The sequence below is a fragment of the Rheinheimera tilapiae genome, assembly GCF_042432165.1.
Taxonomy (GTDB): domain Bacteria; phylum Pseudomonadota; class Gammaproteobacteria; order Enterobacterales; family Alteromonadaceae; genus Pararheinheimera; species Pararheinheimera tilapiae.
Map to the genome: position 1 here is coordinate 172,822 of NZ_JBHLXP010000004.1, position 54,771 is coordinate 227,592.

The 54,771-nt window shown below is 53.1% G+C and carries 44 protein-coding genes; 25 read left to right on the top strand and 19 right to left on the bottom strand.

Features of this window, described 5'->3' with window-relative positions:
• Positions 1-961: FecR family protein (locus ACFFJP_RS15655; RefSeq protein ID WP_377246150.1), on the top strand; the 961-nt coding region annotated here is incomplete at its 5' end.
• A 100-nt stretch (positions 962-1,061) separates the two neighbouring features.
• A complete protein-coding gene (locus tag ACFFJP_RS15660) occupies positions 1,062-2,501 on the top strand; it encodes a sugar porter family MFS transporter (RefSeq protein WP_377246153.1) in 1,440 nt (479 codons plus the stop codon).
• Positions 2,502-2,530: 29 nt separating this feature from the next.
• Here the strand turns inward: ACFFJP_RS15660 and ACFFJP_RS15665 are convergent, their stop codons facing one another.
• The gene (locus ACFFJP_RS15665) at positions 2,531-3,676 is read right to left on the bottom strand and encodes an MbnH family di-heme enzyme (protein WP_377246156.1); all 1,146 of its coding nucleotides are present in this window, start codon (positions 3,674-3,676) and stop codon (positions 2,531-2,533) included.
• A gap of 14 nt (positions 3,677-3,690) precedes the next feature.
• Positions 3,691-4,440, bottom strand: a complete 750-nt coding sequence (locus tag ACFFJP_RS15670) for an MbnP family copper-binding protein (protein WP_377246159.1) — start codon at positions 4,438-4,440, stop codon at positions 3,691-3,693.
• A gap of 88 nt (positions 4,441-4,528) precedes the next feature.
• Between ACFFJP_RS15670 and ACFFJP_RS15675 the strand changes: the two genes are divergently transcribed.
• Both ACFFJP_RS15675 and ACFFJP_RS15680 read left to right on the top strand, forming a co-directional pair.
• A complete protein-coding gene (locus ACFFJP_RS15675) occupies positions 4,529-7,216 on the top strand; it encodes a choice-of-anchor B family protein (protein ID WP_377246162.1) in 2,688 nt (895 codons plus the stop codon).
• Between the two features lie 124 nt (positions 7,217-7,340).
• Positions 7,341-8,216, top strand: coding sequence for a DMT family transporter (locus ACFFJP_RS15680; RefSeq protein ID WP_377246165.1), 876 nt, complete (start codon positions 7,341-7,343; stop codon positions 8,214-8,216).
• A 59-nt stretch (positions 8,217-8,275) separates the two neighbouring features.
• Here the strand turns inward: ACFFJP_RS15680 and ACFFJP_RS15685 are convergent, their stop codons facing one another.
• The 5 genes from ACFFJP_RS15685 to ACFFJP_RS15705 form a co-directional block, all read right to left on the bottom strand.
• Positions 8,276-9,361, bottom strand: coding sequence for an acyltransferase family protein (locus ACFFJP_RS15685; protein ID WP_377246168.1), 1,086 nt, complete (start codon positions 9,359-9,361; stop codon positions 8,276-8,278).
• On the bottom strand, positions 9,358-10,038 hold the full coding sequence (locus ACFFJP_RS15690) for a glutathione S-transferase family protein (RefSeq protein WP_377246171.1): 681 nt from the start codon (positions 10,036-10,038) through the stop codon (positions 9,358-9,360). The genes ACFFJP_RS15685 and ACFFJP_RS15690 overlap by 4 nt, the downstream gene beginning before the upstream one ends.
• A gap of 70 nt (positions 10,039-10,108) precedes the next feature.
• On the bottom strand, positions 10,109-10,849 hold the full coding sequence (locus ACFFJP_RS15695; RefSeq protein WP_377246174.1) for a substrate-binding periplasmic protein: 741 nt from the start codon (positions 10,847-10,849) through the stop codon (positions 10,109-10,111).
• Positions 10,850-10,932: 83 nt separating this feature from the next.
• Positions 10,933-11,436, bottom strand: coding sequence for a DUF2059 domain-containing protein (locus ACFFJP_RS15700; protein ID WP_377246176.1), 504 nt, complete (start codon positions 11,434-11,436; stop codon positions 10,933-10,935).
• 69 nt (positions 11,437-11,505) lie between these two features.
• Positions 11,506-12,390 (bottom strand): LysR family transcriptional regulator, encoded by an 885-nt coding sequence (locus tag ACFFJP_RS15705; protein ID WP_377246179.1) that lies wholly within the window; start codon positions 12,388-12,390, stop codon positions 11,506-11,508.
• Between the two features lie 154 nt (positions 12,391-12,544).
• Between ACFFJP_RS15705 and ACFFJP_RS15710 the strand changes: the two genes are divergently transcribed.
• From ACFFJP_RS15710 to ACFFJP_RS15725, 4 genes are all read left to right on the top strand, one after another.
• Positions 12,545-13,198: an NAD(P)-dependent oxidoreductase gene (locus tag ACFFJP_RS15710; protein WP_377246182.1), complete on the top strand. Its 654-nt coding sequence runs from the start codon at positions 12,545-12,547 to the stop codon at positions 13,196-13,198.
• A gap of 125 nt (positions 13,199-13,323) precedes the next feature.
• Positions 13,324-14,814 carry a methyl-accepting chemotaxis protein gene (locus tag ACFFJP_RS15715; RefSeq protein WP_377246185.1) on the top strand — a complete coding sequence of 497 codons (1,491 nt, stop codon included), beginning with the start codon at positions 13,324-13,326 and terminating at the stop codon, positions 14,812-14,814.
• Positions 14,798-15,292 carry a DUF6436 domain-containing protein gene (locus tag ACFFJP_RS15720; RefSeq protein ID WP_377246188.1) on the top strand — a complete coding sequence of 165 codons (495 nt, stop codon included), beginning with the start codon at positions 14,798-14,800 and terminating at the stop codon, positions 15,290-15,292. Before ACFFJP_RS15715 ends, ACFFJP_RS15720 begins: the two co-directional genes overlap by 17 nt.
• A gap of 96 nt (positions 15,293-15,388) precedes the next feature.
• The gene (locus ACFFJP_RS15725; protein WP_377246191.1) at positions 15,389-16,009 is read left to right on the top strand and encodes a glutathione S-transferase family protein; all 621 of its coding nucleotides are present in this window, start codon (positions 15,389-15,391) and stop codon (positions 16,007-16,009) included.
• Positions 16,010-16,038: 29 nt separating this feature from the next.
• Here the strand turns inward: ACFFJP_RS15725 and ACFFJP_RS15730 are convergent, their stop codons facing one another.
• The gene (locus ACFFJP_RS15730; RefSeq protein ID WP_377246194.1) at positions 16,039-16,386 is read right to left on the bottom strand and encodes a putative quinol monooxygenase; all 348 of its coding nucleotides are present in this window, start codon (positions 16,384-16,386) and stop codon (positions 16,039-16,041) included.
• A gap of 90 nt (positions 16,387-16,476) precedes the next feature.
• Here ACFFJP_RS15730 and ACFFJP_RS15735 point away from each other — a divergent pair, with 90 nt between their 5' ends.
• The 4 genes from ACFFJP_RS15735 (at position 16,477) to sbcC (ending at position 22,875) form a co-directional block, all read left to right on the top strand.
• Positions 16,477-17,268, top strand: coding sequence for an acyl-CoA thioesterase (locus tag ACFFJP_RS15735; RefSeq protein WP_377246197.1), 792 nt, complete (start codon positions 16,477-16,479; stop codon positions 17,266-17,268).
• Between the two features lie 61 nt (positions 17,269-17,329).
• Complete coding sequence (locus ACFFJP_RS15740; protein ID WP_377246200.1) at positions 17,330-18,214, top strand: CPBP family intramembrane glutamic endopeptidase; 885 nt, start codon at positions 17,330-17,332, stop codon at positions 18,212-18,214.
• Positions 18,215-18,268: 54 nt separating this feature from the next.
• Positions 18,269-19,537, top strand: coding sequence for an exonuclease subunit SbcD (sbcD, locus tag ACFFJP_RS15745; protein WP_377246203.1), 1,269 nt, complete (start codon positions 18,269-18,271; stop codon positions 19,535-19,537).
• Complete coding sequence (gene sbcC, locus ACFFJP_RS15750) at positions 19,537-22,875, top strand: exonuclease subunit SbcC (protein ID WP_377246206.1); 3,339 nt, start codon at positions 19,537-19,539, stop codon at positions 22,873-22,875. The genes sbcD and sbcC overlap by 1 nt, the downstream gene beginning before the upstream one ends.
• Positions 22,876-22,893: 18 nt before the next feature.
• On the opposite strand, the gene ACFFJP_RS15755 is transcribed toward sbcC, so the two are convergent.
• Positions 22,894-23,253 (bottom strand): hypothetical protein, encoded by a 360-nt coding sequence (locus tag ACFFJP_RS15755; protein WP_377246209.1) that lies wholly within the window; start codon positions 23,251-23,253, stop codon positions 22,894-22,896.
• Between the two features lie 163 nt (positions 23,254-23,416).
• Here ACFFJP_RS15755 and ACFFJP_RS15760 point away from each other — a divergent pair, with 163 nt between their 5' ends.
• The 5 genes from ACFFJP_RS15760 to ACFFJP_RS15780 all read left to right on the top strand — a co-directional run bounded on the left by ACFFJP_RS15760 (position 23,417) and on the right by ACFFJP_RS15780 (position 27,483).
• Positions 23,417-24,151 carry a sporulation protein gene (locus ACFFJP_RS15760; protein WP_377246212.1) on the top strand — a complete coding sequence of 245 codons (735 nt, stop codon included), beginning with the start codon at positions 23,417-23,419 and terminating at the stop codon, positions 24,149-24,151.
• A 144-nt stretch (positions 24,152-24,295) separates the two neighbouring features.
• Positions 24,296-24,655, top strand: coding sequence for a DUF3019 domain-containing protein (locus ACFFJP_RS15765; RefSeq protein WP_377246215.1), 360 nt, complete (start codon positions 24,296-24,298; stop codon positions 24,653-24,655).
• Positions 24,652-25,353 carry a response regulator transcription factor gene (locus ACFFJP_RS15770; RefSeq protein WP_377246218.1) on the top strand — a complete coding sequence of 234 codons (702 nt, stop codon included), beginning with the start codon at positions 24,652-24,654 and terminating at the stop codon, positions 25,351-25,353. Before ACFFJP_RS15765 ends, ACFFJP_RS15770 begins: the two co-directional genes overlap by 4 nt.
• Positions 25,350-26,579, top strand: a complete 1,230-nt coding sequence (locus tag ACFFJP_RS15775; RefSeq protein ID WP_377246221.1) for a sensor histidine kinase — start codon at positions 25,350-25,352, stop codon at positions 26,577-26,579. Before ACFFJP_RS15770 ends, ACFFJP_RS15775 begins: the two co-directional genes overlap by 4 nt.
• 58 nt (positions 26,580-26,637) lie before the next feature.
• A complete protein-coding gene (locus ACFFJP_RS15780; protein WP_377246224.1) occupies positions 26,638-27,483 on the top strand; it encodes a substrate-binding periplasmic protein in 846 nt (281 codons plus the stop codon).
• Positions 27,484-27,519: 36 nt separating this feature from the next.
• On the opposite strand, the gene ACFFJP_RS15785 is transcribed toward ACFFJP_RS15780, so the two are convergent.
• Positions 27,520-28,608: a sugar-transfer associated ATP-grasp domain-containing protein gene (locus ACFFJP_RS15785; RefSeq protein ID WP_377246227.1), complete on the bottom strand. Its 1,089-nt coding sequence runs from the start codon at positions 28,606-28,608 to the stop codon at positions 27,520-27,522.
• A 245-nt stretch (positions 28,609-28,853) separates the two neighbouring features.
• Between ACFFJP_RS15785 and ACFFJP_RS15790 the strand changes: the two genes are divergently transcribed.
• Genes ACFFJP_RS15790 through ACFFJP_RS15800 form a run of 3 tightly spaced genes read left to right on the top strand, consistent with a single transcriptional unit; the run spans position 28,854 to position 32,850 of the window.
• Positions 28,854-29,936, top strand: coding sequence for a sensor histidine kinase (locus tag ACFFJP_RS15790; protein ID WP_377246230.1), 1,083 nt, complete (start codon positions 28,854-28,856; stop codon positions 29,934-29,936).
• Positions 29,917-30,513 (top strand): response regulator, encoded by a 597-nt coding sequence (locus ACFFJP_RS15795; protein WP_377246233.1) that lies wholly within the window; start codon positions 29,917-29,919, stop codon positions 30,511-30,513. The genes ACFFJP_RS15790 and ACFFJP_RS15795 overlap by 20 nt, the downstream gene beginning before the upstream one ends.
• A gap of 60 nt (positions 30,514-30,573) precedes the next feature.
• The gene (locus ACFFJP_RS15800; protein ID WP_377246236.1) at positions 30,574-32,850 is read left to right on the top strand and encodes a M14 family zinc carboxypeptidase; all 2,277 of its coding nucleotides are present in this window, start codon (positions 30,574-30,576) and stop codon (positions 32,848-32,850) included.
• Between the two features lie 29 nt (positions 32,851-32,879).
• Here the strand turns inward: ACFFJP_RS15800 and ACFFJP_RS15805 are convergent, their stop codons facing one another.
• The 3 genes from ACFFJP_RS15805 to ACFFJP_RS15815 all read right to left on the bottom strand — a co-directional run bounded on the left by ACFFJP_RS15805 (position 32,880) and on the right by ACFFJP_RS15815 (position 38,620).
• On the bottom strand, positions 32,880-36,839 hold the full coding sequence (locus ACFFJP_RS15805; RefSeq protein WP_377246239.1) for a PAS domain S-box protein: 3,960 nt from the start codon (positions 36,837-36,839) through the stop codon (positions 32,880-32,882).
• A 195-nt stretch (positions 36,840-37,034) separates the two neighbouring features.
• On the bottom strand, positions 37,035-37,775 hold the full coding sequence (locus ACFFJP_RS15810; protein ID WP_377246242.1) for a DUF481 domain-containing protein: 741 nt from the start codon (positions 37,773-37,775) through the stop codon (positions 37,035-37,037).
• Positions 37,772-38,620 carry a mechanosensitive ion channel domain-containing protein gene (locus ACFFJP_RS15815; RefSeq protein WP_377246245.1) on the bottom strand — a complete coding sequence of 283 codons (849 nt, stop codon included), beginning with the start codon at positions 38,618-38,620 and terminating at the stop codon, positions 37,772-37,774. Before ACFFJP_RS15815 ends, ACFFJP_RS15810 begins: the two co-directional genes overlap by 4 nt.
• Before the next feature lie 83 nt (positions 38,621-38,703).
• Between ACFFJP_RS15815 and ACFFJP_RS15820 the strand changes: the two genes are divergently transcribed.
• Positions 38,704-39,231, top strand: coding sequence for a DUF1285 domain-containing protein (locus tag ACFFJP_RS15820; RefSeq protein ID WP_377246248.1), 528 nt, complete (start codon positions 38,704-38,706; stop codon positions 39,229-39,231).
• A 21-nt stretch (positions 39,232-39,252) separates the two neighbouring features.
• On the opposite strand, the gene hemN is transcribed toward ACFFJP_RS15820, so the two are convergent.
• Positions 39,253-40,614, bottom strand: coding sequence for an oxygen-independent coproporphyrinogen III oxidase (gene hemN / locus ACFFJP_RS15825; protein ID WP_377246251.1), 1,362 nt, complete (start codon positions 40,612-40,614; stop codon positions 39,253-39,255).
• A 119-nt stretch (positions 40,615-40,733) separates the two neighbouring features.
• Between hemN and ACFFJP_RS15830 the strand changes: the two genes are divergently transcribed.
• Positions 40,734-42,014, top strand: coding sequence for a metal-dependent hydrolase family protein (locus ACFFJP_RS15830; protein WP_377246254.1), 1,281 nt, complete (start codon positions 40,734-40,736; stop codon positions 42,012-42,014).
• Between the two features lie 356 nt (positions 42,015-42,370).
• On the opposite strand, the gene ACFFJP_RS15835 is transcribed toward ACFFJP_RS15830, so the two are convergent.
• The 3 genes from ACFFJP_RS15835 to ACFFJP_RS15845 all read right to left on the bottom strand — a co-directional run bounded on the left by ACFFJP_RS15835 (position 42,371) and on the right by ACFFJP_RS15845 (position 44,740).
• Entirely contained in the window at positions 42,371-42,841 is a 471-nt protein-coding gene (locus ACFFJP_RS15835; protein WP_377246258.1) for a DUF2489 domain-containing protein, read from the bottom strand.
• Positions 42,842-42,847: 6 nt separating this feature from the next.
• Positions 42,848-43,417: a Der GTPase-activating protein YihI gene (gene yihI, locus ACFFJP_RS15840; RefSeq protein ID WP_377246261.1), complete on the bottom strand. Its 570-nt coding sequence runs from the start codon at positions 43,415-43,417 to the stop codon at positions 42,848-42,850.
• A gap of 696 nt (positions 43,418-44,113) precedes the next feature.
• Complete coding sequence (locus ACFFJP_RS15845; RefSeq protein ID WP_377246264.1) at positions 44,114-44,740, bottom strand: c-type cytochrome; 627 nt, start codon at positions 44,738-44,740, stop codon at positions 44,114-44,116.
• A gap of 171 nt (positions 44,741-44,911) precedes the next feature.
• Here ACFFJP_RS15845 and yihA point away from each other — a divergent pair, with 171 nt between their 5' ends.
• On the top strand, positions 44,912-45,541 hold the full coding sequence (gene yihA, locus ACFFJP_RS15850) for a ribosome biogenesis GTP-binding protein YihA/YsxC (RefSeq protein WP_377246267.1): 630 nt from the start codon (positions 44,912-44,914) through the stop codon (positions 45,539-45,541).
• Between the two features lie 753 nt (positions 45,542-46,294).
• Here the strand turns inward: yihA and polA are convergent.
• Positions 46,295-49,087, bottom strand: a complete 2,793-nt coding sequence (polA, locus tag ACFFJP_RS15855) for a DNA polymerase I (protein ID WP_377246271.1) — start codon at positions 49,085-49,087, stop codon at positions 46,295-46,297.
• 556 nt (positions 49,088-49,643) lie between these two features.
• Between polA and ACFFJP_RS15860 the strand changes: the two genes are divergently transcribed.
• Both ACFFJP_RS15860 and ACFFJP_RS15865 read left to right on the top strand, forming a co-directional pair.
• Positions 49,644-50,042, top strand: a complete 399-nt coding sequence (locus tag ACFFJP_RS15860) for a c-type cytochrome (RefSeq protein ID WP_377246274.1) — start codon at positions 49,644-49,646, stop codon at positions 50,040-50,042.
• A gap of 279 nt (positions 50,043-50,321) precedes the next feature.
• Complete coding sequence (locus ACFFJP_RS15865) at positions 50,322-52,919, top strand: sensor domain-containing phosphodiesterase (protein ID WP_377246276.1); 2,598 nt, start codon at positions 50,322-50,324, stop codon at positions 52,917-52,919.
• Here ACFFJP_RS15865 and rep read toward each other — a convergent pair.
• Positions 52,893-54,771, bottom strand: a 1,879-nt coding sequence (gene rep, locus ACFFJP_RS15870) for a DNA helicase Rep (protein WP_377246279.1), incomplete at its 5' end; no start/stop codon positions are given. The genes ACFFJP_RS15865 and rep overlap by 27 nt on opposite strands.

A 54,771-nucleotide genomic window follows, 5' to 3' on the forward strand; every position in this document is an offset into this window, starting at 1 on the left:
GGCGTTACAGCAATGGCTGGCCGCGTCTGCGTTGAACCAGCAAACGCTGTTTGAAGTCGCCAAGTTATGGGACAAGATGGATGCACTCAGCCGTTTATCTGACCTGTTTCCAGCGGTAGAACCGAAAATCAGCCAACAGTCGCGGCCACTGAGTGGTCTGGCGATGGCCGCCTCTGCGGCAGCGGTGCTGCTGCTTGGCGCGTTTTTCTATCGGGGTGATCTGAGTCAGTTGAATACAGACCCATCCTCCGCCGTGGTGGCGATGGAGGCGACTTATCAGACGCGCGTTGGCGAAAACAATACTATTGAATTACCCGACCACAGCAAGCTGGTGCTGAATACCAATAGTTTTGTCGTGGTGCGCTATAGCGCGGGCGCCCGGGTGATTGAACTGCAGCGCGGTGAAATCAATATCGACGTGGCGCATGATACATCACGGCCACTCAGTGTCATTGCCGGTGGCAAGATCATTCAGGCAGTCGGCACGGCGTTTAACGTTGATTTACGGCAGGACCATGTTGAACTGATTGTCACTGACGGCAAAGTATTGGTCGGCAGCAATGCCGGTGCCGATATGCCAACGCCACAGGCACTGGCAAAACGGTTGCCACAAACCGCTTTGGCCATTTCCAAAGGCGAGCGGGTTGATTTGGACCCTCGTGGTAAAGCGCGCGAACAGGTGCAAAAAATCGATGCGGTGGAACTGGCTGCCAGTTTGTCGTGGCGCTCCGGCAACCTGATTTTCCGCGGTGAAAATCTGCAGGACGCATTGGCCGAAATCAGCCGCTATACCGATATTCAGTTCGAGCTGGCTGATGATGCCAAGCTGAAAACCATCCATGTCGCCGGCATGTTTAAAACCGGTGATGTGAATGGCTTGCTGGAGATCTTCCGCAGTAATTTTAACATCAGCCATGAGCGGCTGAGTCGCGACAAAATTCTGCTGAAATACGCCGGCTAAACCGCAAACGTGAACAAACCCTGGTATCGGCCTGTCTGCGGGCGGTCCGATACCAGCCGCCACACTGCTGTCTTCAATCGCTTGATAAGGAACCTACCCGATGACGTTATCCGTCACTGGCGCGCCGTCGCGCCCGCATATTGTGAATTCTGCCAGCTCTGGCGGCACTCTGCTGTATATCACTTTTATCTCGGCAGTGGCCGCCATTGGCGGTTTCCTGTTTGGTTTTGACTCTGGCGTGATCAACGGCACTGTGACTGCGCTCAGCAAAGCCTTTCAGTCGGATTCTGTCGCCACCGGTTTTAATGTGGCGTCGGTGTTATTGGGCTGTGCGCTGGGTGCTTTATTGGCAGGGCCAGCCGCGGACCGATATGGGCGCAAACCGGTGATGCTGATCACAGCGCTGGTGTTTGCCATCAGCGCTTGGGGCTCAGGTGATGCCAACAGCGCCGCCGTATTTATCTGGTATCGGTTGTTAGGCGGACTGGCGATTGGCGCGGCATCGGTACTGGTCCCGGCCTATATTTCCGAAGTGGCACCACCGGCTTACCGTGGCCGGCTGGCGACTTTGCAGCAATTGGCGATAGTGCTCGGCTTGTTTGCCGCTTTTGTCAGTAATTACCTGATCGCTGCGAGCGCAGGCAGTGCCGAAGCGTTGTTCTGGCTCGGGTTACCGGCGTGGCGCTGGATGTTCTGGATGGAATTATTGCCGTCGTTGTTGTTTTTGCTTGGGGTGTTTTTTATTCCGGAATCGCCGCGTTATCTGGTGGCGCAAGGCCGGCTGGTGCAGGCGCAACAAGTATTCAGCCGGATTTGTCCGGGCAGCGAAGCCAACCAAATCGCTCTGGTGCAGCAGTCATTGGCTGGTGAAACCAAGCCGGGTCTGGCTGATTTTCTTGTAGCCGGTAGCCGCAAGGTTCATCCGGTCATTTGGGTTGGCATTGCTTTATCGGTGTTTCAGCAATTCGTCGGTATTAATGTGGTGTTTTATTACGGTGCAGAGCTGTGGCAGGCAGCGGGTTTTGATGAATCACAGTCACTGTTTATTAATATCGTGGCCGGTACCACCAATATCATTTCCACTTTTGTCGCCATTGCGCTGATTGATAAAGTCGGCCGCCGGCCTCTGCTGCTGGTAGGCAGTCTCGGCATGTTTATCAGTCTGGCGGTGCTGGCGATTATCTTTGGCACCGCCGGCCTCGATGCTGCCGGTAAGCTGCAACTGACCGACCAAACCGGGTTGCTGGCGCTCGTTACAGCGAATTTGTTTGTGGTGTTTTTTGGCATCAGCTGGGGGCCGGTGGTTTGGGTACTGCTCGGCGAAATGTTTAATAACCGCATTCGTGGTGCAGCGCTGGCCGTGGCGGCGAGTGCGCAGTGGTTGGCTAATTTTGCTATTACCATGACGTTCCCGATCTTATTGGGTTCAGTTGGCCTCGCCGGTGCTTATGGCTTTTATGCGCTGTCGGCGTTGATTAGTCTGTTTTTTGTCATGCGTTTTGTTCGCGAAACGCGTGGGAAACAGCTCGAAGAGATGTAACGGGTCGTGCTGGCAGGGTGAGGCAGGCTTCAGGGTTGGGATCTGGAGCCTGCCGCTGGTGATGCCGGCCAAGGGTCGGCATACGCCGGATTGGTGATAAAGTGCGGGTCGGTCAGGCTTTGTAAAAAGGCCAGTACTGCGGCGCGCTCTTCTGCTGTTAAATCAAAACCTTTAACAAAATTACTTTTGGCCGGGTGCAACCGACCATCGCCTGGCCATGCCCCCTCGCGGGTCTGACGCCCGCCTTGTTGATAGATATCCAGCACATCCTCCAGCGTCGCGACACTGCCGTCGTGCATATAAGGCGCGGTCAGCGCGATGTTACGCAGCGTCGGTGCCCGAAAGCGACCGTCATCATCGGGTTGCATCGTTAGTTCAGCTAAACCGCGATCTTTATCCGGATAACCCTGCCCTGCCACTTGCTGGCGGCCGGTGAAATATAAGCCGGTATTGTGAAAAGGCCGACGGTCCAGCGGCTGCTTTTCATGGCTGGTCGACTGGGTGAAATTAAAACCGCCATGACAATGATGACATTCCAACCGTTCCGAAAAAAACAGATTCATGCCGTCGATTTGCTGCGGCGTTAAGGCGCTGTCATCGCCCTGATAGGCATAGCGGTCAAACGGCGCCTGCAAGGACACCAGGCTGCGGACAAAACTGGCTAAGGCCTGAGTCACGCGCTGAAAATCTACTGCTTCATCACCAAAAGCGGCTTCGAACAAGGCCGGATAAGGCCCTCGCTTTAGTTGCTGCAGCACTTGCTGTTCATGGCCGCTGATGCCGAGTTCAACCGGCTGCTCGCCAAACATCGGGATCAGCAGCTGCTGCTCTATCTGCTGCAGGTCCGGATGCGCCCAGGTCAGCGTTTTGTTATAGGCCACATTGACCAATGCTAAGGCATTACGGCGGTGTTGCTCGCCGGTGCTGCCGGCGGAAACAGCCTGAGGTTCGGCAAAGGCAAAGGCCTGTTGATGGCAACTGGCACAGCTTTGCTGACCATTACCGGACAAGGCTTTGTCATAAAACAAATACCGGCCCAGTTCAGCTTTGGCGGCGGACATCGGATTGTCTGCCGGCACGGCGGGTTTGGGAAAGCCCTCAGGCAGTGGCCACTGATATGGCAGTGGCGCCGGCGTGCAGCTGCTAAGCAGCACCAGCAAAGCAGCGCTTTGCATCAACCTAAACAGTCTTAGCGTAATTGCCATAAGCCATCCACTGCAGTGGCGCCAATTCCGAGCCGCGGCAGTAACTGCTGACAACTGCGGGTTTGTGGATCAGACATACAGGAATTCTCCCCGTTTGCCCCAAAATCCTGCAGCAACGGCGCGAGGTCGAGGACCAGCTGTGGCTGGCCGCTATACTGCAAGCTGACTTGCAGCTGATTGGGCTGCTGGCAAGGCGTAGTTGGAGCGCGCATCACACTGGGACCACTGCAGCCGGTTGAGCCCAGATGCAGCGACCAGTTGGCGTGGCCGGTCAGGTCGAGCCGCAGGAATTTGTAGCCGTGTTGCCAGCTCCAGTGCATGTCGGTTTGTTGCAGTGGCGCTTTTGCCACGAGTGGATTTTGATGATTCAGGTCTAGCGGTACGCCAAGGCTGAAACTGAGCGGGCCCTTTGTTAATGCGCTGGCCAGCGGAATGTGCCATTGACCGGCATCGTTGCTTTGGCAGTCGATGCCAAGCAGCACCAGCCGGTCATTGCTGTAAGGCCCGGGCGTCAGCGCGATTGGTTTGGTCTGACTGAAATCGCTTAAAAACAGCTGTAACTGCGCCAGCTGAAACGTCTGATCGTTTAGCGTCAGATTGGAATCGCAGCGCAGCGGCTGACCTTGCCATTGCAGCTGTAATTGCAGGGGTATTGGGGTTTGCGGTTGGCAACCGGTAAGCGCGAACAGCAGAAAAATTGCGCAATAATTAATAATTTGTTTACTGTTTCGCATTTTCGTATTTATATATTGCAGTCAGATCCACCTTAACAAATAGCGGATAAAACGCAATGTTTTTACCTGCTTCGCCGGAGTGTCCAGCATGCAAAATCATCGCGCTATCAGCCAATTCGCCCTGTGCTTCAGTGCCTTGTTCAGCGCTGCCGTACTGAGCCATGCTGAACATGACCGCGCCCGTTTTGTATCGCCAACTGGCAAAGATGCCGGCCGTTGTGACAGTCCGGTACGCGCCTGTCAGACCATCAGCTATGCCGTGCAGCAAGCCAGCAAAGGCGACCGGGTGTTGGTGGCGGAAGGCCGGTATGCCATCCAGGATGCCGACGATTTATTTTATCTGAGCAGCAAGCTGGTGCCGGTGCTGGGCGGCTACAACAAGTTTGATCATTTCCTTGACCAGGCGCCCGGCATCAACCCGACCATTCTGACCGGCGTACCGGACGCTTATATCGGCCAGCTGCAGCTGCAAGGATTTGTCGTGGTCAACGACGGTTTCTCGCAGCGTTTTGCTGACAGTGCCGCGCTGGAACATACCCAGCAGCAACTGCAACAAAGCCAGGGGCCCACGCCTTGTGTTGACGGCAAAGCCGGTATTTATCCTTGTAAAAGCATTGATTTAGTCAGTCATGTTGCGCTGGCGGATATCAGTCTGAAACCGGGCGCGGCTAACGATATCTGGGGTCATACCGACCTGAATACCGGCACTGAATACGCCATTATCGGCCTTAATAACGGCACCGCCGTGTTTAGCCTCGCTGATCCGGCCGCACCCAAAGAGATTGGCGCTATTGCCGGCAGTCCCACGTCCTGGCGCGATATTAAAGTGTTGCAGTTTTACGACAACAGCCTGGCGCGCTGGCGGGCCTATGCTTATGTCAGCTCTGAAGGTTCGGACAATATTCAGATCCTGGATTTAAACCAGTTACCAGGCTCGGTACGGCTGATCGCGGCGGATAAAGCCGTCACGTCAGCGCATAACGTTTATATCAGCCATGTTGATTACACCACCAATACCGCGCTGGATGGTCTGGAACCGACACTACACATCGTTGGGCAAGAAGCTGTTGGTGGTGCTTTTACCACTTATGGCCTGAAAAACCCTGAAGCCTTAACCCCTTATTTCCTTAACGGCAGCAGCGTGCGCGCTGACTATACCCATGATGCCGCATCGATGGTGGTCGACGACAACCGCGCGCAGCAGGGTTGTCAGCGCAATAGCTGTACCGTGCTGATGGATTTTAATGAACAGTCGGTGCGGTTATGGGATATCACCACGCTGACTGGTGCCGGCGCACTGGCCGATTTAACTTACCCGAATGCGAGTTATGTCCACTCTGGCTGGTGGAGCGAAGATAAACGTTTTGTATTTATTCACGACGAGCTGGATGAGCGCAACCAGGGCCTGAATACCACAGTGCGGGTGATGAACGTCGACAATCTGAAACAGCCGGTCATCGTCAAAGAATGGACCGGGCCGACCCGCGCTATCGACCACAACGGCTATACCCGCGGCAATCGCTATTACATCTCGAATTATCAGCGTGGCACTACCATTCTGGATATCACCAATCCGGCCAATCCGGTGGAAGCAGGATTTTTTGACTCTTTCCCGTCCAGCGATAGCGCGGCTTTTAATGGTGTGTGGGGCACTTACCCGTACTTACCCTCCGGACTGGTGATTTCAGCGGATATCAACAGTGGTCTCTTTGTGCTGCGTGACCAGACTAAACAAAGCGCCGCCGGTCAGGTTAGTTTTGCTAGCGCAGCCAGCAGCCTGAAAGCCGGTGAAACGGCAGTACTCAAAGTGCGCCGGCCGGCCGGCAGCGGCGCTGTCAGTGTCGGCTGGGAGACGCTGAATGGTTTTGGCATCAGCCAAAGTAGCCAGCTGGGAAAAGGCCGGCTCAGTTGGGCTGCGGGTGACTTCGCCGACAAAGAGATCCGCATTGCCGGTAATACACAGTGGGCCAGCCATGCCAGCTTTTTTGTCCGTCTGTTTGACCCACAAAACGGTCTGACGTTGGGGGCGCCGTCTTATCATCAGGTGACTATTGGCAGTGCCGGCGCGCAACAAGGCGCGGCTGGGTTCCAGCAGACCAATATTTTGTTGGAAGAAAATGGTGGCCCGGTCAGCGTGAAAATTGGCCGCTTTGCCGGCAGCAGCGGTGCGCTGACCGTCAGCTACCAGCTCAAAGACGACAGCGCCAAAACCGGCACGGATATTCAGCAAAGCAGCGGCGAACTGAGCTGGGCCGATGGCGACACCGCAGATAAGTCGATCACGCTGACACCTATTGACGACAGCCTGCTGGAAAACGAAGAGCAGCTGACTTTGCAACTAAGCGGCACAGTCGTTACCGATCGCGCCAGCTTGCTGGTGAAAATTCGCGACAACGAACAAAACCGTAAGCCGGAAGTGAAAGTCGGCTTTCCTACTGAAGTGAATGCCGGTGCGCAGGTCACGTTAAAAGCAGAAGGGACAGATCCAGATGGTGATGCGTTGACCTACAGCTGGACTCAGGTCAGCGGCGACAGCGTGACCCTGAGCAATGCCACGACCGACAGTGCCAGCTTTATCGCACCCAACCGCGACGCCGATCTACAGTTCAGTGTCAGCGTGATGGATAGTCGTGGTTTGGGTACCTCGGTGACCTTCGCGATTAAAGTCAAAGGCACTGTCACCACGACACCGGTGAATAATGGCAGTTCTGGTGGCTCGGGCGGGGCTTTGGGTTTTGCCGTGTTGCTGCTGGCATTGTTCAGACGCCGCAGTTAACCCGCTTCGTTATTGCACCGGCCGCTCAGCTGCTTTTTCCGCGGACTGGGCGCGCCGGCCAATAGTGCTTAATGTCTGCAGCTAACCACTGTGATACGCTTGCGTTTTTTGCCGGAGTATCGCTTTGTCTCATTCTACGCAACCGCAGGACCATCCGGTTAAAGGCATTCTGGCGATGCTGCTCGCTGTGCTGATGTTTTCCGGCATGGACGCGGCGATGAAAACGCTGACTGAACACTACAGCGCCATGCAAATCACCTTTTTCCGCGCCGCCTGCGCCTGGCCTTTTATTGTGCTCTGGTTAGCCACCACAGGCCGGTTACAGCATTTGTTGCAGGCGCGTTGGTCGTTGCATTTACTGCGCGCCGTGCTGGGCATTGTGATGCTGGCGTCTTTTATTCATGCGGTGAGTTTGTTATCGCTGGCAGACACTTACAGTATTTTCTTTGCCGCACCGTTAATCATTACGTTGCTGTCGGTCTGGTGGTTAAAAGATCAGGTGAATAGCCGCCAGTGGGTAGCGATTGTGATTGGTCTGGCGGCGGTGATTTATATGCTCAAACCGTCCGGTGACGGGTTGCTGAGCCTCGGCGCGCTGATGGCGCTGCTGTCTGCGGTGTGTTACGCCATTTCGGCGATCACAGTGCGGGTACTGGCGAAATCGGATTATGCCGGCAATATGGTGTTCTGGTTAATGACGATGATTGGCATCGGCGCCGGCCTGCTGGCATTGCCAGACTGGCAACCGCTGCAGTGGTCGTTGTGGCCGTATTTTCTGGCGATTGGTATCACCGGCGCTATTGGTCAGGTGTTTATCACCGAAGCCTTTCGGCTGGCACCGCCGTCAGTCATTGCGCCATTTGAATACACCGCGCTGGTCTGGGGTTTAGGCTTTGATATTGTGTTGTGGCAAGTCTGGCCAACCGCCAGCATGATGCTGGGGGCGGCCGTGATTATGCTCAGCGGGCTTTATCTGATTTGGCAGCAACAGCGCAGTTAAGTCAGGCGGAACAAAGTCTTGCACCCCTTCGGAACTGCTTTCGTCGTGGGCTTTCGAACTTATGGTTGCCACACCCGCTTGAGCTGCACCCCCAGCCAATTGCGCTGCGTGCCTCTGGCCGATTCGATGTACCGGCTGATAAACCAGATCACCATGGGTACCAACAATACGGCCGCCACAATTGCAGCAGCCAGGTGCTCTTTCGCCGGAAAAACAGCCATCACCAGATATAACAACGGCATGTGCAACAGATACAGCGAAAAGGTATGGGCTGATATTTCCCTGATCCAGCGCTGAACCCTGGCTGATAAATTGAAGTCGACGGATTTGCAGATTTTGTTCACGCACAAAATGTGGATAACGATGCAAACCGTTAAAAAATAATCAGTGAAAAAATGTTGTGCTGTTTCCAGTATCAAACCTTGTTGCATCCATTGTGCAGCGATATTGGCCGTCAGGTTAAAGCTGTGCTCCCATGCATCGGTTGAGCCGACCCCGATGGCAATCACAGAAAAGCAAAACCCGATCACTGCAACAGGCAGTGAGATTTGCAACCGGTCTTTCATCCGGAAGCACCAGACGCCGGCCAGCCAGACTGGCAGATACAACAAGATACTGAATCCCATCAACAGCAGGATTGGCAGCAGATAAAACCAGCGACGCCAACCGGTGACGTAAAACATCACACCAAAGAATAGGTAATACAATACCTCGTATCCCATTGACCAATAAGGCATATCAATAAGAATTCTTGTTTCCGTCCAGCTTTGATTGGTAAATGTCAGGGCGCTGAAAAGAGTTTGCCCCATGCCGGAAAATGTCGGTTGGAGATCAGCGATACTTGCCGGGTTGTAGGCTTGAATAAAGGCATAGATCATAAAAGTCAGCAGAATAGCCGGCACGGCAACTGAATAAATCCGCACGGTTCTGTTGATGACATAATCAAATGCTGATTCTTGTTTATCCGTGCAGACAAAGGCAATGACAAACCCTGACAGGACAAAAAAGAACACCACAGCCTCATGGCCAAAACCGGCGAGTTGCCAGAAATAGCCATCAACAAAGTGTGGCAGATGCGACAAGAATACCAGTGCTGCTGCGATAAACCGAAATACGTCAAGATACAGCGATAACTGCCTGTTCATAATCGCAGGTCCGCCACCAATAGGCCATGCCGCAGTGGTTCAGCTTCGTGTGATGGTTCGCGGTAAGGGTCTGCTAATGCCGCTTGTTGCCAGGCCATCATGCCTGGTAACTGCAGCAACCGGTCAACATAAGCCTGGGCCGCGGCGGGTAATGGTAAGCCATAACTTTGCACCCGAAAGGCCACAGGCGCAAAAAACGCATCGACGGCGCTGAAGGCACTACCGGCCAGAAATGGGCCGCCAAATTGCTGTAAACCTTGTTGCCACAATTCGCTGATCCGGTCCAAATCGGCTTGTAATGCCGGGCTGATTTGATGCAATTTTATCCGGATGCCCACGCTCATTGGACAAGTACCGCGCAAGTTACTGAAGCCGGCGTGCATTTCACTGGCAACACAACGGGCAAAAGTGCGCGCTTTGCTGTCCGCCGGCCAGACGCCCGGATGCCGCTCGGCCAGATATTCGATAATCGCCAATGATTCCCAAATAACATCGCTGTCGTGATGCAGACACGGTACTTTGCCGTTCGGCGCAAAGTGACGGAACTTCGTGTGATTCACCGGCCCGTCAAAGCGACTTTGTTGTTCAGTAAATGGAATGCCGAGTTCAGTCAGCAGCAGCCAGGGCCGCAGGCTCCAGGATGAATAGTTTTTGTCGGCGATAAATAATTGATACATGGAGACTTCCTGCGTAGCTGATACAGCTGATTAACATACGCTGCGTGCATGACGGATTCAAGTCTGCCGCTCAGCGTGATTGCGGTGATGAGAGCGGTGGTTGTAACACCGGATAGCTCTGATAAAAGCGCTGCAATTCGCCGCTTTTTTCCAACCGCTCTATTCGCTGGTCCCAATACTGCTTTAACCTTCGGCCTTTATCGGTAGGACTGAAACCGGCATAGACCGGCACAGTCGCCAGCCATTGCTGCTGCAGACCAGATTTTTTCAATTGCTGCTGTAACTCAGGCGTAGCCAGATCGCCGCGTTCTGCCAGATAAACATCAATCCGGCCGGCCAATAACAACTGAATGGCGTGCGCCGGGTTGCTTACTTCATAACCCTGGTTACTAATTTGCAGCACCGCACCGTAATTGTATGATTTTTCCCAGCCCAAATGCAGAGACGACAGCCGGGGTTTGCTCAGATCGGTCAGCTGAAGGCGCGTGGGCTGAAATACTGCCAGCACAGTGTCAGCATCATAAGGCAGATTGGATGACTCCAGCGCAAAGGCCTGAATATCCGCCTGCGTCAGGCCAAAAGATAAATCAGCCTGACCACGTTGCACTGCAAGCCAGGCGCGCCCCAGATGATTGTGCCGGATCACCAGCGGATAGTCGGCGGCGGGTAATACCAATCGCGCCAGCGCAAAATAAGCGCCAGAGCCGTCGGCGTTGGTAAAACCCGGCCACAGACTGGTTTCAATAATCACAGGATGGGCAGACAACCAACTGCTCAGGCAGAGCAGTAGCACGCTGCAAATATGTTTCATGGCTGGCTCCGGCAGCGCACAGGGAGCAATGAAACAAGCCTAGTTCAGTGTGCCGTGAATGACCACGGCACACGCAGTGAATATTACTGATCCGTTTTTTGTTGTGCGGCTTTACGCGCAGCGGATTGTTTTTCAGTTAATGCTTTTATTTTCGGCATCAGACTTTGCATCTGCTGCTGCATCATCACCATAGTGCCCTGCATTAACTCCGGCTGGCGCTTCAGCATTTTCTGGCCGGCGGGTGACTGATAAAACTCAATAATGTCCTGCAGTTCCGCTTCGCTAAATACACTGCCATATAAGGCGATAAGCGGCTCTTCCATCTTGTCCCAAGACAACTCCGCACGTACCAAGGCATTCATTTCCTGCATATCCTGCTGGATTTGTGGATCTTTGCTGATATCAAGGCCACTACTGGCCAACATCTGTGCTGTCATCTGGTCCATGTTCTGATAGGCCTGATCCATCATGTTGGCGGCTTCGGTGACCTGCAGAAATTTCTCAATGGTGGTGCGGGTGGCAGGTTCAGCCTGTACCTGCAGACTGAATAACAGGACTGTGGCACAGCTGAATAATTTCATACGCATTCGACTTCTCCTTATCGGTTGGTTGACGTTGTTACTTTGCTGGAAAAATAACAAGTGTGCAACCAACTATTAGCGTTGAAGTCTCTGTTGTAACAGTTCGACAAAGCGCCGCACTTTCAATGGCCGGTGCAGGCCAGGCGGATAGACTGCATAGATACCGCCGACGGGTAAATGCCAGTCCGGCAGCACATGCACCAACTGCCCGGCTGCAATCAGTGGTCTTGCTGTGTAGTCGGTTAAAATACCCAAGCCAGCATGGTTTAATAACAGCGCCTGAATACTGGCGGTTGAACTGACAGCGAAGCGGCTGTGAAACTGCAACTCGGCCAGCTGGTCGGCCTGGCGCATGGACCAATGCAATGGGGTGCGTAACTGATTAAAGGCAATCAGTGAATGTGTGCTGAGATGTTCCGGTTGCATGATTGGCGGGTGCTGCGCCAGATATTGTGGCGTGGCCAACAGCCACTGGTTAAAGTCACTCAGTTTGTGTGCCTTTAAACTGGAATCGCGCAACCAGCCGCCGCGGATCGCCAGATCTATCCCTTCGCGCACTAAATCACGCACCTGATCGCTGCTGCGAAGTTCAATCTGTAGCGCCGGATGTTGCTGGCCGAATTCCAGTAGCACCGGTAACAAAATCTGGTTGGCATAATCTTCCGGCGCGGTCAGGACCAACTTGCCGCTTAATGCCGTGTCGGGGTGCTGCAGCTGTTGCAATTCAAGTTGCAGCTGATCAAATAGCGGCAGACATTGCGCCACCATCTGCTCGCCGGCCGCAGTCAGGCTCACTTGCCGCGTCGTGCGGCGAAATAAGGCAACACCTAGCTGTTGTTCCAGCGTTTTGATTTGCAAACTGATTTTGGTTTTGGTGCAGCCCAAGCGTTCGGCGGCCGCGGTAAAACTGCCACTTTGGGCCAGCGCCTGCACCAGTTGCAGGCTGTTCAAGTCCAGCATTTATGTTCCTGCGATGTGATTGTTTTGATAATCGTGACAGTGAATTGCAGATTGAGCTATTTTTCATCATTAATCAACCACCGATAATGGCACCCATACCGGTTAGCACCAGCGGGTGCCGGCCAAAATCAGTCGCAATTATCGGAGTGAAACTATGCAAATCGTCATTATCGGTGCCAGCGGATTTATCGGCAGTGCGTTAACTGCAGAGGCCTTACAGCGTGGTCATCAGGTTCGGGCTTTGGTACGTGATACCAGTAAACTGGCCGTGTTACAGCAACAATATCCACAGCAACTGCAAGTAGTCAGTGTTGACGTACTCGACAGTCGGGCGCTGCTGCCATGGTTGCAGCAGCAACCTTTAGTGATCAGTGCGTTCAGTGGTCATAGCGATGCAGACGTGTCCGGTTACTACCAGCGTGGTTTTGCCAGCATTCTGCAAGCCGTCAAACAAAGTGCGGTTGAGCGTTTTCTGTTGGTTGGTGGCGCGGCATCTTTGCAGTTACCGGATGGCAGCAAGTTGCTGGACAGCCCGAATTTCCCAGCGGCCTATCGCGGTACTGCTGAAGGCGCTTATGCCGCCTTACAACAATTACGCAGTGAAACCGGTTTGGCCTGGAGTTATTTGTCGCCAGCAGCAGAGATTTTCCCGGGCGCTGCCAGCGGTCAGTTCCGTCTGGGTGGCGATATGCTGCTGACCGATGCAGAAGGCCGCAGCCGGATTTCGACGGGGGATTATGCTGTGGCAATGCTCAATGAGGCTGAGCAGCCGGTGCATACAGGGCAGCGGTTTAGTATTGCGTACTAATCGCTGATCTGACCTCCCGACACCGGAAAACGCAGAATGGATCCAATCTGCTAGGATAAGAGTATTGTGTTCCCTTTATCCTCGTGTATCGCTTGCCAGCGGTCTCTGCGTTTTCCGGAGTTTTTATGCAATATAATTTTCGTACCGAAGCCTTTCAGATTGCTAATTATGTTAATGCCGGACTGTTGGTACTGAGTCTGGTCTTCAGTTTTATTTTTGGCAGCTGGTTGCCCACGTTGCTAATTGGCTTGCCCGCAGCCCTGATCCCCTGGTTTTTATTAAATTCGCTCGGTGATCAGCAGTTAACTCGGATCTCTTATGGCATCAGTTACATGCTGTTTGCCGCGCTGCAAATCCATTTATCGCAAGGCATGCTGGAAATGCACTTTGGCATTTTCGTATTGCTGGCCATTCTGATCGCATTTCGGGATTATCTGGTGGTGCTCAGCGCCGCCGGGTTTATTGCGGTCCATCATTTGTTATTTATGTGGCTGCAGGCGGGTGGCAGCGCGGTTTTTGTCTTGCCGCCGGCTGAACTGAGCCTGGAAATTGTCTTAATTCATGCCGCTTATGTGGTCGCGGAAAGTGTAGTGCTGGTGCTTATTTGCCGCAACAGTTTGAAAGAGGCGCAACAGGCTGAGTTTTTTCTGCAAACCACCGAGAAAATGGTCGATGCTAACGGTCGCATCTGGCTGCACAGCGGCAAACCTGAGATCGAAACCCGGCTGACCCGGAATTTCAGCAACGTGATGACTACTTTGCAGGATACGGTGAAAACCATTAATTCTGCTGTCAGTACCCTGACCAAAGAGACCGAAACTCTGGTCTACGAAGGCAGTACTTTATCTAATCGGATTAGCAATAAATTACAGGAAGTGGAGCGGATTGCGACTGCGACGGAACAAATGTCGATGTCGATCCAGGAACTGGGCGAATCTGCCCGCGAGGTATTAGTGCTGGCGCAGGATTCGTCAGTGGCATCCAACGACGGGAAAATCGTCGTGGATAAGACGATTAGCAATATCAACAACTTGTCTGGCACGCTGGAACAAACCAAGGTCAAAGTAAATGGCATGGCCAGCTCAACGTCGGAGATTAAAGGCGTGTTGGATGTGATCCAGTCCATCGCCGAACAAACCAATTTATTGGCGTTAAATGCCGCGATTGAAGCAGCGCGCGCCGGTGAGCAGGGCCGTGGTTTTGCTGTCGTCGCTGACGAAGTACGGAATCTGGCCTCGAAAACCCACAAGTCGACCGACGAAATCAAGCAAATGATTGCACGACTCGTGCAAAGTAGTAACGAATCAGTATCTGCAGTCGAACAATCGTTGCAACAACTGCAGGCTACGGTCAGCACGGCCAGTGAAAGTCATCAGGTGCTAAGTGGCATTCAGCAGCGGGTGGAACAGGTTGTTGGGTCGGCGGATCTGATGTCGCGCACTTTAGAGCAACAAGGTCTCGCCAGCGCCGAGATCGCCCGTTCGACCGCCGAACTGATTACGCTGGCCAGTGAACAGCAGGTGCAAGGCGCCAAAGTGACTGAAATTGCCCATCATGTTGAAGCCATTACCGGGCAATTAAGTCAGCGGGCTGAACGTTTTGTCCACACCAGCTAAGCAGGGACTGATCGCGCTGTTGTTGTTGGGCTGGGCTGTGGCTTCGCTTGGCATACTGGCCTGGTTTGAACAGCAACATTTCGGCGTGTTTGACCCGGCCGGACAGCTACAGCAGCTCGATGCTGGTCACCGCTTGCCCGCTGGCAATGTGTTAATCGCGGTGATTGATCCCGATTGTTATTGTGCCCGCGCCGCGCGGGCACATCTGCAGCAGCTAAAACGCCAGCAGCCATCATTGCAACTGCAGGAACTCACACCGGCGCAGTGGCGCGCGCAAGGCCCGGCACTGCCGGCAACACCGCTGGTGTTGTGGTATCAGCAACAACAACTGCGGTACGCCGGACCGTTAGCGCAAGGCCCGATCTGCAGCAGCGACAACGACTTATTGCTGCCGTTGATACAGGGGAGGCAGCGGTTGGCCGGTGTCTGGCTGAATTCAGAGACCGTCGCTTGTCGGTGTCCGTCACAAGCCGGGTGAAAATTGCCATCGGCTGGCCATCATCACTCTGTTTTTCGTCACGCGACTGCGGCATGCTGACGGTCCTAACCAGAGCGCTAGCCCAAGGAGTGACCGATGCAAAACCCACAACTGAAATTATTTCATAACCCGCAAAGCCGTTCGGCTGGCGTACGGATCCTGCTGGAAGAGCTGGGTTTAGCGGCAGAATTTGAACTGGTCGATTTTAAAGCGCCGGAAAAAAGCCCTGCTCTGCTGGCCGCCAATCCACTGGGTAAAGTACCAACACTGATCGCCGACGGGGTCGTCGTGACTGAACAAGTCGCGATTTACCAGTTTCTTGCAGAATTAAAGCCGGAGGCGGGTTTAAGTCCGGCGGTTGGTGAGCCACTGCGGGGGTCTTATCTGCGGGCGCTGGCATTTTATGGCAGCAGTTTTGAGCCGGCGATGATCGACAAAGCGCTGAAGCGCGATGCCGGTCAGCGTGGCATGAGTCCGTATGGCGATGTGGCCGCAGTGGAGCAGTGGCTGCGATCGCAGTTAAGTGTTGGCCCCTGGTTCCTCGGCGAGCGCTTTACTGCAGTGGATTGTCTGTGGGGCACTGCGCTGGGCTGGATGACGCAGTTTGGTCTGCTTGAAGCGACCGCGGAAATTAGCGCGTATCTGCAACGATTTGCCGCCCGGCCTGCCGTACAACGCGCCCGCGCTTTAGATCAGGCGCTGCTTGCTGGCCAATAACGCCGGTTAACCCGACCATGCGCCGGTTGTTACAGCGCCGGCGCGTCGTACTGTTCTGGTTCGTCGCTGTAGACACAAACGTTCCAGTCTGCAGCGAGACCATCTTCAGCCAGACAATAGGTCTGGAAAAACTGCTGGATCTCAGCGCGCTGACAATGTGCTTCAAACGCCGCCATGTCGGCCCAGATCTCGTTAAAGACGATGGGAAAACCGGTGCCGGGGGCAAAATCGGAGCTGATCTGCCGTGTCACACGATATTGCAGACAGCCATCTTCCCGCAGGGTGTTGGGTTCTAAACCCTGTAATACGCGGAATAACTCAGCTGCTTTGCCAGCCTTTGGCTGGAATTGGGCGAGACAATAAACTTTTTTTGACATGAAGGGTTCCTTATCGGGACTAATCAATGCAGGCTGGTGCCCGAAAATTTGGGATAGACCAGGGGTCTGGGAAAAGCGGGGGAATTTACCATGAAGTTTGCTGATGTGATGCAACAATTCGCCACTGTTGCGGCCGATGAACGGGTGATTGATGTGCCGGCCCATTGGGGTCAGGGCCGCGCCGTCTTTGGTGGTATGGCGGCTGCGCTTGGCATGGCGCATCTGCAAGGCGCCATCCCGGCAGATATTCCGCTGCGCTCCGTCTCGGTGTCTTTTGTCGCGCCGCTGAACAGTGGGGAAGCGACGGTGCGCCGGCAGATTTTACGGCAGGGCAAATCAGTGGTGCAGGCGCAGGTAGAGATCGTGCAACAAGGCCAGGTCGCATTGGTCGCACTGGCTAGCTTTGGCGCGCCACGTCAGTCGGCCCTACAGGTAGCGGCGCCGCGCGCGCCTGAGTGGCAAACGCCCGGGATCCGCTTGCCTGACAGCGACATGGCGCCGGAATTTACCCGGCATTTTGATTATCAGATCCAACAAGGCAATGCCCCGTTTAGTGGTGGCAAAAGCCGTACCCTCGGTGGCCAGATCCGCTTACGTGGTGAAGCTCAGTCGCAAGTTGGTGTGCCGGAACTGCTGGCGCTGGTCGACGCCTGGCCACCGGTAAGTCTTGGCTTGATGCAAGGACCAGCGCCGGCCAGTTCGCTGACCTGGACACTGGAATTATTGCCACAAACCCAAACATTTAGCGGCAGTGACTGGTGGAGCTATCTTGCCAATATCGAGCATGGCGCCGACGGTTATCACCATATCGAGGCCAAATGCTGGGCACCGGATGGCTCATTGATGGCGATCAGCCGGCAGACAGTGACGGTGTTCGCCTGAAAATCACGCCCTAAGTTGCTGAATTTGTTAAGCTGGGCAGCGTTTTTCATGGAGGAATATCATGACGCTGTTTGCATTTATCGCGCTGGCACTGGCGATGTTAACGCTCGGATCCAGAATCCGGCTTCCAGCCGGACTGCTGCCGCTTTGGTCTTTAGGGTTTGCCTTGCTGGCGTTAGGGCTGGCCTGGCAGGCCGGGCTGGTCTCACTCAGCGCCGCTGCTGTATTGTTGCTGCAAGCCGCGCTGGCGCTGTGGCTGATTCTTGGCAGCGCGCCGCGTTGGTTAAGTGGCGCCGGCTGGATGCTGCTGGTACTGCTTGCGCTGGCGATCGCATTGCACTGGTTGCCCGGCATTCAGAACCCATTATTAGTTGATGCGCAGCAACTCACGCCCGACGCCATTCCTTACACGCTTTACGCCAATTTTGACAAAGGCTGGGCCGGTTTTTGCCTGTTACTGGCTTTGTGGCCCAGCCAGCAACAAGGCGATTTGTGGCAGCGCTACCAGCGTGGTTTCTGGCCGGTATTGCCGCTGACGGTGATCGCGGCCTTGGGTCTGGCGCTGGGTTTTGGTCTGGTGCAGCCTGCGCCAAAGCTACCGGAATTTTGGCTCAGTTTTATCGCCTGTAACCTGCTGCTAACCTGCGTGGCCGAAGAAGCTTTGTTTCGCGGCCTGTTGCAACGGCCGCTGCGGGATGCTCTGAGCGGGCGAGGCGTTCGCGAAGGTGCTGCCGCCTGGCTGGCCATCGCCCTGATCAGCATATTGTTTGGTCTGGCCCATCTCGCGGGCGGCTGGGCTTATGCTTGTGTCGCGGCAGTCGCCAGTGTTGGTTACGGCTGGGCCTATCAGCGCAGTGGTCGGATTGAAGTGGCGGTACTGACCCATTTTGCCGTGAACTGGCTGCATTTTTCCCTGCTGACGTATCCGATGCTGCGCGAAGGCTAGAGCCTCAGGTATCATCGGACTTTTGCCGCGCTACTGACAGGGATCTTCCGGCTTATGCTTCGCATTCTGCACACCTCCGACTGGCATTTAGGCCAGTTTTTTATCGGTAAAAGCCGTGAAGCCGAGCATCGTGCTTTTTTTCGTTGGCTGTGTGACACCATAAAAACGCGGCAAATTGATGTGTTGCTGGTGGCCGGTGATATTTTTGATACCACCACTCCGCCCAGTTATGCCCGCGAGTTATACCACCAGCTGATCGTCGATCTGCAGCCGCTGGGTGTACAGCTGGTGGTGCTTGGCGGCAATCACGATTCGGTGGCTGTGCTGAAAGAAAGTGCGGAGCTGTTGCGTTGCCTCAATACCACTGTAGTACCAGGTTATGTCAGCGACCCGTCTCAGCATCTGCTGGTGCTGAAAAACCGTGAAGGTGCACCGGCGGCAGTGCTGGCGGCAGTGCCTTTTCTGCGGCCGCGGGATCTGTCGCAGCGCGATGATTTTCGTAGCAGCGCTGGTGTTGAAGCCGGTGAAAAACAGCTGCAATTACAACAACAAATCAGTGTGGTGTATCAGGAGCTGTATCAGGCGGCGCAAACACTTGCCACTGAGTTATCGCCCGACATGCCATTGCCGCTGCTCGCTACGGGTCATTTAACCACGGTCGGTGCCAGCAGCAGCGAGTCGGTGCGCGAGATTTATATCGGCACACTGGATGCCTTTGCTGCCAGCGGTTTTCCGCCTTTTGCCTATATTGCGCTGGGTCATATCCATCAGGCGCAAAAAGTCGGCGGGACCGAACATATCCGCTACAGCGGCTCGCCGCTGGCGCTCAGTTTTGACGAAGCGCGTCAGCAGAAATATTGCCTGGAAGTTACGCTGAATGTCGCAGATGTCACAGTCGAAGCGCTGCCGTTACCCTGTTTTCAGCCGCTGCTGTCGCTGAAATCGGATCTGGCCAGCCTGCCGGCTTTATTGGCGCCGGCCTTACAGAATTTATCCGATGGGCAGCGGCTGTGGCTGGAACTGGTGTTGACTGGCGACAGTGCTTTGTTATCCGATGTGCAAATCCAGCTGGAGCAGTTGCTGGCGGCGTTGCCGATCGACTTATTGCGCTTGCGCCGGCAGCGGCCGACCGATGTGGCCACTATCGCTGACAGTGGTCTGAGCCTGCAGGAACTGACGCCGGCCGATGTGTTTACCGCTCGTTTGGTGCAGGAAGATATCACGGCAGAGCTGCAGACGCGCCTGCAGCAGCTGCATCAGGAAGCGCTGGCACTGTTACAGCAAGCTGAACTGGCGGTAAGCACAACTGGAGAGTCGGTCTGATGCGCATCCTGTCAGTACGTTTACAAAATCTGAATTCGCTGCGTGGCGAGTGGCGCGTGGATTTTCGCGATCCGGCTTTTGCCCAAAGTAACCTGTTTGCCATCACCGGCCCGACCGGCGCCGGCAAAAGTACCCTGCTCGATGCCATTTGCCTGGCGCTGTATCATCAGACGCCACGCTTAAAAGTGTTGAGTCAGACCAGCAATGAGCTGATGAGCCGCCACACTGCTGAATGTATGGCCGAGGTGGAATTCTCCGTGCGCGATAAACAATACCGCGCCTTTTGGAGCCAGCGCCGGTCGCGCGGCGCTTTGGATGGCAACCTGCAGGCGGCAAAGGTCGAACTGGCGCGTGCCGACGGTGAGATCCTGACCGATAAATCCAATGAAAAACTCAAATTAACTGAACAGCTGACTGGCCTGGATTTTGCCCGGTTCACCCGCTCTATGTTGTTGTCGCAGGGCAATTTTGCTGCCTTTTTAAATGCCAGCGCCAATGAACGGGCTGAACTGTTAGAAGAGCTGACCGGCACTGAGATTTACGGCCAGTTATCGGTGCAGGTGTTTGAACAATGCCGCACGCTGAAACAGCAGCAGGAGATTTTACAGGCGCAGCTGCAAGGCATTGCGCTGTTATCTGCCGAACAGCTGGCGACGCTGGAAACCCAGCAACAACAGCTGCAGGCGGGCAGTCAGCAAAGTGCGCAGCGTCTCGAAACATTGCGGCAGGCGCAGCAGTGGCAACAGCAGCTGGCACAAAGCCAGGGACTGCAGCAAAGCGCTGCGGCACAGCTGGCCGCTGCAGATGCGCAAGCGGAAGCCGGCAAAGTAGGGCTGGCCAAGCTGGAGCTGCACCAACAGGTATTGCAGCTGCGGCCGGGTTATCAGCAGCTACTGCAACTGCGCGAGCAACGCACGCAGGCGGAACAGGAATTGGCTGGCAGCAACAGCGGGTTAGCGCAGCTGTACCCGTTATTCGCGGCCGGGCGGGCCTTGGGACTGGCCGATAGTGAGCAGCAATGCCAGATCCTGCAACAACAACTGCAGCATAGCGATACTGAGTTACAGCAACTGACATCACAGCTGAGCCAGCAACCGGATCCAACCGTGCTGGCGGCGCAGCTGGCGCAGCAACAGGCTGGATTCACCAGCTGGCAACAGCAGCAACAGCAACTGGACGCGCTGCGACAGCAGCAGCCTGCGCTGGAGCAGCAGCTTCAGGCTTGCATCATGCAGGCCGAGCAACACAAAACGACATTACCTGCCTTAGAGACGCAGCTGGCCAGCGCGCAGCAGCAGGCGCAGCAACTGGCCGCCGAGCTCGCGCTGCTGGCGCCTCAACAATTGCAGCAACAACTGAATCAGCTGCATCCGCAACTACAGCAGCTGCAAACTATCGCTCAGCAGGCCGCGCAGGGTTGGCAACTACAGCAGCAGCTGCATGCCTGCCAAACCGAACAAGCAGACTTACAGCAGCTTCGCAGCCAAAAACGTTTGCAGTACAAAGAGTTACAGGCCAGTCTCAGCGATAAAGAAACCATTCTGGCGCAGCAGCAACTGATTAAAGAACTCAGTGAATACCGGCAGGCGTTAAAAGCCGGTGAAGCCTGCCCGCTCTGTGGCAGCGCTGAACATCCGGCGGTCACGCATTATCAGCAGGTTGAGCCGTCCACGCAGCAGCAGCAAGTGCTTGCCCTGCGCCAGCAATTGGAACAACTGAGTAACGAAGGCGCAGCGCTGACGGCGCGGCTGGAGGCGTTGCAACACCAGCAGCAACAGGTGCAGCAACAGCTGAGCGAGCTGCAGGCCTGCCTGAGCGACGAGCAGCAACAATGGTTTGCCCAGGGGCAAAGTTCTGTGTTCGATGACGCGGTCGCGCAATTACGGCAACAGATCCAGGTGTTACAGCAACAGGCCAGCAGCGCACAACAGCTGCAGGCGCAGCAGCTCGTTAAGCAAACGGAAGTGCAACAGGCGCAGCAACAGCTGCAGCAGTTACAAGGCGCGCTGGAGTTACAACGCCAGCAGTACCGGACTCTGCAACAACAACAACAACAGCTGACGACGCAGGCCGAACAATTACAGAACAGTCAGCAAACGCTGTTACAGCAACTGGCCGGCGCACTGGGCTGTGCCGGCGAACAGGCCTTGCTGCAACAGGCGTTGCAACAAGGCGCCGCGCAACTGCAGTGGATCCGGCAGTTGCAACAGCAGCAGCAGCGGGCGCAACAGCAGCATCAGCAGATCCAGCAACAGCTGCAACAGGCGACGCAGCAGTGGACGGCCTGGCAACAACTCCAGGCCGTGATACTGCCAGAGCTGCCGTACAGCAGCGAACCACCGCAGCCACAAAGCCTGCAGTTATGTCAGCAACAGGCGCAGCAGATCGAGCGGTTGCAAACCAGCGCCGCCCTGCAACAACAGCAGCTCAGTAAATGGCAGCAACAAAGCGCCGTGTTACAGCAGGACTGGCTTGCACAGGCGCAACAGGCTGGTGTTGCCAGCGAAATGGCGTATCTGATGGCACAACTCAGCGACTCGCAAAAAGTCGAACTGGAAACGCAGCAACAGCAGATCCAGCAGGCGCGCACCGAGGCCAGCGCTTTATTACAACAAGCGCAACAGCAGGAACAACAGCTACGTGCTGCAGAGCCGGCAGATGCCGCGCACGCCGATCTGGCGACTGTGATCACCGCAGCCACCGAAGCGCAACAACAGCAGCTGCAGCAATTGGGCGAGCTGAATCAGCAACTGAAACAGCAACAGGAACTGGCGCAGCAACAGGCCGGCTTATATCAACAAATTCAGGCGCAGCAAGCGCTGTACCAGGACTGGCAACAGCTGAACAGCCTGATTGGTTCGGCTGACGGCGCTAAATACCGCCGGTTTGCCCAGGGCCTGACGCTGGCGCAGTTGGTGCAATTGGCGAACCGGCAGTTGCAACAACTACACAGCCGCTACCAGCTGGCGCGTAAAGCCGACAGCGAACTGGAGCTGCAAGTGCTGGATAGCTGGCAGGCCGATAGTGCACGCGACACTAAAACTTTGTCCGGTGGTGAGAGTTTTCTGGTCAGTCTGGCATTAGCGCTGGCTTTGTCGGAACTGGTAAGTCACAAAACCCGGCTGGAGTCGTTATTCCTCGATGAAGGCTTTGGCACTTTAGATCCGGATACGCTGGAAAGTGCGCTGGCGGCGCTCGATCAATTGCAATCCGGTGGCAAAATGATTGGCATCATCAGTCATGTCGAAGCGTTGAAAGAGCGCATTCCGGTGCAGATTAAAGTGCATAAACAAGCGGGGGCCGGCTGGAGTACGCTGGAATTGCCACAGGTCTGGTGATCGCCAGACCTGCCGGGATTATTCCTGAAAACGATTCTGGTATCGCAGCCGCCAGATCAGCAAACCACACAGACACAAGATAAAGGCGGACGGATACAAAAACTCATTGTCGAAACGGAAAAACAAGAAGGTCCCAGTGCCGAAATACAAAAAGGGCTGCAGTTCGTACAGCCAGAATGGCATGTGGAACAACCCATCCCCACCAGATTTGTGATTCAGCCGACGCCGTTCCGCCCGCATAATCCAAACTAAGGCGCCGGCATTGATCAACAACACGCCAGCCCAGGCGCCAATCGGGTGTGGTAACAAGGCAAAACAGGCGACACCGGACGCCAGATACAGGTAGGGCAAACTTTCATAAAGCTGTGACGGCAACATCTGAATACCTCAAGGACAGCGGGAAACTTCCTGTCTTGTACTGCAATTAGCCATAAAAGTAAAATCTATTAACAAATGAATCTTATTTGCAACTTGCAAAAGCACGACAGCGGCCATAAATAAGCGGTAGTGATGAATTCTTCAGACTACAAAGGATTATAAGATGTTGAAACAACTCCTTGCCTCTGCCGGTATCGGCGCGTGCAAAATTGATACGCAGCTGGCCAATAATCAGTGTGTACCGGGTGGCAGCCTCAGTGGTCAGATCCTGATCCAGGGCGGCGCGGTCGCGCAGCAAATCAATGGCTTTAGTCTGGCACTGATGACCCGCGTCAAAGTGAAAACCGACAACGGCGAGCATTATCAGAATTTTAGTCTGCAGCGTTTTCGCCTGAGTGAAGCGATGCTGGTCGAAGCCGGTGCCCGGCACCAGTTGCCGTTTGAGTTACGCCTGAGTGCCGAACTGCCGGTGACGCATCTGCCGAATCATACGGTCGGGAAAGTCTGGTTGTGTACCGAGGCCGATATTACGATGGCGCTGGACCCGTCGGACAACGATTTATTGCGCATCGACGCCTCGCCTTTAGTGCTCAATTGCATCAGTGCCATGCTGGAACTGGGTTATCAGCTGCAAAAAGTCGATGTGGAAAAAGGTTATTTGCAGGTCCCGGGCAAGCGCAGCCAGAGTGGCTGCTATCAGGAATTTGAATTTCGGCCACGGCAGTGGTTGTCTGGAATTAAAGAAGTCGAATTGTCTTTTATTCCGGATGGCGCCGACACCTTATTGCTGGTTGAAGTCGACCGCAGTTTCCGCGGCGACAGCTACCGTACGGTGCGGTTATCGCCACAAGCAACTAGCGCGCAGGTTCAGCAAGCGCTGCGCGGCATTCTCGGTTAAGGCAGTCAGCGGTTTTTTTGCGTTGCAGACGCCGCTCCGGCGGCGTTTGTTGATCCCAAGCCCGCAGTGTTCAACCCTTGCACAGCGCCGAATTCACCGGTACAACTAACAGCATGTTTTTAATCTGAGCCTGTGGGAAGACTGATGAGACTTGTGCTGCTGTTGCTTCTGCTGTCGCCAGCCCTCGGCAGTGCCAACGACTTTGTGCTGACGCCATTGATTTGCGTGCAGCAGAAATACCACAGTTGTGCGATCCAGCTGAAAGTACGCTGGCAACAGGCCGGGCCGGCCTGCTTGTATTTGCCACCACAGACCGAACCATTGTTATGCGGGCCCGCCGGAGTCCAGCAAGACCTGGCGCTGCAACTAACAAAAGACAGCCGTTTTGAGTTGCGTACGGCTGACAGCCAGCAAGTATTAGCCCAGCGCACGATTAAAGTGCTGACTATCGATTTTAATGCCGGCGATAAACTTCTCAAACGCAGCCGCTGGGGCACGCAATGAGCCGCCAACATATTTTGCTGGTCGAAGATGATCAGGAATTGGCGCGGCTGGTGATGGATTATCTGCACAGTGAAGACTACACAGTGGTTAGCTGCAGCAATACGCTCAAAGCGAAAAAGCTGTTAGCCACTCAGGGTTTTGACCTGATGATTTGCGACGTGATGTTACCGGGTAGCAGCGGGTTTGAGCTGGTACAGCAAATTCGCAGTCAGTTTAAAGGGCCGATTTTGTTTATGACGGCGCAAACGACAGTCACGGCACAATTGCATGGCCTTGAACTCGGCGCTCAGGACTATCTGCTAAAACCAATAGATCCCCGTTTATTACTGGCGAAGATCCGCGTTTTTCTGCCATTACCGCAGCAACAGCAGGTCGCTAACCCACTGCTGCAACAAGACAATCTGCGCATCGATAAATTGTCCGGCCATGTCAGCCTTGCCGGGCAACCGTTGAACCTGACCAATGCTGAACTGCAATTACTGATCACTTTGCTGGAACATTTTCCGCTGGCAGTGTGCCGCGAACGGCTGTTTCGCGAACAGCTGAACCGGGAATACGACGGCACCGATCGGACCATTGACGGCCGGGCTTCGCGCCTGCGCAAAAAACTACAGGCGGTCGACGCACGCTGGAATATCCGCAATGTCTGGGGCCAGGGTTATAGCATCAGTGTCAACGCCGAAGGAGACGCTGGATGAGCGCAACCTTATTGCGGTTTTACATCGGCGTGGTGCTGATGGTCTTACTGTTGTTTTTCAGCCTGAACCAGCTCTATAACTGGGTCTATCAGGGCGACGACATGACCGTCGCCGCGCGGACTATGCTGCATAACGTCTATCAGCACAGTCAGGCCGAACATCAACTGAATTGCCGCCTGAGTATCAACGATGATTGTGCCGGTAGCCTCTATGTTGTGATCCCAAAAGACCTGTGGCAACCACAGCCCGGCGTCAGTTATGGCATTGAAGTGCTGCGCGATGGCGACGGCAATGCCTCAATGTGCGCGGAAATGAGCAATGGCGATTTGATGTGTCTCAGCCAGCTGAATCTGCCGCAAGGTGCGGATTTCACCATTGATTTGGTTCACGTGTTTTTAGTGTTGCTGCTGTTGGCGTTGTTTTGGTTCAGTCGCAATGTGTTTAAGGATGTAGAAACCTTGCGGGTCAGCGCTTTACAGGAGATCAAACAGGGGCGCCTGCCTGACTTCCGCTTGAGTACCCATTCTTATCTGCAACCTTTGGCGCGCTCGTTAACGCGAATGAATCAGACCATTACGAACCTGAACCAGCTGCAGCGCGAAATGGCCGATACGGTTTGTCACGACATCAAAACGCCGTTGGCGCGGCTGCGTTTTATCATGTTGGGGCTGGAACGGCAGATGAACGACGGTCAGTACGCGCAGGTGCAACGCAATCTGCAGGAAATTGAAGACAATGTGTATGACTATCTGCGGCTGGCGCAACAGGATTTTCGTGCTGATCTGGAGCTGAGCCAGGTTCGGCTGAGCGCAGTGTTGCCGGAGTTATTGGAGAAATTCCGCGCCAATACCGAACACGAACTGACCCTGCACGGTGACAGCGATTTGACGATTCAGGCCGACGCCAAGCTATTGTGCCGGGCTCTGTCTAACCTGCTGAGTAATGCTCTGCGTCATTGTCAGCATCAGGTTCGGATCGATTTAAGCCTGGACGGTCAAGACTGTCGCATTGATATCAGTGACGATGGTGCCGGCTGGCATCGTGATGTACAGCGCGATGACCTGGTGCCGCATCATGGGATTGGTCTGGCGATAGTGCGCCGGGTCGCGCATCAGCATGGTGGTGAACTACTGCAATTAGAGCGGCCTGGTGGTGGCGCCATCGCCCGGCTGCAATTGCCGGTGGGGAATGCTGATACTGGTGCGGCGGCAGTGGCTACGCCATAATAGCGGGTTTTATAGTCCGTCTGGGGCGTATCACAGGATACCCCGGCAGGAGACAAAGTTGTTTAGGATCCCTCTGACTCAATTCGCCGCGGCTTGTCTGTGGTGCTGCCTGCTGCTGACACCGGTGGATGTAATGGCTGCGGCAAAACCGGCAGTGCAGACTGTGTATTACGGGGGTAATCAGCGTCAGGATTATTACGTTGAATTATTGCAACTGGCGTTGAGTTACCCGGGTAATCACGACTATCAGTTAAAAGCTTCAGGTCTGCATCTGCCAAAACAACGTGCCTTTGATCTGATGAATGCGCACGGTGGTATTGATGTACTGTTTGGTAGTGTGAGCCAAGAGCGCCTGCGGCAATACCGCGGCATTCCTTTCTCAATATTAAAAGGCTACAACGGTTGGCGGGTTGCACTGATCCACCGGCAAACGCCGGATATCTTGCGAGGGATCCACAGCAAGCAACACCTGAGCCGGCTCACGGCCGGTCAGTTTCTGACCTGGAGTGACACGCAGATCCTGCGTAGGAATGGCCTGAAAGTCGACACCAGCACCGATGGGAATGGTCTGTACGGCATGCTGGAGCGCGGCCGCATCGATTATTTTCCGCTGTCAGTGTTAGAGGTTGCCTATGAGCTCAGTATTCACCAGAACCCACAACTGATGATTGATCCGCACCTGCTGATTATCTATCCGTCGGCGACCTGGTTCTACGTCGCCAAAGATAACAAAGCACTGGCTGACGTGTTGCTGCAAGGCCTGCAACAAGCTGAACAGGATGGCAGTTTCGATAAGCTGTTCCAGCGCTATTTCGGCGACGCATTACAGCAATTGCAGCTGGAAAAACGTACCCGCATTATGCTGGAAAATCCGTTGCTACCAGCGCAAGTGAAGATTAAATAACCAGTAGCGGACCCCCACACCGGATAGTTGATAGTCTCAGGTTCTGATCGCATAAAAAGGTTTTATCGCTGCAGCAAAACCTTTGGTATGCGCAACCTGAAGCGCATCAATGTCATAACGCCAGTTGGCCTCAACGACCCAGACCATGTCTGCACTGACAGCAACATCCCAGCCAATAGTTTTCAGGAAAGGCATAGTTTTGTGAGCGGTAAAGACGGTCGCCAGCACTTCCTGCCAGCGCGGTAACATAAAGTTTTGCAAGGTGACACCGGTCCGCGGGTGCAGGCTGATTTCTGCCATCACAGGCCAGCCTTTGTTGCAGACACATTTCGTCGACAATAACCGTCCTTCCTGGACGTCCACAGCGGCAATCAGATTGCCGCTACTGCCGTGACAGAAGCTGTCTGTTTGATTGTTGCCGTTGATGATCCGGAAAAAAGAACCAATAGCGCGGATCTCCCCTTGCTCCATTGCTGTGACCACCCGGATGGTCGAGAGGTGGGGTGAACCTGTGAGTTGTCGGATACTGGGGTGATTGACCAGTTGTGGCTGCACAATCAGAGGAATACCGCTGCGGACCCGCTGAAATACCTGATGCGCAAAACTTTGTATTCTACTGCGCCCTTGCGCGGTGATTACTGCATCGCCGTGACGGACAAAGGCAAACGCATGCTGGCCATGGGAGCCACGTTGTGGCTTGACGAAGTACTGGCCATCCGGCAGAAACTGGCAAAGTTGGTCTGCAGAATGTAGCTGAGGTGTGCCTTGTTGCTGTTCGCTGTCCGGGGCGCACAGCAGACAAGTGAGCTGTGGAGTCGGCAACTGATGTTGCCAGCAATGCTGATAAAACGCGTGTTTGTCGTCGGCTAACTGGCGCCCGTACGCAGAAGCCTGACTGGCTAAAATGCGTTTAAAAGGTTCATTCTGTAAAAATTGTGACCACTCACGCAGAGCAACACGAGGCAATTGATAAATCGTAAAATCACGGGCGCCGAGCCCATATTTCAACCGGCAATAGACGGGGGCTACAATCAACCACAGCTCGCTGATACTGCGGATTTGGCTGCAGGCATAGCAGGTTGCCTGGATATAATCGCTTAACACACAGATCCATTTGTTGCTCATCAGACACTTCCTTGTTCTGGTTATTTATTGACCAAACCTCAGTGTAGCTAAAACAGAGAAATTGGCGAATATCGATGAGCCCCCGGACTTCTACCGGTTCAGGATGTTGCACGCAGGTTATTTGGTCACGCGTGCAGATGACAAATGTCACGCCTATCCGCTGACAAGCCGCATTGTTGCCAAGGTCGGTGCTGAGTTAAGCTGCAGTCCATGGTAAGACATAGCCGCAATCTCTGGAGGCAACAATGTCGGTGCAATTGGATGGCAAGTGGAGCTGGGTGTACCTGATAAACCTGGTGTTTTATCTGGTGCCGTTATTTTATCTGCCGCTGGCGCCCTGGCAGATTGCGGTGTCGGTGGCGGTGTTGCTGGTATTTGTCTGGTGTTATTTCTGGGCGTACCGGGTGCCGACCCGGCAGATGCATTGGCCGGTACTGGCGATGCTGACGTTGTCGGTCGGTGTGACGCCACTGAATCCCGGCAGTATTTCGTTATTTGCTTATATCGGTTTTTTCCTCGGTTTTGCCTGGCCGTTGCGTCAGGCAATTGCTGCGGTGACTGCGGTGCTGCTGATCATGGTGGCACTGAATAGTTGGCAGGGTTTTAAAGGACCATATTTCTTACTTTATGGCGGTTTGTTGCTGGTCGGGGTCGCCAGTTTTGGTTTACTGGAGCGGCAACGCCAAATTCGTTTACGCCAGCAGCAGCGTAGTCAGGAAGAGATCACGCAGCTGGCACAAATGGTTGAACGCGAGCGCATCGCCCGCGATTTACATGACATCATGGGCCACAGTTTGTCCAGTATTGTACTCAAAGCCGACCTGGCAAAGGCCTTGCTCAAAGCTGGTAAAGCTGAGGATGCGGCTTTGCACCTGACCGAACTGGCGCAAGTGGCGCGCGATTCTTTGTCACAGGTGCGCCAGACCGTTTCCGGTTATAAACATAAGGGATTGCTGGCTGAAGTCAGCAATCTGGCGCAGCGCCTGCGTGAGCATGGATTTGCTGTGACGCTGGACGGTGAAGTGCCAAAACTGGCGGCGCGGGAAGAGTCGGCGCTGATCCTGGTGCTGACCGAGCTGGTCACCAATATCCTGCGCCACAGTAAAGGCGATAGTTGCCGCATCAGTTTTCGCGAACAGGATGGCGGCTGGCTGATGGAAGTGGCCGACAACGGCGAAGTGAAAAGCTTTGGTTTTGGCAATGGCCTGACTGGCGTCACCGAGCGGCTGAACGCCTTGCAGGCAAAACTGGATTATCAACTGGATGCCGGCTGTAAGTTACAGATTTGGCTGCCAAAAGGAACTGAACATGCGAATTTTACTGGCTGAAGATCAGGCGATGGTGCGCGGTGCGCTGGCGTCGTTATTACGCTTGTCCAGCAGCCATGAGCTGGTGGAAGCCGCCGATGGCGACAGTGCGCTAAAGTTACTGAAAACGGAACATTTTGATGTGTTGCTGACCGACATCGAAATGCCGGGTCGCAGCGGGCTGGAACTGGCCGCCTGGTTGCAGCAACAACAAAGTAAAATCAAAGTGATAGTGATCACCACTTTTGGCCGCAGCGGCTATGTACGGCGCGCGCTGGATTGTGGTGTCAGTGGCTTTTTACTCAAAGACGCGCCGGTCGACGATTTACTGGCTGCCATCGATAAAGTACTGGCCGGCAAGCGGGTGATCGACAGCGAACTGGCACTGCTGGCGCTGGGGGAACAGGATCCGCTCAGCGACAAAGAGCGCCGCGCGCTGCGTCTGGCCGGCGAAGGCAAATCCACCGCCGAAATTGCCACGCTATTATTTATCGCCGAAGGCACGGTGCGTAATTATTTGTCCGAAGCAATGGCCAAACTGAACGCAGTAAACCGGGTCGAAGCGGCGCGGATTGCGCAGCAAAAAGGCTGGCTCTGAGATTTTCAAGCACCTGACAACGTGTTAACTTCAGGTTAAATTCACCGCGAGGGGCGCGTTATGTTGTTGTCACCGGTATCTGTTGTCGCCGCCAGTCTGTTCAGCGGACTGGCCGTCAGTCCGCATCAATCAGTCGCACAGCTGGCGCAATTCCAGCAGCTCAGCCATGACAACGCGATGCAGGTACGCTTTGCCAGCCCGGAGCAGGCACGGCTGGCCGCGATCAGCTTGCACGATGCGCTGCTGGCCGGTCGCTGGCAGGACAGCATGCTGATCCTGCAACTGGATGCGCAGGCACAAGCCCGGTTGGCACCGCATGCGGTATCGATCACGCCGGCATATGTCTGGCAGCAACAACAAAACGCCATCCAGCCGCAGGTCTTAGCAGACAGCGCCAATACAATCCCCGGTTATCCCTGTTATGCCACAGTCGAAGAAACCTACAACCAGGCTGCACAGCTGGTGCGGGATTATCCCGATTATGCCAGCTGGCAGAAGATCGGCAGCGGCTGGGCGCAAACGAAAACGGCCAACGGCTACGACCTGTATGTACTGAAGCTCAGCAACCGCAAAGCTGGTCCGGTTAACAAAGCCAAGTTGTTGGTCAACAGCGCCATTCATGCGCGCGAATATGCCACGGCGGCGCTGACAATGGCCTTTGCCAAAGACTTACTCAGCAAAGCTGGCAGCGATGCCGATGTGGACTGGATGCTGCAACAAAATGAAATCCATCTGGTGCTGCAGACCAACCCGGAAGGCCGCAAGATTGCCGAAACAGGTGTGTCCTGGCGCAAAAATATCAATAACACTTCTTGTAGCAGCACTTATGGTGTTGATCTGAACCGGAACTTCAGTTTTGGCTGGTTCAGTATTCCGAACGGCAGCAGCGCGAACAGTTGTGATTTGACCTATCGTAGCGCGAAAGCCGGGTCCGAGCCGGAAGTACAGGCGCTGGAGGCTTATGCCCGCAGTCTGTATCCGGATAAACGCGGGCCGGCGCGTACCGATGCAGCCCCAGCGGACACAGCCGGCATCCATCTCGATATCCATAGTTATAGTGAACTGGTGTTGTGGCCCTGGGGCGACACAGAAACACCTGCGCCCAACGGTACGGCGTTAAAGGCACTTGGTCACCGGCTGGCTTGGTTTAACGGTTACGTGCCGACCCAGTCGATTGGCCTGTACCCAACCGATGGCACCAGTGATGGCGTCAGTTACGGTGAACTGGGCGTGGCCGCGATCACTTTTGAGATTGGCACCGCGTTTTTTGAAAGCTGCGCTAACTACGAAGCAAACGTGCTGCCGGACAATCTGCGTGCCTTGTATTACGCGCTGCGGGTCAATACTGCGCCTTATTTGCTGCCGGCCGGCCCAGATCTGACGCAGCTGAGCCTGAATACCACGGCGGGCAAGATCCCGCGTAATCAGTTGCTGCAGCTCAAAGCGGTGGCCCGTGACAATCAGTCAAGCGGTTTGAGTGGCGGTGTGGCCAGTCAGCTGATCAGCCAGGTTGAAATGACGCTGGATCAATGGCCGGAAGTGGCCGGTGCGAATACTGTGTCGATTGATGCTGCCGACGGTAAGTACGACAGCGTCAGTGAAAGCATTAACCATTTGCTGGATCTGACCAACCTCAGTGAAGGCCGGCATACGCTGTACCTGCGCGCCAAAGACAGTGCCGGCAATGCCGGGCCTGTGTATGCGCAGTATTTTACTGTGACCGCGCCAGTGGAACTAGTATTGCCGGAGCCGGATTTCAGCGTCGAGTGCCAGTTCCTGCGTTGCCAGTTCCGCAACACGACGCTGCGCGATGCCGCAGTGCCGCTGCAGTTCAGCTGGCTGTTTAGTCCAACGGCCAGCAGCAACGACACCAATCCGGTGTTTACCTTTCCGGCGCCGGGCAGTTATACACCTGCATTGACAGTGCAAGCGGACATCCAACCTCCACCACCGGCAAAATCACGCAGTAAAACGCTGCAGGTTTATGCTGAACCTGTGATGGAACTGACCCACAGTTGTCAGGCACTGAGCTGTAGCCTGAATGCGGCTGCCAGCAGCGCCAACGGCGCGATCAGCAGTGTGCAATGGACAGTGAATAACCAGACGCTGAGCGGTAACAGTGTCAGCGTGACATTCAGTGCGGCCGGCACTTATCCGGTGGTGGCGCTGGCGACTGACAGTGCCGGGCAGAAAGTGCAGAAGACAATCAATATCAGTGTGACAGCCCCTGTGGTCGTCACACCGGCAGAACCGCAGGCCAGTCAGTCCTCCGGTGGAAGTCTTGGCCTGACTCTGCTGAGCTTATTGGCATGGTGCGGCTGGCAACGCCGGCGCTGAGCCGTTGGCGGATATCCATCTGATGTTGTTCAGGACACCAGATGGATATTTGTTTTGCTTTGTTGTTGTTCCAGTAAAGCCTGAAACTTATCGGCCGGGATCGGTGGGCTACAGAAATAGCCCTGATACTGATCACAACGTTGTTGTTTCAGAAATTCCAGTTGCTGCGCGGTTTCTACGCCTTCCGCCAGCACTTTAAAGCCCAGTGAATGGGCGATACCGATGATGGCCGTAGCGATCGCCATATCGTCTTTGCTGTGCGGAATATCGTCGATAAACTTTTTATCGATCTTTAATACGTCCAGCGGGAAGCGTTTTAGATAAGCCAGCGAGGAATAACCAGTGCCGAAGTCGTCGATCGCCAGCCGGATCCCGAGGCCGCGCAGCTCGTCCAGCACCTGCACCACCGTCTCCTGATTTTCCATCAACGCGCTTTCGGTCAGTTCCAGCTCCAGACAACGCGGTGGGAAGCCGGTGTCATTCAGCACCTGCGTGACTTGTTTACGCATATCAAAACGTTTGAATTGGGCGGGCGACACGTTGACGGCCAATGTCAATTTCGGCAGACCGGCTTCCAGCCATTGTTGACCTTGCCGGCAGGTCTCAGTCAGCACAAACTCACCAATCTCATTGATCAGCCCACAGGCTTCGGCGATTGGAATAAAACGCATCGGCGAAATCATACCTTGTTCCGGGTCAAACCAGCGCACCAGCGCTTCAGCACCCATGATCCGGCCGCTGAGAATATCCACTTGTGGCTGATAAAATACGCGTAAATGACCGGCCTTGATCGCCTTACGCAGTTGCGCTTCTACAGTTAGCCGATCGCGCGCCGCCAGTGTGTAAGCATCTGAATAGAAAGTAAAAGTGTTGCGACCTGCCGCTTTGGCTTTATACAGCGCTGCATCAGCGCCCTGGAGCAATACCGTGGTGTTATCGCCATGGTCCGGGAATACCGCGATGCCAATGCTGGCACCGAGTGTGATCTCCACCTCGTCGCTGAGGTTCCATGGCGCGCCCATATGCTGGATCAGTTTATTGGCAACTACTGCCGCGTCTTCGGCCTGTAGTAATGAGGTCAGTAAAATGGCAAATTCGTCGCCACCCAGCCGGGCCACTACATCGATATCCCGTACTTTCTGTTTCAATCGGCTGGCCACTTGCAACAGCAATTCGTCACCATAACGATGACCGTACGAATCGTTGACGTCTTTAAAGTGGTCCAGATCCAGCACTAACACCGCACAAAACAGCTGATCCCGCCGTGCCGTTTTCAGTGCCTGCTCGACCAGCTGCAGGAACAGCTGCCGGTTGGGTAAATGCGTCAGTTCATCATGTTCGCTGAGGAACATCATTTCCGCTTCAGTGGCGCGGATCTCAGATAAGTCGGTGAAAACGGCGGCGTAATGGCTGATTTGCTGGGTTTCATTAAACACTGCACTGATGCTGAGCTGTACCGGCAATACGCTACCGTCTTTGTGTTTATTAAAAACTTCGCCTTGCCAATAGTTTTGCTCGCGCAGTTGTTGCCACATTTGCTGATAAAATTCGTCGCTGTGTTGTCCTGAACGCAAAATGGCTGGTTTTTGGCCTACCAGTTCAGTATCGCTGTAGCCAAATAACCGGACCAGAGCCGGGTTCACTGAGATAATCACTTCATCAATGTCGGTGATTAGAATGCCTTCACGGCTGCTGTTAAATACAGCATCAGCCAGGCGCAAATTGGCTTCCTGTTGTTTTCGTACCGATAAGTCGATATCCATACAGAAGATTTGCGACGGCCTGCCCGGCAGCTGCACCACGGCATGGCCAGAGAATACCTGCACCGGTTCGCCGCCTTTGCGTTGCAACATCAGCTCACCAGCAGGTAATGGCACACCGGATTCAGCCATTGCTCTGACCGCCGCGCTGACATCCTGCCGCATTGGTGTGGGAATAATCAGATCAAGCAAACTTTTACCCAGCGCTTCTTCTTTGCTGTAGCCGTATAACACTTCACTGGCTTTGTTCCAGTAAAAGGTGGTGCCATCGGCCTCATACCCCTGAACTGAAATCTCCGGCGTATTATCCAGCAGCGTGCGAAAGCGTAATTCGCTTTCAATCCAGTGTTGCTCCGCCTGCTTTTGCATCGTGATATCTTCGAGCTCCAACAAGACATGGGTGACCTGATCTTTGCGGTCGACGATGGCATATAACGAACTTTCCAGCCAAAGTGCAGTATTGTCCGCTAACAGGCGTTGATCTTGTCGGCTGACTTTCTGATGGCCAGCTTTTAACTGTGGTAAGACGCTGTCTAGCCATTCTTGCTGGTCGTCAGGCAGAATGTCTTTGAGTGGCGGCAACTCATCCAATAACGCGGCCGGGATACAGCTAAGTTTGATAAAGCGTTGATTAAAATATTGGATTTCACCATTTATCCCGCAGATCACAACGCCAACCGGGCTTTGCTCAATCGCTTTGGAAAACAGTTCAAGCCGGGCTTTGGCGTCACTGCGTTCCACCAGAAACGCTGCCAGACTGGCGGTAAACTGGATTAAATCGCGCTCTTCCGGGGTTGGGTCACGTTTTTCTGCCAGATAAATGCCAAAAGTCCCCAGCAACTGACGTTGTGTATCAAAGAATGGCGTGGACCAGCACGCCTGTAACCAGTCATAAGGCGCGATCAGATCCTGAAAATTCAGCCATAACATATCGTTATGTACGTCGGCTACATACACAGGCTGGCCAGTGGCAGCTGCAGTGCCACAGGAACCGTTGCCATAGCGGATCGGTAGTCCATCTACTTTGTTATTGTATTCCGCCGGCAGGCTGGGGCCAGCGGCTACCCGCATCACTTGGTTGGGTAAATCGGCCAATAAAATCGAGCCGCGCAAATGCGGCAGTTGTTGTTCGATAAATTTCACCAGTTCAGTCAGGAGATCTGGCAGTGCCGCATCGTCCAGCAAACGGTGCAGCAAATAACTCTGCGCCTGTTGTTTCATTTGCTGTTGTTTGCGCTCGCGGATGTTCTGCCAGCAAATGACCAGCACAGTGCCGTCCTGTGAACGTGGTACCGGGATCGCCCGATATGCTGTCGGTAGGGTGTCCCCCTGCAGATTGATAAACAAATCGGCTTCGCCGCTGATTTGTTGGGGTTGTTCCAGCGCTTTATAGATCTCGCGCCACAGCGCCAGCGCAGCTTTTTGCTTGCTGACCAGTGTTTGCAGCGGCAAGCCAATCAGTTGGCTGATATTGGCGTAACCGAGCTGCTGCTGAGCCGCCTGATTCACAAAGGTGATTTCAGCATTGCGATTGACGCCGATAATCGCATCACCTGTAGCATCCAGTAGCAACTGCACTTGCGCCATACTGGCCTGCAGTGCCATCAGTGCCTGTTTTCGTGCATTAATATCTTCGACCACTGAGACGAAATAACACTGTTGTGGATCCGGGCTGCGATGAAAGGATACCGATAAATGAGCCCAGATAAACAAACCATCACGCCGCCGATAGCGCTTTTCCATCTCAAAGCTTTCACGTTCACCCCGAACCAGCGCATCACATAGCTGTAAATCGTCAGCCAGATCGTCGGGATGGGTCAGATCTTGAAAAGTACTGCCAGCCAGATCGGCCGGTTCGTATTGCAGCATTTGAGCAAAACGTTGATTAACTTGAATAAAATGGCCAGAAACGGCCACATGCGCCAGACCTACCGCGGCTTCGTCGAAGGTACTGGCCAGTTTTTGCTGCACCTGCTTGGCGAATAGGGCTTTTGCACGGACTTGCCAGAACAAGACCAGTGGCAGCAGGATAGCGAATAGTGGTAACAACCATCCCAGCGTTTGGTGCAGTGCTGCGGCCTGTGCGGCCGATAGATAGCCGGCGCTGAAAGCAGGATCCTGGCTGAACCACCACAGGCCTGCCACAGCCAGATAAATAATTAACATCAGTAAAAGCGCTGACTCAAAACGGCGGTTTGCACGATCGGCTTGTGTTGCTGAATATGCCATCAGTGGTCTTCCCTGTCATTGCTACCCACACAGCATCCGGATGGGGCTGTGCCAATACATTGTTCCGGCACCGAATGCTGGATCTGGCTGGAAAGGTCTATTGATGAAGCATAGCCGAAGCACGTCTTTCGGCAAATCAGGGACGGCAAGACGCCAATAGCCGGCGTCTTGCCTTGATAAAAAGCGAACAGATGTTTAGAAGGAATATACCAGCGTCAACGAAGTCTGCGTGTCGGTATTCTTTTTACCGACCGGGACTTCGGAGTCATGCATCACGGTAAACGCCGCTTTCATTTGCATGCTGCCGTTGATCCGGGCACTGACTGAAGTTTCTGACTGGGTTCTTTTGTTATCAGAACCGGCTTCAAGGCTCAGTAATTGGCGGAATGTAGCACTGTCAGAGATCACCCAGTCCAGACTGCCGGCAGTACGCACCAGTGCACCTTTTTCTGTGATATCACCGCTGGTTTTACCGGTGTAATAACCAGGACCGATCTCGGCATCAATACTGATGCCATCGCCTTGGTATAAACGGTCGCCATAACCGGCCGAGATCAGGCTGTACTTGGTGTAAGCGCCAAAGTCATCTTCAGTATGTGAGCCGAAAATAAACAGCTTGGCGTGGTCAGTATCGAGTTTGTAACCGGCTTTGCCCGACGCAAAATAACGTTCGGCTGATTTTTCACTGAAGCGGTTGCCGTTCACATCAGTTTTTTCATCTTCTTTAAAAAAGGCGCTGAGCACATATTCATTGCTCCATTGCACCATTTCTTGTTTGGCGTCGATTTTACCGGTCACCGAGGTGCCCTTGGTATTGCCGGACGTGGTGATCGCACCTAATTCAGCCGAAGTATTCCAGCCCAGTTTGGTGTCATCAGCCGCCTGAACGGACAGAGAGGTTGCTGCCAGCGCAGCCAGCATTAGCGGATATTTCATGCTTCATCCTTATGAGGTTTCATATGCAAAGACATTTGTGGAAAAGGAATTTCGATACCGGCGGCATCGAACTGTAATTTGATTTTTTCGAGCGAATCCCAGTACACCGCCCAATAGTCGGTGGCTTCGACCCAGGGCCGGACGATCAACTGGACCGAAGAGTCTGCCAACGCACCCACGGCAATCACAGCTGCCGGATCTTTGAGCACGCGGCTGTCGGCTTGCAGGATGTCATGCAGGATTTGTTTGGCAACCCGCAGATCTGAGTCGTAGCTGATGCTGATGGTCAGGTCGATCCGGCGGCGTTTTTCGGCGGAATAATTGATGATAGCCCCACCGGTAATTTGCGAATTTGGCACGATGATTTTTTTATTGTCACCGGTTTTAAAAATGGTCTGGAAAATATCAATGCGCTCTACTACGCCGCTGATGCCCGCTACTTCGACCAAATCACCGGATTTAAATGGCCGGAACACAATGATCAACACGCCAGAAGCAAAATTAGACAGCGACCCTTGCAGGGCCAGTGCCACTGCCAAACCGGCGGCACCGAGAATAGCGAGGAACGACGCAGTCTGAATGCCTAATTGCGACAAGGCCATCAGCGTAACTGCGATCAACCCCGCCGCGTAAACAATACTGGATAAAAACGATACGACAGCACGGTCGACATGGCGGAGCAGCAACGCTTTGCCGACCAGGCGCGATACACCAAGCGCCACCCAGCGACCAATATAAAAGATGACAATGGCGACCAGCAGTTTCAGACAGAAACCGATGATCAAATCCTGATTCTTCTGCAGAAAAGTTAAACTCTGCGTAATTACCTGCACTTCTTGTTGCATAACTGCATCCTCATGAGGGTCTGTCACGGCGGGGGCGTACAATATGCTAACATCATTGACCTGGTTTGGCAGACGCATTTTTTATGGACTTATTTGCATTACAACAGCAGCTTGGTGCTCTGACGGACTACCCGCTAGAGCAGTGGCAACCCGCTTTTTGCGGGCCTGTGCCGATCCGCATTGATCGCGATGGCAGCTGGTATTTCCATGGCAGCCCGATCCAGCGACCAGAACTGGTGCGGTTATTTGCGGCGGTATTGAGTTGTGTCGACGGGCGATATCTGCTGACGACGCCGGCGGAGCAAGTGCAGATCGAAGTCGACGATGCGCCATTTTTATTGGTCGACGCGGTATGGCTGGACGATGGCCGGCTGCAACTGACTACCAATCTGCAGCAGAGTTTTATCGCCGGGCCGGACTTTCCGGTGCTGTTGCAACCAGAAGCCGGCAACGGCCAGTTGCTGCCTTATCTGCAATTAAAACGCGGCTTGCGCGCCAAATTCAGCCGGACTTTGTATTACCGGCTGGCGGAGCAGGCGCAAGAACAAACCGTTGATGGCCAGTGTCAGTACTGGCTGCATAGTGGCACTTACCCGTTTCGGTTGGGCTGAAACCGTTGTATTCAAGCGCGTTTAAATAACCTTGGAATAACTGTGCTGCTGCGCCAGCAAATAAGCATCAAAAGCCGCAGCGATGATCCGCACCCAGGGCCGGCCACGCTCTGTCACTTCCAGCAAATCGCCTTGCCAACGCACCAAGCCATCGTCAAGACAAGGTGCCAGCTGGGCCAGTGACCCGGCGAAATAATCCTGAAAATTTATCTGCCATTGCTGCGCCAGAGCTTGAGTATCCAACACAAAATTACACATGATGCGGGCTATTAAATCTGCCCGGATTTGGTCATCCCGGCTTAAAGTCAGGCCTTTATCAATGGCGAGTACTTGCTGTTGTTCCAGCGCCTGATAATAACCTTTCAGCTCTTTTTGTTGTTGCCAGATCACATTGCCGACCTGACTAATCGCCGATACACCAAGGCCAAGCAAGGCATCGCAGGCATCTACGCTGTAACCCTGGAAATTACGGGTCAACTGATGCGCCTGTTGTGCTTGGGTCAGTGGGTCTGTTGTTTTGGCAAAATGGTCCATACCGATGGCGACAAAACCGGCTTGTTGCAGATGGTCCATCGCCAGCGCCAGTAACCCGAGTTTTTCGGTGGCGCCGGGCAAAGCGGCATCGGGGATTTTGCGCTGTGCGGCGAATCGTTCCGGCAAATGCGCGTAGCTGAATAACGAGATGCGGTCCGGATCTAAAGTGACTACTTGTGCCAGCGTTTGGCTGAAAGTCTCAGCTGCCTGATGTGGCAACCCGTAAACAAGATCCAGATTCACTGAGCAGAATTGCAGCTCACGGGCCGCATTAACCAGCGTTTCAACCATGCTGTAGGGCTGAATACGGTTAATTGTCTGTTGCACTTGCAGATCAAAATCCTGCACGCCAAAACTGACGCGGCTAAAGCCCAGTTCCCGTAACAATCTGAGCTTGTCGACATCACAACTGCGTGGATCAATTTCGATGCTAAGCTCAGCCTCTGGCAGGAACTGGAAATGCTGACGCAGCAACTGCATCAGCCGGCGCAGTTGCGCTTCATCCAGATAAGTTGGGGTACCGCCGCCGAAATGCAGCTGGTGCACTTGTTTTGCCGCACAGGCCGGTTGATACAAGGCCATCTCGGTGGCGAGAGCATCGAGGTAGCGGTCGGCTTTGCTTTGATCGCGACTGATCACTTTGTTACAACCGCAGTAATAACAAAGCTCCCGACAAAATGGCACGTGCAGATAGAGGCTCAGCGCCGGACCGGTGTCTGCCAGCGCCTGTAACGCACGCTCCGGCGCAAAGCCGCTACGCAGCAACAAGGCCGTGGGGTAAGAGGTGTAACGGGGGCCTTTGACGTTGTACTTTTTGATCAGGGCTTCGTCCCGGAATGTCGTCATCATATCGCATCTGCCACAGGGGAAATGGCGTCAGTATAAAGACTGTGTTGAAGTGCATATTGATCCAACACAACAGATTGGACTTTCAATAAGAGGCGTCGCCTCATAACCCGGGAACAACAATGAACAAAATAACCACTGCAATGCTGCTGGCCGGACTGTTACCGCTGGCGGGCCAGGCGGCAACTTTGATCCACGCCGGCACTGTGATCACAGCGGAAGGCGACCAAATTCTGCAAAAACAAACGCTGGTCATCGAAAACGACCAGATCAAAGCCATCGAAGCCGGTTTTCGCCAACCTGCAGCCACAGACACCCTGATTGATTTGTCCAAACAAACCGTACTGCCGGGCCTGATGGATATGCATACGCATTTTTCCTACCAAAGTAGCCCGGGTGCCTATAGCGAAGGCTTCACGATGAATGAAGCGGACGTAGCGTTACGCGGCGCGACTTATGCCGAAAAAACACTGCTGGCCGGTTTTACCACAGTGCGGGAATTAGGCGACAGCCACCTGATCAGCACTGCATTGCGTAAAGCCATCAATGCTGGTTATGCCAAAGGTCCACGTATATTCACTGCAGGCAAATCTATTGCCACGACTGGTGGACATGCCGATCCGACCAATGGCGTGGCTTACTTGCGGATGGGCGACCCTGGTCCGGACGATGGTGTGATCAATGGTCCGGATGATGCGCGCAAAGCCGTCCGGCAACGCTATAAAGAAGGCGCCGACCTGATTAAAATCACCGCGACTGGTGGCGTGCTCAGCGTGGCGAAAAGCGGTATGAACGCACAGTTCAGCGACGAAGAGCTGGCGGCTATTGTCAGCACCGCGAAAGATTATGGTTTCACGGTAGCGGTGCACGCGCACGGTAAAGAGGGCATGGAGCGGGCGATAAAAGCAGGTGTCAGTTCTATTGAGCATGGCACTTTTATGGATGACAACACCATCAAGCTGATGAAACAGCACGGGACCTATTTTGTGCCGACGATCAGCGCCGGTAAGTTTGTCGCCGAAAAAGCCAAAGAGCCGGGTTATTTCCCGGAAATGGTGCGGTTAAAAGCGGCGACTATCGGGCCTTTGATCCAGGCGACTTTCACCAAAGCGCAGAAGGCCGGTGTCAAAATCGCCTTTGGTACTGATGCCGGTGTTGGCATGCACGGTGATAACTGGCGCGAATTTGTTTATATGACCGAAGGCGGCATGTCCGCGCATCAGGCGATTCTGAGTGCGACCATCGAAGGCGCGCGCTTGCTACAAATGGAACAAAGTCTCGGTAGTCTGAAAGCCGGTAAAATGGCAGATATCATCGCCGTGCCTGGCAATCCGCTGCAGGACATCAGTGTGATGGGCAAAGTCAGTTTTGTGATGAAAGCCGGTAAAGTCTATAAACATTAACAAGTGGTAAAAAGTAATAAAGCCGCAGTATTGCGGCTTTTTTTATATCCAGCATCAGCGACTACCGTTGAAGCAAACGACAGGCAGAGCACCGCGGCAAGCCATGGAGATTTCATCGTAGTTCCTTTTCGACGGTGAGAGACAGGTGTCGGCTGCTGCTCTTTAGCCTGGTGCTGCAGCAGTAGTCATACCAGGCGCTGTGTGGAAAATAAACAATTAATCCAGTGGGGCTACAGATAGCAGATCGGTGAGCTGTGGGCTTTGTGTTCAATGCGTTGCGTGCGGACGACTTTCAGTTTTTCAGGCATCAGTTAGAACATCAGGCAACAAAAAGCCGCAGAATTGCGGCTGATGTCTTAGTGCACTGGCTTTAGTATTTCCAGTAGCTGGCGGATATCCTGTTTGATCGAATCAGCCAGTTGGATCTCCGTTTGCTGGCGGAGATGATCAAGATGGCGCAGTTCCTTTTTGTCGAGTTCCTTGCGGGCTTCGTGCGTTGGCATCGCCTTGACGCAGTCATACATCGCAAATAATCCGGGGTAACGGCAGGCTTGGGCCAGCTCAGGCTGCAGATTCTCCAGCAACACCCAGATTCGCAAACCGGCTTCAGACAGTTCGCATTGATCTTCCAGCGTGGCCTGGCCAATCAATACAATACTGTCGAGCAGATACTGCTGATGTTCCGCTTGTTTGCGTTGCTGCTCTGCCTTGGCTTGCTGCTGCTGCAATTTTTGTTTTTGCAGTTGCGACAATAAACGTCCGAGATAAAACGCCAGTGCGCTGACAATCAGCACACCGAGGCCCAGCAAACCCCACCAGATAGTCATTTTATGTTACTCGCCCAGTAAATCTTTACGCCAATCAGTACGCTCAAACTCTGCCAGTGGATCCGCATCTTCTTCAGCAGTATCAGTCTCGTCGGATTCTTCGTCTTCATCCAGACCCAGCAACGTCAGTAATTCGGCATGACGAGCGGTTTTGGCATTGAAGTATTTGGCATCTTTCCCAGTCAGAATTTCGCCATTTTCGACGCGTTCCACCAGGTCCAGCAGTTTTTCATCCTGCTCCAGTGCCGCGAGTTCCTGTTCCGGTGGCAACGCAATGACTTTGACTTTAGCCAGTTGGGCTTTGGGTTTGAAATCTGGCGTTTGTTGTAGCAGTTTTTGTTCGGCTTCATTCACATGCAGCTCGATAGGCTTTTTGCTGCCATGGCGCGGATCTTTATTTGCCGGACCGCTTTGTTGTGATTTCTCCGGCTGCGGGGCATTGCGGCTACCGGATTTTAAACCAGCACCTTTTTTCTTGGTCTCGACCGGACGCTCGCGCGTTTGCCGTGCTTCGGCTGCGGGTTTGTGGCGATTGCCAATCTGACCGCTGGTGCGGGACTTTTTGATGCGTGTCATGGTGTGTACCTGTAGAAAAGGGCGCGTATTTTAACCAGTTTTTGTCACAAAGCCTATGGCTTTATCGGTGATCTCGGCGGGAACATTGCAAATCAGACCGTAAAAAAACAAAACGGCGATAACTTAAAGCCATCGCCGTCTGAAAAGTTGTGCAAGCAGCACTGAATTTTGTTATGTCGTCCTAACCGTTGCAGACACCCTGTCTGGTCAGTTTCCGTATATTGTTGCGTCGCTTCCGTGCAAAAATTGTTATTCGCGATCGTCCTAATACTTTTTTCGTCTTCCGTGGGGCTCGCGTTAAAAACGCCGACATCAGTGATGATGCCATTTAAAATGTACTAAAGCACAGCTGCTTTCCATGCAAAACTTCCGTTTTGTCTAACTGTTACCAAAAGTAACGGGGTTTAATTTACTCCGATTGGGCAGAATGGCAAGACTGTGTTTAAAAAAAAAACAGAAAAAAACTGAACCAATAATTAATGTCAAATAAATTCAGATGTTTGACACAGATTTTGCGACGACGCCTCCATTTTTTCTGCAAAGTTTATGGCGTATATCTTACGCCTCCTGTGAGACATATCTCACAGGCCGACTCTGGAATGTACCTCAGGCACTAAGACAACACGTGGTTTCGACTGTCTGAATACAAAAAAACCGGAGCATGCTCCGGTTTTTTTTGTAGCAGAACATCTGGAATTAATGCAGACCGCCGAGATATTTTGACAACACTTCAATGTCTTTGTCAGTCAACTTGTGTGCAGTGTCGCGCATCATGCCATTGAGATCATTTGCGCGCGTGCCGGCACGGAAACTCTCAAGCTGTGTTTTGATGTATGCGGCGTGCTGGAAGGAGATTTTCGGGAATCCCGCCAGACTGTGACCAACGCCCCGCGGACCATGGCAGGCGATACAGGCTGGAATACCGCGCTGCATGTCACCGGCGCGGAACAATTTCTGTCCGGCTTCTACCACGTCTTCTGGCGTTGTGCCGGATTTCATCGTTTGTGATGCAAAATAGGCTGACAGATCTTTCATATCTTGATCAGACAATGCTGCGACCATGCCGGCCATTACTGCATTGCTACGGCCTTCTTTGCCACCCGTCGCGGCGCCCTGTTTAAAATCTTTCAATTGTTTATAAATATAACCGGCATGTTGCCCGGCAATTTTCGGATACATATCGGTTGGGCTGTTACCATCTGGTCCATGACAAGCAGCACAGGTAGCAGATTTTGCTTTACCTGCTTCAACGTTGCCTTCAACCGCAGCAGCCTGGCCGGCCAACCCTAATAAAAGCATGACTGGAATTGCAATTTTTCTCATGTTTAATTGTCTCTGTTCTGCGTGACCCTGCCCAACTGCAGCAGGCTTAGAAGATAATAACCCTATTTTTTATGCCTATTTTACACGAAACCCGCAGTTAGAAAATCCCAATACTTATGCAGATTATTGATTTCCGCTAAACTATAGCCAAATTTAAGTCCGGAGTATGAAGTGTACAAAGCAATTTTTAACTACCAGCAAACACGATTTCTGACCAGTGCCCCCGATATTCGGGCCTTGCCGGACGATTCTGGCATTGAGGTGGCGTTCGCAGGACGATCAAATGCAGGGAAGTCCAGTGCACTGAATACGCTGACCCGGCAAAATAGTTTAGCCAGGACCAGTAAAACACCAGGCCGGACCCAGCTGATCAACACTTTTCATTTGGCCGACAACAAACGGTTAATCGATTTGCCTGGGTATGGATTTGCCAAAGTCCCACTGGAAGTCAAAGAAAAATGGCAGAAGTCGCTGAGTGAGTATCTGATCAAGCGGAAAAGTCTGAAAGGCATTGTGGTGCTGATGGATATTCGTCACCCGCTGAAAGATTTGGACCAACAGCTGGTACATTGGGCAGTGCAATCCGGTTTGTCAGTCTTGATCCTGTTAACGAAGGCCGACAAATTAAGCCCAGGTCCACGGAAAAAGACGTTATTAGAAGTGCGGGACGCCTCAATGGCGTTCATGGGCGATGTGACGGTGGAAGCGTTCAGTTCGTTAAATAAATTTGGTTTAACAGAGCTGGAGCAAGTGCTGGATCGTTGGTTCAGTGATGAGCCGGTGGAAAGCACTGAACCGTAACCCGCTGATTATTTCTGTATATAGCATCAACCGGCGTTAGGTTGATGCTTCTGCTTTAAATGCCTGTCTAAATTGCTGTCGTCAGATCGATTCGGTACTGACGGCCTTTTCGTGTGCCCAAAAAGAAAAAACCGGCTGTTCAGAGAACAGCCGGCATAGCAAACGGGGAGAAGCTATTTAATAAATTTCAAATCAACAGGGTGTCTTACGAAGAAGACATAGCCATTATACAGCAAATTTTTATTGTTTGAAGTATTTGCTCTAAAATATCTAATAAATTTTCAGAAAAAGACAAAAAAAAACGCCCCACTGCAAGCAGTGGGGCGGCTAAATAAGCCTACTTTCTATGTAGAATCAATCACTAATGCTCGAAACTACCGAAAGATAGAACATCTTACCTCTGTACCCTACGCCTTTGATTCTACCCATGGCGGTTTAAAAAGCAAGCGTATTTCGTAATAAAATTACAATTATTGCTCTTTTTTTCGTCTTTTTCTGAATTTACGTAATAAAACAACCTTTTAGCTGTTGTCAGACAATGTGGCGGCAGATAACCAGCGTCAGGCTGCGTTTTCATTGGTTTTGTTTGACACTTTTCGTTGGCGGTTGGCGGTTCAGCGACTTCAGTTAAAAAAAAGCCCCAGCAATCGCTAGGGCTAAATGGGTGTCGTACCAGGAACGGGACATGTTCACCGTTAATCAGAGTGGCGTCTTACAGGAAAGTTCAGCAAAGTACTGAAATTTTCCAAGTTTTTAATGCGCCTGATCCCAGTTATCGCCATTGCCGGCTTCAGCCAGCAATGGCACGTCCAGTTGAACAGCGTCTTGCATCAATTGTACAAGTCGGCGCTGGTGATCGGCGAGCGTCGCCGCACTGACTTCAAACACCAGTTCATCGTGCACTTGCATGATCATCATGATCTCTGCCGGATCCTGCTGTTGCAGATAGGCGTCCACACTGAGCATGGCGCGTTTGATAATATCAGCGGCAGTGCCTTGCATCGGAGCGTTGATCGCTGCCCGTTCTGCACCTTTACGCCGGCCCATATTTTTACTTTGGATCTCCGGCAGATATAAACGCCGGCCAAACAAGGTTTCGACATAACCCAGTGCATGCGCCTGCTCGCGGGTGCGTTCCATATAATCCAGTACGCCGGGGAAACGAGCAAAATAGGTATCAACATAATGCTGCGCTTCGCCGCGGCTGATATCGAGTTGCTGGGCCAGGCCGAACGCGGACATACCGTAAATCAGACCGAAGTTCACCGCTTTGGCGCGACGACGTTGCTCAGTCGTTACCTCATCCAGACCCACACCAAATACTTCCGCTGCGGTTGCGCGGTGGATATCGCGGCCCTGCGCAAAAGCATCCAGCAGTGCTTTGTCCTGTGACAGGTGTGCCATGATGCGCAGTTCAATTTGTGAATAGTCGATTGCCAGAATTTTCTTGCCAGCCGGGGCGATAAAGGCCTGACGTATACGGCGGCCTTCTTCGGTACGGATTGGAATATTCTGCAGATTCGGCTCGGTTGAGCTCAAACGACCAGTTGCCGCGACCGCTTGATGATATGACGTGTGTACCCGTCCAGTCTGCGGATTAATACTTTGCGGCAATTTATCGGTATAGGTAGATTTCAATTTGATAAGACTGCGGTGCTGAATAATAACCCGAGGTAATTCATATTGTTGTGCCAGTTCGACCAACACATCTTCGGCAGTCGACGGTACGCCGCCTGGCGTTTTTTTCAGTACCGGAAGTTTTTGTTCTTCAAACAAAATTTCCTGCAATTGTTTTGGCGATGACAAGTTAAAGACTTTACCGGCGGCCTGATGCGCCTGGACCTCCAGTTCACTGATCCGCCCGGCCAGAAATTCACTTTGTTTACCTAGTAAAGCGGCGTCAATCAGTACGCCGTTGCGTTCCATGCGCGATAAGACGCTGAGCAGGGGCATCTCAATGTCGCGGAATACTTTCGCCGGGCCTTCAGCCTGCTGCAATAACGGCCACATGGCTAAATGCAGCTGCAAAGTGACGTCCGCATCTTCGGCGGCATATTCAGCAGCTTTTTCCAGTTCAATCTGATTAAAAGTCAGCTGCTTACTGCCTTTACCGGCAATGTCTTCAAAGGATATTGGCTGATGCTGCAAGTGACGCTCGGATAGACTATCCATGTCATGGCGGCCGGCGACACTGTTCAGCGTATAGGATTCGAGCATGGTATCGAACAAAATACCATGTAACTCAATGTCATAGCGGGCAAGTACGCTTTTATCATATTTCAGATTCTGGCCCACCTTGGCTGCCTGCGGATCTTCCAGCCAGGTTTTCAGCGTGGCCAGTACCGCATCGCGCGACAACTGCTCCGGAGCGCCGAGATAATCATGTCCGACTGGTAAATACCAGGCCTGGCCCGGCGCGATGGCAAATGACATCCCGACTAGTTCGGCTTGCATGTAATCGAGACTGGTGGTTTCAGTATCGAAGGCAACTAAAGCCGCATTTTTCAGTGTGGACAGCAATTGATGGAAATCGCTATCGGTCAGGATGGTCTGGTACTGACTGCGATCTATTGCAGAGATAGGGGCTGCTGTTGTTTCAACTACCGCGCTGTCGCTGCTTGCTTCTGCAGCGACAGCCGGAGCATCGGCTCCAGCATGTTTTTGCTGGGTCAGAATTTCGCTGTGCCAACGCTTAAATTCACAGGTGGCAAACAGCTCGGCCAGTAGTGCCAGATTGGCAGGCTGCACATGCAGTTCGTGGAACGCCTGCGGCAAATCGACGTCGATTTTGATCGTTGCGAGCTGATAAGACAGTTCAAGTTGCGCCTGATGTTCACGCATTTTTTCGGCGATAGTTTTACTGCCGCGAAAACCAAGTGCGGCAATGTCATCCAGCCGGCGGTAGAGTTCGGCAATGCAGCCAATGCCTTGCAACATTGCTTGTGCTGTTTTTTCACCGACACCAGGCAGGCCCGGAATATTGTCAGCTTTGTCGCCCATCAATGCGAGAAAATCGATGATGAGCTCCGGTCCGACGCCAAACTTTTCTTTAACGCCATCCGGATCCAAAATTGTATCGGTCATGGTATTAATCAGCGTGACATGGGCGTTGACCAGCTGCGCCATATCTTTGTCGCCGGTAGAGATCAACACGTGCCGGCCCTGCGCGCTGGCCGTCGCAGCGAGCGTGCCTATCACGTCATCGGCTTCCACGCCGGAAATACATAATAATGGCAAACCCATAGCCTGGATGATTTGGTGCAGCGGTTCTATCTGGTTGCGCAGGTCATCCGGCATTGGTGGCCGGTGTGCCTTGTAATCTGCATACATCTCATTGCGAAAGGTTGGGCCTTTGGCGTCAAACACCACCACCATTTGCGTCGGGTTGTACTGGCGCAGCAAACTTTTCAACATGTTGACGACACCATAAATGGCGCCGGTGGCCTCGCCGCGCGAATTAGTCAGATGTGGTGGCGAATGGTATGCACGAAATAGGTAAGAAGAACCATCGACCAGGATCAGGGGATCAACAGGGATCTGCGGCATAGCAGGGACTCCGGGAAAATTTTGCCAAGAATGCCATAAGCGCTGTCAGACAACCAGTCAAAACACCAATAGGCTCTTGTGGATATCTTGTGAGTAAGTCTGTGAAAAATATTTTTTACAAGCGAATGTGCACCGACGATAAAAATCGACAGCGTTAAGATAAAGTGATGTTTTTTAAGAAAAAACTAAGGGGGAGACAACCGGACCCTTGTTATTATTCTTTACTTCCTGATTGTGGAAAACAGATTTTTCCACCTCGCTGACTGGGTACGTATTAGTGTCAAAATTCGAGACACAAAGCAGGCAACGGGAAAACAGACTACCACAACCAGAGCGAATGCAAAGCAGAAAAATCAAAAATAATTTGCTTGATTTGCTAGTCGGTTTTCGATGTGTTCGATTAAGGATCCGCAAAGATCCGTCCCTTGATCCGGTTTTTTGTTATAGATCACACTGATGCGACAGATGTTCGGTCGCAGGGCTTTCACAATCTGTCAGCGCAACGCTATAATGCCCTGAAATTTGTAAGGCATTTAATCCCCGGGGACCCCGATCAATGAAAAAAATCACTGTTGCTGTGGCCATGCTGAGTTTTGCCGTATTGGCGCAAACACCAGCGGAAGACAAAAACCTGGAAGAGTTAAAAGCGCGTATTGCCCCAGTTGGTCAGGTGTATCTGGCAGGTTCAGAGCCGGTAGCGGCGAAACCAACAGGTCCACGCACTGGTGAGCAGGTCTACCAGACCGCTTGTTTTGCCTGTCACGCCACCGGCGCATTAGATGCTCCGAAAAAAGGTGATGCGGCAGCCTGGAAACCACGCTTGGCGCAAGGTCTGGAAACGCTGCACAAACATGCGATTGACGGGATCCGTGCGATGCCACCACGCGGTACCTGCGGTGATTGTTCAGATGATGATATTCTTAATGCGATCAAATTCATGACGGAAGGTCTGTAAGCCGTCCGTAACTAAAAAAAACCGCCTTCCGGCGGTTTTTTTTCGTCTAATATCAGGCCTATCCAGGCTGCCCTACCGCGCCAGATCCGATCTGTCATTTGCATTATGTTTACGCAAGTACTGGTTATTGCAAACATGTCTTCAACAATAACAAAAACGTCTAAGAATCCAGCTGGAAATTGCCAGTGCGCTCTTTCCTCTGTTTAATCTTTGTGCATAATAGGACCGGTTCTGTATAAAGATCCGACTACCGGATCAATAACGAAAAAAGAGCGTCCGTTGAAGGAATTAACTCCACGCGCATCGAACCGGCAGCATTCCGGCCAAATTCGTCGCCTGACATCTCTGTTAAAAAAATACCAGCTTGCCTACGCTGTGCAGCAGGCGTTGCTGGATTTGTCAGAGCTGGCCAGCACCCTGACCGATATGGCTCAGTTCTATCCAAAAATCCATAGCCTTGTAAATCAACATCTTGCTGCAGATAATTTCTTTGTCGTGTTAGTTGACCAGCCCAGTGGCCGGTTTCAGGTCGAATATTACGCCGATGAAATGGATTCGCTGGATGCCGGTCAGCTGGACCCTGCCGACTTTGCCAAAGGCATGACCGGCTATGTCTATCGTACCGGCCAGCCGCTGCTATGTGACGCTGATAAATTCCGTCAATTGATTGCGGCCGGCGATATTGAATCGCAGGGCACGCCCAGCCACCATTGGTTAGGCGTGCCATTGCGCCGTGGCCATTTAGTGATCGGCGTGATGGCCGTGCAGCTCTACGAAGATGGCCGGCTTTATGAACAGCATGACGTTGATTTACTAACAGAAATTGCAATGCATACTGTGACAGCCATCGATCGGGTGAAAAGCCGCGAGTTGCTGGAGCAAACGGTACGTGAGCGTACCCGCCAATTGCAAAATACCAATCAGTCATTGCAGCGTGAGATCCGGGAACGCAGCAATGCAGAAAAACTGCAGGCAGCGTTGTATAAAATCTCCGAACTGACGGCTACTGAGCCGGATATGACGGCTTTTTACCGGCAAGTGCACCAAATTCTGAGCGATCTGATGCCTGCCGATAACTGCTACATCGCCTTGCTGGATGAAAGCGGTAAATCACTGAGTTTCCCCTTCTTTGTGGATCAATACAGCCCTCCTGCAACGGAGCGTCCGCTGCGCAAAGGTTTCACGGAATATGTATTACGTGTCGGTGAAGCCCGACTGATCAACAAAGAGCTGTCTGACTTGTTAGTGGCGCAGGGCGAAGTGATCCGTCTGGTGCAGGATAACGGTGGCAGTCCGCTACCTCACGCCACCAGCTGGTTAGGGGCGCCGCTGTTAATTGAACAACAGGCTTTAGGTGTGATCGCCGTGCAGTCCTATCATCAGGATTATATTTATGGTGATAACGAACTGAATATTTTGCGTTTTGTCTCGCAACATATCGCGGTGGCAATTCAGCGCCGTCTGAACACCGAACAGCAAAAACTGCATCAGGAAGATCTGGAACGTAAAATCTTTGAACGCACCCGTGAACTGCGCCAGACCAATTTGTTTTTGCGCCTGCAGGTGGAAGAACGGAAAAAAGCCGAAGAAAAGTTATTCCATGAGGCCAATCATGATGCGTTAACCGGTCTCGCCAACCGGCAGATGTTCATGTTGCAGTTAAAACAAAAGTTTGCTTTGCGTAATCGCGAATCTAATCTCAAGTTTGCTTTGTTATTCATCGATTTAGACCGGTTTAAATTGATCAACGACACGATGGGACACCATGCCGGTGACGCCTTCTTAATTGAGATCAGCAAACGTCTATTACTGACAGTCCGTGAGCATGATTTGGTCGCACGCCTGGGGGGCGATGAATTTGTCGTGTTGCTGACCCAGTTACAGCAAGAAGCGGATGCAGAAGATGTCGCTGATCGCATCATCGAAGCGGTGCGTCAGCCGATGGTATTACAGGGACAAAGTTTGTATTCGGGCGCCTCGATCGGTATCGCGCATTATGATGCCAGTTACACCAATGCCGACGGTATGCTGCGGGATGCAGATGCAGCGATGTATCAGGCGAAATCTTTAGGCCGGAATCGTTTCGTGATTTTTACCGAATCGATGCGCCAGCAATTATTGCAAGAGTTGTCATTAGAACAGGCGCTGCATCAGGCTGTAAACGAACAGCAGTTTTCTGTCGCCTACGACCCCATTATCTGCAGTGAAAAACATCATACGTTGGGTTACGCCGCCCGAATGCAATGGCAGCACCCCCAGTTAGGGTGGCAGCAGGATTTTTGTCAGCAAGCCGCACAGGCGGGTGTGCTGGCTCAAATTGAACTGCAACTGTTACAGCAAATCCTGGAGTTACTCAGTAGCCAGCCGCAACCGGCAGTGATTTGTTTACCACTGTGTGTACAGCACCTGACTCATCCGGTGCAGTTTGACCGTTTGCAAAAAATGCTCGCGGCCCGACCGCAGGTTCTGCATCGGTTGAGCCTGGGGTTTGCCGAATATGAGCTGATGAAACTGAATAATACCGCGCTGAGTTATTTGCATAATCTGAAACGGTTAGGAGTGCGGCTGACGTTAGAAAACTTCGGTGCCGATATGATGCCGCTTGGTTTGCTGACCGGTTATCCGTTTGATTTTGTCCGCTTAGAAGCCAGTTTTTGTCGTAGTCTGCTGCGCCAGACACAGAAACGTCAGTTGCTGGATCTGCTGATCACTTTGGCGCAAAACTACAAATTCCGCATGATTGCTGACGGCATTGATGATCACGCTGTGCGTGAACTGTTAGTCAATGCCGGTTGTTGTTACCTGCAAGGCCAGTTGGTAAAACAGTTACAGCCTTCGCAGCAGGAAGAATCAGTCTTTCTTCAGCAGCTGGCGTAACCGGTCCAGATGCGCCAGGCCGGTTTGCTGGCGCTGTTCCTCTGTTTTCACGGGTGCCGCTTTCGCCCATTCCAAATCATCCTGCGGTAACTCATCGAGAAACCGGCTTGGTTCTGGTTTGATCACTTCACCATATTGCCGCCGTTCGCGGGCATAGGTAAAAATCAGTTCACGTTGGGCACGGGTGATACCCACATAAGCCAACCGGCGTTCTTCCTCGACATTATCTTCGTCAATGCTGGTCTGGTGCGGCAAAATGCCCTCTTCCATGCCAACCATAAAGACATAAGGAAATTCCAGACCTTTGGAGGCATGCAACGTCAGCAGCTGCACCTGATCGGCGTCATCCTGCTGTTCCTGCCGCTCCATCATGTCGCGTAGTGTCAGTTTGGTCACAACTTCGGCGAGCGTCATCGGCTCGTGTTCTTCATCGCCTTTGAGCATCTCGGTGATCCAGCGAAACAGCTCGTTGACGTTTTTCAATGCCATTTCTGCAGCTTTGGTACTGGCACTGGTTTCAAATAAATAAGCTTCGTACTGACTTTGGCGGATCAAATCCCGTACCGCTTCCGCCGGCTCAGCCCGGACCGCGTTATCAGCCAGCGCGACTATCCAGTTAGCAAAATGGCGCACACAAGCGAGGCTTTTCGCGGACAGCTCGTCCGACAGTTCCGGTGCACAGCAGGCGTCAAACAAGCTGATATGCAGTTGATTGGCAAGGCTACCGATTTTCTCCAGCGTTGCCGCGCCAATTTCGCGTTTGGGGGTGTTGATGATCCGCAGCAGCGCATTGTCGTCATCCTGATTCACCAGCAGGCGCAGGTAAGCCATGATGTCTTTGATTTCACTACGGGAAAAAAACGACGTACCACCGGAAATCTTGTATGGGATGCGGTTGGTCATCAGCGCTTTTTCGAACACACGGGCCTGATGGTTGCCGCGATACAAAATGGCATAGTCACGGTACTGGCTGCGGTTTAAAAAACGGTGTGAAATGATTTCGGCCACCACTTTTTCCGCTTCGTCTTCTTCGTTGCGCGTTGGTAATACTTTCAGCGGCACGCCATAACCCAATTCACTGAACAGCGCTTTGTCATATTCATGCGGGTTGTTGGCAATCAAAATATTAGCGGCCTTCAGAATGCGCTCGCAGGACCGATAATTCTGCTCCAGTTTAATCACCCGCAGATTGGGGAAGTCTTTGCCAAGTAACACCAGATTCTGCGGTTTGGCGCCGCGCCAGGAGTAAATCGACTGGTCATCGTCACCCACCACGGTAAAGCGCTGACGTTCGCCCACCAGCCATTTCACCAGTTCGTACTGACTGGTATTGGTGTCCTGATATTCGTCGACCAGTAAATAGTGGATCTTCTGTTGCCAGCGTGTCCGTACTTCGGGATTTGACGCAAACAACAACGTCGGCACCATAATCAGGTCGTCAAAATCCAGTGCGTTGTAAGCGCGCAGTTGCTGGGCATATTGCGCATAAATGTTGGCAAAACTAATTGATTGGGCATCGGTTGCGCGGGCCAGCGCTTGCTGCGGCAGCATTAAATCGTTCTTCCAGCTGGAGATTTTACTTTGCAGGGCGCGCAGTAAATCTTTGTCGCCGAGTAGTTCGTTTTCTGTCAGTTCTTTCAGCAGTGCCATGCTGTCCTGATCATCGAACAAAGTGAAATTGGCTTTATAACCAATGGCTTTATGTTCTTTTTTGATGATCTCAAGGCCCAGCGTGTGGAAGGTCGATACGGTCAGGCCGCGTAATTTGGTCCGATCGAGCGTATGCCCAATCCGCTCTTTCATCTCGCGGGCGGCTTTATTGGTAAATGTAACCGCCGCGATATGCCGGGCC

Coding starts and splice junctions, on each gene's coding strand:
- ACFFJP_RS15690 (WP_377246171.1), bottom strand. CDS start 10,038: ATGTATCAATTATTTATCGCCGACAAAAACTATTCATCCTGGAGCCTG.
- yihI (WP_377246261.1), bottom strand. CDS start 43,417: ATGACACGCATCAAAAAGTCCCGCACCAGCGGTCAGATTGGCAATCGC.
- ACFFJP_RS15800 (WP_377246236.1), top strand. CDS start 30,574: ATGTTGTTGTCACCGGTATCTGTTGTCGCCGCCAGTCTGTTCAGCGGA.
- ACFFJP_RS15695 (WP_377246174.1), bottom strand. CDS start 10,849: ATGAAACATATTTGCAGCGTGCTACTGCTCTGCCTGAGCAGTTGGTTG.
- ACFFJP_RS15700 (WP_377246176.1), bottom strand. CDS start 11,436: ATGCGTATGAAATTATTCAGCTGTGCCACAGTCCTGTTATTCAGTCTG.
- sbcD (WP_377246203.1), top strand. CDS start 18,269: ATGCTTCGCATTCTGCACACCTCCGACTGGCATTTAGGCCAGTTTTTT.
- ACFFJP_RS15785 (WP_377246227.1), bottom strand. CDS start 28,608: ATGAGCAACAAATGGATCTGTGTGTTAAGCGATTATATCCAGGCAACC.
- ACFFJP_RS15810 (WP_377246242.1), bottom strand. CDS start 37,775: ATGAAATATCCGCTAATGCTGGCTGCGCTGGCAGCAACCTCTCTGTCC.
- ACFFJP_RS15670 (WP_377246159.1), bottom strand. CDS start 4,440: ATGCGAAACAGTAAACAAATTATTAATTATTGCGCAATTTTTCTGCTG.
- ACFFJP_RS15740 (WP_377246200.1), top strand. CDS start 17,330: ATGACGCTGTTTGCATTTATCGCGCTGGCACTGGCGATGTTAACGCTC.
- ACFFJP_RS15755 (WP_377246209.1), bottom strand. CDS start 23,253: ATGTTGCCGTCACAGCTTTATGAAAGTTTGCCCTACCTGTATCTGGCG.
- ACFFJP_RS15665 (WP_377246156.1), bottom strand. CDS start 3,676: ATGCAAAGCGCTGCTTTGCTGGTGCTGCTTAGCAGCTGCACGCCGGCG.
- ACFFJP_RS15795 (WP_377246233.1), top strand. CDS start 29,917: ATGCGAATTTTACTGGCTGAAGATCAGGCGATGGTGCGCGGTGCGCTG.
- ACFFJP_RS15735 (WP_377246197.1), top strand. CDS start 16,477: ATGAAGTTTGCTGATGTGATGCAACAATTCGCCACTGTTGCGGCCGAT.
- ACFFJP_RS15775 (WP_377246221.1), top strand. CDS start 25,350: ATGAGCGCAACCTTATTGCGGTTTTACATCGGCGTGGTGCTGATGGTC.
- ACFFJP_RS15770 (WP_377246218.1), top strand. CDS start 24,652: ATGAGCCGCCAACATATTTTGCTGGTCGAAGATGATCAGGAATTGGCG.
- hemN (WP_377246251.1), bottom strand. CDS start 40,614: ATGATGACGACATTCCGGGACGAAGCCCTGATCAAAAAGTACAACGTC.
- ACFFJP_RS15790 (WP_377246230.1), top strand. CDS start 28,854: ATGTCGGTGCAATTGGATGGCAAGTGGAGCTGGGTGTACCTGATAAAC.
- ACFFJP_RS15805 (WP_377246239.1), bottom strand. CDS start 36,839: ATGGCATATTCAGCAACACAAGCCGATCGTGCAAACCGCCGTTTTGAG.
- ACFFJP_RS15715 (WP_377246185.1), top strand. CDS start 13,324: ATGCAATATAATTTTCGTACCGAAGCCTTTCAGATTGCTAATTATGTT.
- ACFFJP_RS15725 (WP_377246191.1), top strand. CDS start 15,389: ATGCAAAACCCACAACTGAAATTATTTCATAACCCGCAAAGCCGTTCG.
- ACFFJP_RS15765 (WP_377246215.1), top strand. CDS start 24,296: ATGAGACTTGTGCTGCTGTTGCTTCTGCTGTCGCCAGCCCTCGGCAGT.
- ACFFJP_RS15685 (WP_377246168.1), bottom strand. CDS start 9,361: ATGAACAGGCAGTTATCGCTGTATCTTGACGTATTTCGGTTTATCGCA.
- ACFFJP_RS15730 (WP_377246194.1), bottom strand. CDS start 16,386: ATGTCAAAAAAAGTTTATTGTCTCGCCCAATTCCAGCCAAAGGCTGGC.
- ACFFJP_RS15710 (WP_377246182.1), top strand. CDS start 12,545: ATGCAAATCGTCATTATCGGTGCCAGCGGATTTATCGGCAGTGCGTTA.
- ACFFJP_RS15705 (WP_377246179.1), bottom strand. CDS start 12,390: ATGCTGGACTTGAACAGCCTGCAACTGGTGCAGGCGCTGGCCCAAAGT.
- ACFFJP_RS15815 (WP_377246245.1), bottom strand. CDS start 38,620: ATGCAACAAGAAGTGCAGGTAATTACGCAGAGTTTAACTTTTCTGCAG.
- ACFFJP_RS15835 (WP_377246258.1), bottom strand. CDS start 42,841: ATGACTATCTGGTGGGGTTTGCTGGGCCTCGGTGTGCTGATTGTCAGC.
- ACFFJP_RS15760 (WP_377246212.1), top strand. CDS start 23,417: ATGTTGAAACAACTCCTTGCCTCTGCCGGTATCGGCGCGTGCAAAATT.
- sbcC (WP_377246206.1), top strand. CDS start 19,537: ATGCGCATCCTGTCAGTACGTTTACAAAATCTGAATTCGCTGCGTGGC.
- ACFFJP_RS15830 (WP_377246254.1), top strand. CDS start 40,734: ATGAACAAAATAACCACTGCAATGCTGCTGGCCGGACTGTTACCGCTG.
- polA (WP_377246271.1), bottom strand. CDS start 49,087: ATGCCGCAGATCCCTGTTGATCCCCTGATCCTGGTCGATGGTTCTTCT.
- ACFFJP_RS15820 (WP_377246248.1), top strand. CDS start 38,704: ATGGACTTATTTGCATTACAACAGCAGCTTGGTGCTCTGACGGACTAC.
- ACFFJP_RS15860 (WP_377246274.1), top strand. CDS start 49,644: ATGAAAAAAATCACTGTTGCTGTGGCCATGCTGAGTTTTGCCGTATTG.
- ACFFJP_RS15675 (WP_377246162.1), top strand. CDS start 4,529: ATGCAAAATCATCGCGCTATCAGCCAATTCGCCCTGTGCTTCAGTGCC.
- ACFFJP_RS15845 (WP_377246264.1), bottom strand. CDS start 44,740: ATGAGAAAAATTGCAATTCCAGTCATGCTTTTATTAGGGTTGGCCGGC.
- ACFFJP_RS15660 (WP_377246153.1), top strand. CDS start 1,062: ATGACGTTATCCGTCACTGGCGCGCCGTCGCGCCCGCATATTGTGAAT.